The sequence below is a fragment of the Acinetobacter sp. RIT698 genome, assembly GCF_009668065.1.
Taxonomy (GTDB): domain Bacteria; phylum Pseudomonadota; class Gammaproteobacteria; order Pseudomonadales; family Moraxellaceae; genus Acinetobacter; species Acinetobacter guillouiae.
The window spans coordinates 1-57671 of sequence record NZ_WJYH01000014.1 but is presented as its reverse complement, the minus strand read 5'-3'; the positions used below and the strand labels follow the sequence as shown (position 1 = coordinate 57671).

The window sequence follows — 57671 nt, the reverse complement described above, 5'->3', positions numbered from 1 at the left end:
TGCATTGCGCGGATTATTCTATGGTCAAGTTTATCCAGAGCAGACAGATTATAATGAATTAACTTTTAACTTAAATGCGGGTTATAGTTATTACAACGAACGTAATCAAGTCTTGATTGCACCCGTATTTGAACATAAATACTATGCCCACGACCCGCTGTATAGTGCCTATGGGCTAAGGGGTGAGTGGATGCGTTTTATCTCTAACGACAAAGCTGTCAAGTTAGAAGCCGAAATGAAGGATATAAATTATTCCCAGTATAAAGGCCAAGATGGCGTGGAATATTCAGTCTATTCAACCTTTTGGAAAATTTTACCGAGAAACTGGACGCTATTTGGCGGACTGGATTTTGTCGACCATAATACCCAAGAGCAATATTTCACAGCTTATCAGCAACAGGGCATACGTTTAGGCCTTTCCAAAAACTTTGACTCAGGTTTTAACGCAAATTTATTTAGTTCTTTCCGTTGGCGTCAATTTGATAAATTTACTCCGGTATTGGAGGCTAGACGACATGATTTTGAACAAAACTATACTTTGATTTTAAGTGCACCTCGTTGGGCTTTTTATGGTTTAACACCTAATCTCACTTATCAATATAATCAAAATAACAGCAATGTAGAATGGCTATATTCTTATGATAAACATAATGTTAGTTTAAAGCTGGAGCATCGGTTTTAAAGTGTTGTAGAGGTTTTATCTCTATTTGAGGAATTGAAACCGTATTAAAGTGGTCTTCTTACTGAATTCTAATTTATACATTTATATAGCCAAATTGAATTCCAATAAATCTAAGTTTTAAATGGGTCTAAGATATAGAGGAAATCCATTGATTCCCTCTATTCATTCATCATTTATTGAGCAAGAAAGCTGACAGCTTCCTCAATCAAGTCTGAAATTTCTTTTGGATGTGATGCCAAAGAAGCATGACTTGCATCTAGCGAAATCACTTTTTTTGCATTTAAGCGTGCAGACATGACTTTTTGATTTTCAGGGTGGATCATTCGGTCTTGAGTCGAGATTTGATACCAAGATGGTTTCGTTTTCCATGCTGGCGTGGAAATCGTATCGCCAAAAGTGCTTGCTACTGGCGCTTTTTGGGTGACACCCATTGCAAACCCTTCATCTTTGGTTAAATCCTGACAGAAACTTTCATGGAATTTATCTGCTTTAAGCCAGAGATAACCATCACTGTCTGGTTCTAAGTTTGGTGCAGCCTCAGGTAAATGTTGTTGAGTAATGCCACCAGGGCTTTCGTTTGAGTCAGGTGCAAAAGCAGCAATATAAACCAGACCTACCACATTCGCTTGATTGCCAACTTCAGTAATTACAGCGCCACCATATGAGTGACCAACCAGAAGCACATCTCCTTTAACTTGCGCAATCATTTTTCTTGTTCGTTCAACATCTTCAGCCAGTGAGCTCAGCGGGAGTTCTACTGCACGTAATGATTCATAACCTCGGTGAGACAGCTCAGTTACCACTTTACTCCAATGAGCAGCGCCTCCCCAAAATCCGTGTACGAATATAATTGTCGGTTTATTACTCATGTGTGTCTCCTAGCTAAATGCTATTGTATTTGTTGAGCTAAATGATTGAAGACTTTTTGTATAAAGATTGGATAGATACTGAATGTAATTTTTATACTCAAAAAAGCTTCTATAAACGATTATTCATGTTTAAATTCACTTTAACAATAACAGAAACACCAATGTTTTTGCAGAAACACTTTTTAGGAATTGTGACAAAGAATGAGAGATGAATATGCTGAAAAAAGTGCTTTAACGGATATATTCTTTGATATTTATCAGTTTGCAAAAATATCAGGTGAGATCTATGACTTCGCGCGATTTACAGATCAACAACAGTTAAGCTTTAAACAGGATTATGCATATATCCATATCGTTCAGCAGGCGACATGCAGACTTAAAGTAGCAAACTCTAATCTAGATCTGGTTTTAAAAGCAGGGGATATTATTGTTCTACCTTCAACTGGAGAACACACGATTGAATTGTTGGATGCTGAAAATCAAGCAGCCGCTGTGATTAGCTGTATTTTTAAACTTAGTGGAATTTATGGTGAAGCTATAATCGAGGGGTTGCCTCGCTATATCCATGTCCCATCGCACAATGATACGGATAAAATTGCAGAATGGGTGCCAATGACTGTTGCTGCGATAAAGCTTGAGCTTGAGCATCCTAGCCTTGGTAGCCAAGTGATGCTTTCACGGATTATCGATCTTCTATTGGTGTGGTCAATACGGTTTTGGTTAGCAAAAGCAACCATTGAACATAAAAGCTGGATTGTCGCTTTACGTGATCCTGCGATTAGTAAAGCATTATCTTTGATGCATGATCGTCCTGCTTATGCATGGGATGTGGAAAATTTGGCTCAATCCACCCATCAATCTCGTTCAAGTTTTGCTAAAAAATTTGTTGAACAAGTGGGTGTTTCTCCAATTCAATATTTAAAAAATTGGCGGATGAGACTAGCAAGTCAGTTTCTAAAAGAGACAGACAAAAATATCTTTCAAATTGCTGAATTAGTAGGATATAGCTCACAAGCAGCATTCACTCGTGCTTTCACACAAACATATGGATGTGCACCGAAAGTATTTAGAGCATCATTGATACAAAGTGATCTATAAATACAAATGATCAACTTTAGTTTTTATGCTCTAAAACGCGCTTTAACACTGAATCGTATTTAGTCAAACTGATCTGGAACAGCAATAAAACTTGAAGATTTAGGCTAGGTTTTAGATTTTTTTGAAGATGTGCTTAGATTGGTTAATGTCATAAATGTAATTCCCATGACCGTGAATTGTATAGTTTCGACCTCTAGAATGAAATGATATCTCAATGGGAAGAATGACATGAAAACTTTAATCAGATTAACTGTTATTGGTCTTTGTAGTGTTTCAAGTTTAAGTTTTGCATCACATCAAAATACGCAAGAAATACGCATTGATCACTTTGGTACAGGTAGCGATGGAGATAATACGTCAGGTCTTTTATTGAAAGAGCCAATAAAACTTGTGCCTTATTCAAAGCTTGATCAAAATAAGGAGCCGAGAATTGAACATTATGGCACAGGCAATGATGGAGACAATACCACAGGGTTATTATTAGTCGATCATGAAAAGTACTATGCGGCAAACACATCTACTGTACAAGTTGATACTGTACGTATAGATCATTACGGTACTGGAAATGATGGAGACAATACCACGGGCTTGTTACTCAAAGATTAATTTATAAAAAATATAGAAGCTTGTTGATAAGTAAGATCAACAAAGATAAAAAAATGGGTGTAATCAATACACCCATTTTTCATTTAAACAAATCTCGTCTTATTGCGCTGCTTTTTCAGCTGCGATTGAAGCAATTGCTGCATCAACACCGTCAATAGAATCTGCAGCTTTTTTAATACGAGCAAGCGCATCAACAAGTACTTCATCAGCAGTCGCATAAGAAATACGCATATAGCCGCCTAAACCAAAAGCATCACCAGGAACAACAGCAACACCAGTTTCTTCCAACAACCATTCTGAGAATTCTGTGCAAGATTTTAAGCCTTTTGCACGAATCAAAGGACGAATGTTGGCATAAGCATAGAATGCACCATCAGCAGGTAAGCAGCTAATCCCTTGAATTTCATTCAAGCCATTCACAACTAAATCATGACGACGTTTGAACGCTTCAATCATCGGTTGAAGTACATCTTGAGGACCATTCAATGCAGCTTCAGCAGCAACTTGTGAAATCGAAGTTGGGTTTGAAGTTGATTGTGATTGGATTTTTTTCATTGCGCCAATCAATTTTGCAGGTCCTGCTGCATAGCCGATACGCCATCCAGTCATTGCATATGCTTTAGATACACCGTTAAGCACGATAACACGCTCATAAAGATCAGGAGCTACAGTAGCAATATTGTAGAACTCATCATCCCAACGGATCGGCTCATACATATCATCAGAAGCAACATAAACTTGAGGATATTTACGGAGCACTTCTGCTAAAGCTTCAAGCTCAGCTTTGCTGTAGATCATGCCTGTTGGGTTAGAAGGACTATTTAAAACCACCAAACGTGTTTTGTCTGTAATCGCAGCTTCTAGTTGAGCAGGTGTAATCTTGAAACGTTGTTCTTCACCACATTTCACGATGACAGGAACACCTTCAGCAATGATCACCATATCTGGATAGCTTACCCAATATGGCGCTGGAATAATGACTTCATCACCTTTGTTTAACAAAGCAAGTGCTAAGTTAAAGAAAGACTGTTTACCACCGCAAGACACTAAAATCTGATTTGCAGCATAGTCAAGATTGTTATCACGTTTTAGCTTCGCAATAATTGCTTTTTTAAGGCCTGGTGTACCATCAACAGCGGTATATTTGGTAAAACCGTTGTTAATCGCTGTAATAGCAGCATCTTTGATGTGTTGTGGGGTGTCAAAATCTGGTTCGCCAGCGCCCAATCCGATTACATTTTTACCCGCAGCTTTTAATTCAGCAGCTTTGTTGGTAACAGCAAGCGTTGGAGACGGTTTGATGGCATTTACACGATCAGAGAGACGTACGTCCACGGCATTATTCCTTCTTATAGGGATTAAAAAAATAAAAAGCACATTATCATAGCCTAATTTTTCATGTTTGGTCGTCTAATATCTATGCAAATTCAATAAATATTCATCAAAAGCAGAAATTAATGTATCAAGAGAATACAAATAAAAGCGAAAGTTTAAGAGCACTCGCATCAAAGCTGAAATTTACGTACAATATAGCCAGTTAAAATTGAGTGAATCACATGAGCACCCAAAATACTCCCAAAAAGAAGCCATTGGTGAATTTACCATTTCCAATGCCATCATCTTTAGAAAATGATGATGATGTTGCCCACAACAACGTCCGTCCTAAACCTGAGCAATATGCAGATCGTACTTGGATGCCACCTCGTGGTACACGCCGTTCGATGGGAAAACGCTAAGTGTTTGAGATATAAAAATAGGTGCTTGATGCACCTATTTTTATAAAAAGAATCTTTTACTTAACGCTATAGCATTTATCCTTGTGGAATATTAAGCACTACCATTTAACATTTCCGTGACATATTCATAATAATTTTTTTTCTTTTGATACATCAATAAATCTGCACGTTTCAACATATTGTCTATACTTTCATTTGCAGATGTTGTTGCATAACCAATGGCAATACTAATAGGCTGTGACGAATAATATTGATTGTCGATATTGAGTAATTCTTCAATGGTCATAATCATCGATTCGACGGTCTGTTCATTTGCCGCAGGCATAAGAATCACAAACTCATCTCCACCAATACGAGAAGCGGTATAACTTGTATTGGCAATGGTACGAGTCAGAATATTGCCCATTCGTCGCAGTAATTCATCACCAACATCATGACCCAACTGATCATTGATGGCTTTTAAACCGTTCATATCAATAAAAATGGCTGAAGTCGGACGCAGTACACCACGCTCTAAACGATTAATTTCCTCTGTATAGAACGAACGATTGAATAATTTAGTCAGAACATCATGTTTCCCCAGATATTCCAAATACGTTTCTGCTTTTTTTCGTGCAGTAATATCAGTCAATGCAACTTGCACTAGACTCCAGTCATGTTCATAGCCTGGGAAAACAGTAAATTGAAGCAATACATTTCGTACTGAACCATCCAATGCATAATTTACAGCTTCACGTTGATGATGAATTTTACCATTCCAGAGTTCAATCAGTTGCTCACGGAAAGTCTGATACATCTCTTTTGCAAATACTTTGTTTAAGTTTTTAAACAGGGTTTCTTTGTCTTTGGCTTTAAATAAATCAAGGGTTGCTTGATTGACATCCAATAAGATGATGTCTTCGATACACTGGTTTACAAAGTCGGTATGTACATCTAAGAAGGTGCGAAAATCTTCGATACCAATTTCACGGAGTTGGTCTATGCGGAGTCTTACACGACTAAAATCTTCAACCCACAACGAGGTAGGCGAGTAAATAAAGCGAGATTCTGCCAGTTGGCGATTTTTTTCTTCTAAACGGCGCGCATTTTGATAGTCTGTAATATCTTCAGTGGTGATTAAAACCCGGTCTAAACTGGCTTCTGAACCCGGCATGATGATACCGCGTAATTTGATGTCTAATTTATTGCCTGAAATCGTGTAATTGACTGTGGTATTTGAAAACTCAGCTTCTCCATTCCAAAGTGCAACCAGCTCTTTGATATGTGAGTGCAGCATTTCTTTCTGAAAAATAATATTTAAGTTCTGATACAGGTGTTGCTGATTTCTGGCTTCAAATAAATCTAAGGTTTTTTTATTGACATGTAGAATCTTAATTTTGTGTGCACAAGCCGTAATCTGATCTGGATTTTCTTCTAAAAAGCTTTGAAGATTTGTGATTCCTTGGCCTTTCCACTGATTAAATTGTTCTCTTACTTCGCTATAGTCCTCTATCCACATCGGGGTAGGTGATATATCAAAAATAGAAGAATCAGAAAATTCCATTATAAGATTCTCGTGTGTTGAGCGGTGATCTAGAATGTTTGAAATATATCCTAAAAAAGAGCGATATAAAATAATAAAATCCAAGTTATTTATTACTTATTGTATTTTATGATCGCTGGTTATCCTTTTATTGGGTTTGCATTGATGTTGGTTAATTTCAATTAATTTCTTTAATTCTTAAAAGACATTAATCCGTATTTAATAAATAATATGCTTGCTTATCTTGATACATAATTTGATCTGCTTTTTTTAATAAATCATCAATATTTTTATAATGGCTTGTTGTCGCATAACCAATCGCAACATGAATTGGATGTTGAGGATTGTTCAGTCGATCTATCTCTAATTCTTGTTGAATGATCTTAAGTAATGTTTCTATATGCAGATGATTTGATTCAGGCATAAGAATCACAAATTCATCACCACCAATACGCGAAACAGAATAAGGTGTTTTGATGGTGGATTTTTTTAACAGATGTGCAAAACGTTGAATCAGTAAGTCGCCGACATGATGTCCCTGTAAATCATTCACTCTTTTTAAACCATTGATGTCTAAATACATACATGAAAGTGAATTAAATTTTTGAGATTGTAAGCGTTGAATTTCACCGATAAAAAATGTTCGATTATATAACTGCGTTAATTGATCATGTTTACTGGCATGTTGCAGATGATCTTCTAATTTTTTTCGTTCCGTTAAATCGGTAAAGGCAATTTGCACGGTATCCCAGTTATGTTTTGAATCTGGAAAAATAACAAACTGTTCGAGTACATGCAGCAAATCTCCATTGATTGACTGGTATTCACATTCTCGTTTAAGTTGATGATGATCATTCCATAAGTGTAATAATTGTTTATGAAAATTTTGTTGATAATTCTCTCTAAAAATATGATTTAAATGCTGATAAAAATGTTGTTCATTGTCGGCATTAAATAAGTCCAGTAAAGCTTGATTTACACCAACTGATCGGATGTTTTCAAAACAAAGAAATAGAAAATCTGGATTTTGCTGAATATATTGATCTAAGTCAGTGACATTATTCGCTACTAATTGATTAAATAATGATTTTATTTTGCTGTAGTCTTTGACCCAGAGGGCAGTGGGTGAATGCAAAAATAGGGATTCTGCAATCCGACGCGCATTTTGACACTGAGAGATATCTTCCGTGGTTAATAAAACTCGATCCCAGCTTTGTTTCGCATCCTTTAAAATATTGGCTCTAAGTTGGATATCAATTTTTTTGCCTTTGCAGCTAAGGTTGACCACTTGAATCGAGCAATCTGTTTCTTTATTCCAAAGCGCTGAAAAAAATTGGATATGTAATAGTTCAGTATTTTCTGTATGCATTTCTGGAAATTTTTCTAAAATCTCCGCTAAATCATCAGCTTCATATAAAATCAGGGTGCTTTTATTGATATGAATGGTGCGGATCGCTGCCAAACAAGGTTTTAAACGGCTAGTATCTTCCAATAGATGTTGCTTAATATCGGAAATACCTTGCGCAGTCCATTCATCAAATATTTTTTTTATACCACTAAAATCTTGTAGCCACATGGCAATTGGAGACAAATCAAATATTGTTAAATCCATTTGCTCCATATATTTTCCAAAAAATTATTTATTAATTTAGGGGCTGTTGACATTTCATAAATGGCTTGCGTTGTAGGCTAAAATTGAGCAGACAAGGCATGAAACGAAGAGAATAGCGAGACTATTTTCGAGTGTCATAACGTAGGCTGAGATAATTTTAGCCACAACCCTTCGGGACTTGTGTGTTTTTTGCCGCTACGTCGTTACGAACTACTCATTTAGAATGACTAAATTTCGTACTTTGTGCCTAGTATTGCCTATAAAATACACGTAGTCGCAAACATAGACGAATTGTTAACAACCCCTGTTTAACTATATAGCATAAGTAAAAACTTAACATAAATAGTTGTTCAATTAAAAATAATCAAAGCATTTTACTTTTTAGCCCGATGTTCTGCTTTTGGTGCAGCAATAGTACGCTGACCAGTCCATACTGCAATAAAGTCTGTTTCATTTAAATTATAGAGTTCTAAAAGTGCTAAAATAGCCCCTCCAAAAATCATTGAACCTTCTGAATTAGATTGAGATTCAAATATTTTTCCATTTAAATTGTGCAGGATATCTTGTATTTCAAAAATACGATCTCGACCATTACTGTCGTTAGGATACATTGGCGTATTGAGAATAATCGTAGCAAGGCTTTTTTCAGCTTCAGTTAAATCTAAGCTTTGAATCTTTTGCTCTATATCTGAACTAAATATGACGTCATCAGTTAAAAAACTATGCAGTAATTTTTGCGTGAGCTTAGGCAAGGTTTTTTCTACAAATGGACGGAATGAAGCAGGGAAGATCACATTGCGTGAAATACCTTTAAACATCGGCGCGATTTCTTCGACTTTATAGCCTGCAACACCACAACCCACCGACGTAATAAAATATTTCATCTTCGGGTGATTTTTTGTATAAATTTTAAAATCATCAATATAGTGTTGAATTTGCGAAAGTGGCATTTGTTGTAAATGTTCATTCATGGTCGGTATAGCAAAACTTTGTCCTGCCCAGCCACGTCCAACACCTTTGGTTGCGCCAAAATGTAAATGTGCTGTTTTTGCCGCACCGCCTTGATGAGTACCCGCCATATTACTACCAAAAACAAACACAGTATCTTCTGGCAAAGTTTTGATTATGCTTTCATCATGATAGTGATATGTCATGTTTTTCAATCTTTTAATTGGCTTGTTTCCATGTTGCTATTGAAATAAAAAAGGGTCAAGGTATTTGTTGAATATTGTGTAAAAAGCCCCATCTAGAATAGGTGTCAATGTATGGGTTTAATTGGTTTCTGTTAAACTACTGTGGCTTCTTCCCGATTGGTTAAAGAGTGAATTATTGTGAGTGAACATCAACCTTTTGAACTTGTTACAAATTATCAACCTGCTGGGGATCAACCACAGGCAATAGCAAAATTAGTCGAAGGCATAAATAAAGGTTTTCACGACCAACTTCTACTCGGTGTAACGGGTTCAGGGAAAACCTATACCATGGCAAATGTGATTGCACAAACGCAACGTCCAACTATTGTCATGGCACATAACAAGACTCTCGCTGCACAATTATATGGTGAATTTAAAGCATTTTTTCCAAACAATGCAGTTGAATACTTCGTTAGTTATTATGACTATTATCAACCTGAAGCTTATGTACCATCTTCGGATACTTTTATTGAAAAAGATTCAGCAATCAATGATCATATTGACCAAATGCGTCTCTCTGCTACACGTGCTTTATTAGAACGCCGTGATGCCATTATTGTCGCTTCAGTATCCGCAATCTATGGTTTAGGTGATCCCAATGCTTATATGAGTATGTTATTGCATATTGTACAAGGGGACAGAATTAGTCGTGATGACATTATTCGCAGACTTGTTGAAATGCAATATACCCGTAATGAGCTGGAATTTTTACGCGGTACCTATCGTATTCGTGGCGAAATTATCGATATTTTCCCTGCTGAATCGGACCAACATGCAGTTCGGGTTGAGTTGTTTGATGATGAAGTCGATTCAATTCGATGGTTTGATCCAATTACTGGGAAAATGGTCCGTAAAGCACCGCGTATAACAATCTACCCAAAAAGCCATTATGTAACGCCAAAAGACAATTTGCAGCGTGCAATTGGAACGATTCGTGATGAATTGGCTGATCGTTTAGTGTTCTTTAAAGAACATGAAAAACTCCTTGAAGCACAGCGGATCGAACAACGGACCCGTTATGATTTAGAAATGATGCAACAATTGGGTTATACCAATGGCATTGAAAACTACTCAAGGCATTTATCTGGTCGCCCAGCGGGTGAAGCACCTCCGACATTATTTGACTATATCCCTGATGATGCGTTACTGATTATTGATGAATCGCATGTGACAGTTCCACAAATTGGGGCAATGTATAAAGGTGACCGTTCACGTAAAGAAAACTTGGTCAATTATGGTTTCCGTTTACCTAGTGCATTGGATAACCGTCCGATGAAATTTGAGGAATGGGAGCGTATTGTTCCAACCACTATTTATGTCAGTGCAACACCTGCGAAATACGAACTGGAAAAATCTGAACAAGTTGCAGAGCAGGTGGTACGTCCAACAGGATTGGTCGATCCAGAAATTGAAATACGTCCTGTATTGACTCAAGTGGATGATGTGCTTTCAGAAATTAATATCCGTAAAGAACTCGATGAACGTGTTTTAGTCACCACTTTAACCAAGCGGATGGCAGAGGACTTAACTTCATATTTAAAAGAATATGGGGTTAAGGTGGCTTATTTACATTCAGATATTGATACCGTTGAGCGTGTCAAAATTATTCACGAACTGCGGACAGGAGTACATGATGTTCTGGTCGGGATTAACTTGTTGCGTGAAGGTCTGGATATGCCAGAAGTATCGTTGGTTGCCATTCTTGATGCAGATAAAGAAGGTTTTCTTCGTTCTGAACGGTCGTTAATCCAAACCATCGGTCGTGCCGCTCGTCATTTAAAAGGTAAGGCGATTCTATATGCTGACCGTATAACTGATTCGATGCAGAAAGCCATAGATGAAACTGATCGTCGTCGGGCCAAACAAATTCAATTTAATGAAGAGCATGGCATTATTCCACGCAGTGCTGTACGTCAAGCAATTAAAGAAATTGATACTGGTGAAGTGATCAGCGATGATCAAATTGAAGCAGGTATTAGTGACCAGCATCAGGCTTTAACTGCGGATGAGCGTCATATTTTATCTGATCCAAAACTCTTTACGAAACACATTAGCAAGCTTGAAAAAGAAATGCTAAAAGCGTCTAAAGAACTGCAATTTGAACAAGCTGCGCGATTACGTGACGAAATTGTGCGTTTAAAAACCAGAATGTTAAAGTAATTGTCTCATTGTGAAATGATTTCACTTTTGTGCTTGCTGTAGCTTTAGCTCGAACAAGGATACATAAAGCTACAGTCTAAGTTTAAATTTCTGATTATTTTATAATAAATAGTAAAAAGTAATGCTGAGGGTATAAGGTGCAATTATTTAAAATATTACCCAATTCTTATGACTTTAAAAAATTAATAATCGTATTTGGGATGGTTTTTTCGAGCTTTTTTTATCCAAAAGTCTATGCGGAAAACTCGACTTTAGCTGCGATTCCAAAATTGGAATTGGGTCAATATTTAGGGCTATGGTATGAAATTGCCCGCAAGCCAATGTATTTTCAAAAAGATTGTAAGTCGGATGTGACTGCACGATATACCGTGAATGAATATGGCAATGTTGCAGTTGATAATAGATGTGTAGATCAAAATGGACAAGAATTACGTTCATTGGGTGAAGCATTTATCAGTAATGAGCCGTTTAATTCAAAATTTAAAGTAAGTTTTATTCCCGAAGCGATTCGTTGGATGCCGGTGGGACGTGGTGATTATTGGGTGTTAAAAATTGATTCAAACTATCAAATGGCTTTGGTGGGAGAACCGAAGCGAAAATATTTGTGGTTGCTGTCTAGAGACCCTCATCCAGATGAAGCAAAAGTAACTGAATTTCTTCGTTATGCCCAGACTGTTGGTTTTAACTTAAAAGATCTGATTCGAACCAAGCAGAACGCGCAAGAATAATCAGAAATTTAAGCCGATATATTTTGAATATTTCGATATTTGCAACTCTTGAGTTTGGAAAAATAATTGAATATTCAAATTAATTTTGGGTGAAGATGTTTATAATGCCTAAGAATTTATTTGAAAATCACCGTGAGGCGACAGATGTTTAAGGGCGTCGTATTGTCTGTATTGGCATCTGTAACATTTGGGGTCTTATACTTTTATACCAAATTGCTGGGCGATCTAGATAGTCAACAAACCTTTGGTTGGCGGATTATCGCCACTTTACCGTTCCTGACCTTATTTATGTTATTGAGCGGTGATTTTGTCCATGTTAAAACCATTTATCATCGAATGGTCAAACAACCTGCTTTATTACTTTTATTGATCATCACTTCTATTTTGACCTGTTTCCAACTTTGGCTTTTCCTTTGGGGGCCGATGAATGGACGCGGCTTACAAGTATCGCTTGGGTATTTTCTTTTACCCTTGGTTCTAGTCCTTGCAGGTAGCATTTTTTATAAAGAGAAATTATCTAAATTCCAGATGGTTGCCGTTGCTTTTGCGGTGCTTGGAGTAGGGCACGAATTATGGCGTTTGGGCACTATTGCATGGGAAACCCTCAGTGTTGCATTGGGCTATTCGCTTTATTTTCTGGTTCGAAAAACTATTAAAACCGATAATTTAGGTGGCTTTTGGTGGGATATTTTAATTTGTATTCCCATCGCAATTTATTTCACTCAAACAGGATTAGATGCTTATAGCCAATTTGCTGATGCACCGGTTTTAATATTTGTGGTTGCAGGACTTGGGATACTGAGTGCGATTGGTTTAGGTAGCTATATTTTGGCGAGTCGCCATCTACCGATGGTCTTGTTTGGATTGTTAAGTTATTTAGAACCTGTCTTGTTGGCCTTAGCATCCTTGGCGCTGGGTGAGTCTATTTCAGCAGATGAATGGTTTACCTATATTCCAATTTGGTGTGCTGTGGGGGTTTTGGTATTGGAAGGGATTTGGCATCTCTATCAACAAAACAATAAACGGAAAAACTTAGCCTTGAATATCGAAAAATTAGACGAAAGAATAGGTTAATCAAGAAAAAATAAATTGATAATTGTTGGACTATAATTTTTAAAAGTGTTAAATTTATCTCATTAATCTATGTTTTAATTTGGTTTTTGAGTAAAAAAACGCTGAATATATTATGAACACAACAATAATTCCCTATCAAACACGGGCAACCTTATTGCAATTAGAGCCGAGTACCGATTTAAACTGGGAACAGGTTTTGTGTGATGTTTTTGACGAAGCCAATATCGAAATACGCGAAGAGATTGAGCGTCAAATTTTAAGACCGAAAGAAATTCAATGGAACAAAGGCAATAACAGCTTTGAATTTAAAATCACAAATTCATTAGAAAATTTAAAATATACCTTTGAAAATGAGCGAATGCGTTCCATTGCAACCAAACTGAGCAACTCAATCAATTGGTTAAAAAATATTACAGATAGTATTCAGATTGCAGACTATTTAGAAAATGCGTTGTATCAAATTGATTTGATTTCGGTGGATGATCATCTAAATTTGCAGCGAGAAAAATTACTGATTCGCCGTGTTTTTTTACAAGATGTGGCGAAATTGATCCGTACATTAAATATTGAAGCGCCAGCAGGTATCCGCAACTTAACTTCTGATCAAATTAAATGTTTTATTATTGAAGTGTTTATTAAACAACAATTATTGGGTTATTGGTTTAAGCCCTTATTGACCAAATCATCTGAATTAATGAAACGTCCTTTTTTTAAGTATTTTATTTTAAGAGAACAACGGATTCGTAAGTTTGAGATTGTTAAAACCTCTGAATTTATCTATTTAATTGCACCAATTGAAAATTTTGAACAGAATCCTTATTCAATTCGACGCTTTTTGTTTGAAGAAAATATTGAATATAAAAATCAGGTCTATGTAACGGGTTTGGTTCTCGATACGGATCAAATGAGTGAAAGTGAATATCGAGATAGCACGGATCTTTTGATTCAGAAAATGGTCACAATTCAGCATCAAGTCCATAGAGATGTGATTGAAATTGTGCAAGAATTTGAAGAATTCACAGAAAACAAGCTCTTGCCATTTTTGATGGAACCCCTTGGAATGGTGGGGAAAAATAGTGATACGGTTGCACAAAACCATATCAAAACCATTGAACAGTTGCTCACGGCCAATATATTGATGCCTTTAAGAAATGCGGTTAAAAGCGATTTATCACATATTGAAGAATTTGAATATTTGTTTATGAGTGTGCATCGAATATTTTCTGAAATTTTATCGCATTATCGTGACTTTAAAGAACAACCCGCATTATTTTTTAATTCTCATGTACAACTGTTTGAATATCGTCTGCTGGCTTATTTAAAGCTATTGGAAAAGCGTAAAGATGAAATTTTTATTCCAATGAGTCCGCGAGAGTGGCAAGTCATGCATGAACGCTCTCAACAACCGATTAGAAAACTTCAAGAAATTATCGCTGAGCAAGTGAAAGATTATAGGGCTTTAGACAGCTATGTTAAGCAATTAAAGAATGAACAGCATGAAGTAGAAGGCTCACTGTTAAAAAAAATGATCAAAGGTGGGAAAGTTGAAAAGGATATTGTTCAAGCAAACCATGCCGCAATGTTGATAAAAAAACAAACCTATTTAGAGGTATTAACTGTCCCTAAAGGTTTAGCAAAGTATAGTGTATTCATCGAGTTTGAAAGCCTGACTTCAATGAGTGAATTGGAGCGCCATTACGCATTTCCTTCAGGGGACAATGGCATTATTCGCTTTCCTTATTTAATGAAGCTGCCTGAAAATTTAGCTGATTTTGATTTAGAAGAATTTAATGCTTCAATTAATGATGATTAAAGCGCGTGTTAGGGGCTGAGTAGAAAGCTCAGACTAAGCGCGATAATAGGATGTTTAACGAAGCTACATCAGCTTTATTTTTTCTTTTGTCTGGTTTTTTCTTTATTGTTATCTAGTTTATTTTCCTCTTACTTTGCTAAAGTCAATATCAATACTAAAAATCTACATAGATGTAAAAAATCGAAATGGCTAAAATATTGTTTAGAGATCAAGGCATAATTTAAAATAAAATACCCAGTATGACAAAATATTATAAAAATGTATCACGATTTGATTTCAACTAAATGAGAATTACATTACAATTATGGGGTTTAAAAATCCATGTCTAGATATACATAAATAGAGGACGTATCTGTGAGCAAAGACACTATCATCGCCCTACATGCAGAGCACCAAGGTCGCTGGAAAAACCGTGAAGAAATCGCGGAACGTATGATTGCATTAATCGGTCAATTATACCGTGAAAAAAACATTGTGACTTCTGTGTACGGTCGTTCTTTAGTGAACCGTTCAGTAATTCAAATTCTTAAAGCACACCGTCGTACACGTATGATGGATGTTGAGCTTTCTGTTGTACATACTTTCCCTATTTTAGAAGCTTTAGCGAAATTAGATAATATCGGTTCTGCTGAAGTTGATTTAGGTAAACTTGCAGTTGAATATAAAGAAAAGGGTGGCGATATTGATGCATTTGTTGCTCAAGCTGTTCAATCTTTAGAAGGTCGTCCTGCGCAAGTTGAGCCTAAAGATGTTGTACTTTATGGTTTTGGTCGTATTGGCCGTATTTTAGCGCGTTTAATCATTAGCCAATCAGGTCTTGGTCGTGGTTTAAGCCTTAAAGCGATTGTTGTACGTAAATCATCTGATGGTGATTTAGAAAAACGTGCTTCATTGTTACGTCGTGACTCAATTCATGGTCCATTTGCAGGAACAATTTCTGTTGATGAACAAAATGAAGCAATCATTGCAAATGGTAACTTTATCAAAGTGATCTATGCGTCTAGTCCTGCTGAAGTTGATTACACAGCTTATGGTATCGACAATGCACTAGTGATTGATAACACGGGTAAATGGCGTGATATCGATGGTTTATCTCAACACCTTAAATGCCCTGGCGTAAGTCGTGTTGTGCTTACAGCGCCTGGTAAAGGTGATATGAAGAATGTCGTGTTTGGTGTTAACCAAGCAGACATCATTGATTCAGACAAAATCATTTCTGCTGCAAGCTGTACAACTAACGCGATCACACCAGTTTTAAAAGTGTTAGAAGACAAATACAAAGTGATTAATGGTCATGTGGAAACTGTTCACTCATTTACAAATGACCAGAACTTGATTGATAACTACCACAAAGCGGATCGCCGTGGTCGTGCTGCAACTCTGAATATGGTTATTACAGAAACAGGTGCTGCAAAAGCTGTTGCGAAAGCATTACCTCAGTTACAAGGTAAATTAACAGGTAATTCAGTACGTGTTCCAACACCAAACGTTTCACTTGCTATTCTTAACTTAACACTTGAGAAAGAAGTAGATCGTGAAGAAGTGAACGAATATATTCGTCAAATCTCGATCAACTCTAACCTTCAAGGTCAAATTGGCTATACCAACTCTACAGAAGTTGTATCGTCTGACTTTATTGGTTCGCGTACAGCGGGTGTATTTGATGCACAAGCAACAATTACTTCTGGTAACCGTTTAACAGCTTACGTTTGGTACGATAACGAAGTTGGTTATAGCTGCCAAGTATTACGTATTGCTGAACAAGTATGTGGCGTAAGCTATCCAAAAGTACCGGCTGAAACAAATGCATAATTTGTAAGAGTTGTCGAAAAGGAGCTTCAAATGAAGCTCCTTTTTTATATTCAAAATTGATGATATATGGTTAAATTCAAATGAAAATTACCATTTGTCTCAACAATTTGACTATAAACATTTGATTAAGAAATTAGAGAAAATAAAATGAAAACAAAAATCTTATGCATCATGATGTTATTTACTTGTTTTGCTACACATGCCAAATCCTTAGAATTACGTCCTTTATTAAAAGATCGTTTTGAACAAAACTGTGCAATTCGGCAGCAATATGATTTTCATAATGAAAATACAGAACTGATTGCACCACTTGAACATTATACGATTGATGTAAAATATGTGGATAAACAGGTATATGACTCAACCGCTTATAAATTAAAAAATGTCACTTATGCTGGCATTCCTATTCGCAAAATAGAATTTAGTTTTGGTCGTCCAGCGCAACAATACAATGAATATTTATATTTTGATTTGAGTGCTACAGCAGCAAAGCAGCGATTTAAAACTCTAAAATTCAATCAAAATCATGAAAAAGGCGATGTGAGTGTTGAGTATAAAAATAATACAGCAATTGTGCAGTGCTATTGGTTAGCTGATTTTCCGAAATAATCCGTAGGTTAGATATCAATTGTTTATTAATTAAACAAAATTCTTCGACTTTTATACATAAAAACGCATATTAATTCACATAAGTATTTAAAATGAAAAATAATTAAGGATAAAAATTAAGGACAGGATTTTGCAGTTGAAGCAAGTTATGGCAGGAGTTGCCTTTATTCTTATTGCTACAGTGTGTGGTGTATTGATTGCAATCTGGGTATTTAAACATTTTAATATTTATATTCCACTTGAAAATCAAGCTGTACGTATCGATTTAAAAGAGCCTTTACAAGCCAAAGTACAAATTCATGACGCATTAGATGTGGATGTCAAAGGAAAAGTGAAAGCTGAAATTCCTATTCATGAAAAGCTAAACTTACCGATTACACAAACCTTAACCCCACATGTGTATTTTGATAATGAAGTCCCAATTCAAACCACAATTCCTGTGAGTGAAGTGATCAAAATCAATCAGGATATGCCGATTGATACCAAGGTTAAAGTCACTGTTTTAGGCAAAGATATTACTTTACCGTTAAAAGGGAACATCCCGATTCATATGGATGTGCCGATTAATTTACAAGTGCCACTCAACCAAAATATTCATTTAAAGTTTGATGCGCCTGTAAAGGTTTTACTTAAAGAAAATTTACATGTGCCACTTGATGCGACATTAAAAACCAATATTCCAATTCAAGGCCACCTCAATGTTCCTATTAAATCAGCACTTCAAGCAACAGTAGATGTTCAAAATACATTACCGGTAAAAATTGAAAAAGGGCAGCTTAAAATTCCGCTCAATAGTTTAAGGCTATCACGTCGCGATCATCCGCCAGTAGAACCACAACAACCACAGTCCGAAGCTTTAAAATAGGGTGGTATGGAAATGTGGATCTTTAAATCTATACGAAATTTGTTGTTCACTTTTATCAGCGTCGTGTTGCTCATTGCACTGTGCGTTTGGTTATATTTGAATATTCATGCCTCAATGCAGGTTTCTGCACAAAGCGCACAAATTCAATTGTCGGAATCTTTACCGACAAAAATCCATGTGGGGAATTATTTACAAACACATGCACAAGGCGCTTTAGATACTGAGTTGACGATTGACCGTGAGTTGGCTTTACCTTTGAAAGGCAAATATTTGGCTAATTTAAGTTTTGTTGTGACAACGCCGATTGAGGTTGAGCTTGATTATGAGACTGATATTCAGATTGAAACGCTAATGCCATTAGAAACAACTACCGACTTGGTTTATCAAAATAAACTGTTGCCTCAATTTCCTTTAAAAGTGGATATTCCGATTAAACTTTCGGTGCCATTTAAGTTAAAACGACGATATCAAGTCCCGATCAAGATTATGTTTGATGGACCCGTTTATTTAGAATTTGATGAAGTGATTCATTTATATGTTAAGCATAAACTTAGACCAATACTGAATATTAATGATCCAATGACGATGAAAAAAATTGCGGTGTTCCGTGCAACCATGTACAACACAGAAAGGCAGTCCCTCGCAGATCTAGAGATGAATATCGATTTCCCTATCAAAAATATTCATCCTTAATTACTCAGTATAGCATGGGCTTAAATTTTGTATTTAAGCCCATGCTCATCTTTAAAATACCTAAAATAAAGCTTTAACCTGATCCTGAATATGCGTTGTTTTACGACCAATCAAATGTTCCAAGTCTTTACTTTCACTATACATTGCACCATTTACAGTCTGTACATCTGCATCAACAATAACCGTTACAAGTGCTTGGGGTAATCCTGCTGTGAGAAGCGCCTGAGTATAATCTTCTGGGCTGATATCTTGATACTGTACAGTTTTACCTGATGCCAAAGCGATATAAGAGGCTAAATCTGCAAGGGTAAAATGATTTGAACCTGCAAGCTCATAGGTTTTATTTTCATGTCCTGAGGAAGCAAGGACTTTGGCTGCAGCTTCAGCATAATCTAAACGAGAAGCTGAACTGATTTTTCCATTTTGAGCACTGCCGTAAAGCGTTCCTGTTTCCGCAGTATGCTTAACGTTACCAAGATAATTTTCGCTATACCAATTGTTGCGTAAAAACGTATATTTCAAACCACTTTGCAGAATAAGTTCTTCTGTTTCACGATGTTCTTGCGCTAAACCGAGTGGGTTATCTGTTGCATTGAGTAAGCTGGTATAGGCAATGTGTTCAACTTTGGCTGCGACTGCGGCATCTATAACTGCTTTATGTTGTGGGGTACGACGACCAATTTCATTGGCTGAAATTAAAAGTAATTTATCTACATTGTGTAAAGCAGGTATTAATGTTTCAGGTTGATCATAGTTAAATAGGCGAAGTTCAATCCCTTGTTGTTTGAGCGACTGTGCTTTATCTATATTTCGAACCAGCGCCACAATATTTTCAGCAGCAGTATGTTGAAGTAAGGCTTGGATCACCAATTGTCCAAGTTGACCCGTTGCACCTGTAATTGCGATTTTCATAAATTCACCTTTAAATATGATTTAAATTGGATGTTTTTTAAACTTGATGTTATTATCATAATCATTAAACTTACTATATGTAAGTACGTACCTAAAAGTAAGCTAATTACTGTGTAGAGAGAATTTATGAGCATCTATGCTTCAAGTGATTTAATTGGTCAAGTTTTATCCAGTCAGTGCCCATCTAGAGAAATATTGGAGCATTTAACCAGCAAATGGTCTGTATTGGTTTTACGTTGTTTAAATGATGGTGTACAACGTTTTAGTGAACTGCGCAATCGAATTGAGGGGATCAGCGAAAAAATGCTGGCACAGACATTAAAAGTGCTTGAGCAAGATGGCTTTATATTGAGAACGGTTTACCCTGAAGTACCACCGAAAGTAGAGTATCAATTGACGATTTTAGGTGCACAAGCGGCTGAAAAATTAAACTATTTGATTGGTTGGATCGAGCGCAGTTTGCCCGATATCTTAGAGAATAAACAAAGATTGCAAAAGTAAAACTCAGTGGATTCTATACTCACCAAGAACTTGATCGCTGAGTGAGTATATTGAGAGGAAAGTCCGTATTATTGAGGATGATTCCCTTTTGTCGCAGCTTTTAAAGAGACTAGTCCTGTCATGATTGCACCAATGGTGGCTAAGAACATATCCTTATGTGCATCCCATATATCACCTTGTTGCCCATTGTAGTTTTCAGCTTCTTCTGGAGATAGGCCAATGGCAATCCACCATTCAATCCATTCATAAAATAAACTGGTTGCCATAACAAATTGAATGACCAATAAAAATAAGGTTTTAGGCTTTAAGCTTGGTAACCAGACTTGGAAAATTCGGTAGAAAAATGGGTAAAGGAATAAACCATAGAACAAGTGTACAAAGCGGTCAAACATGTTACGTGTCCAACCCATTGCTTGATTGAGATCAAAATGTAAGTATTTGATTGACCAATCATTATAAGGCACATAAGAATAAAGATAATGTGCTGCAATGACATGAATCACCAAGAAGAGGATATACAATAAAAATGATGAAAATGTCAGCCCTATTTTCTTTAGACAGAAAAACAGGGTAATCAGCATGAGCAAGGTGCCAATCTGATGCAGCATGTAGGATGGATATTCTAAAGGATTGATACTGGCAAGAATGATTGCGATTGCAAGAATAGCAAGAACAAGCCAATGTTTTTTTGTTAAGGCATGATAAATCATTATGGTATTTTCTAAAAATTATTACTGCGCATTGTAATCAAAAAGCAAAAAAATGCGAAGCATTGGCTTCGCATTTTCAGGTCTTTTAGAAGATTAAAAGCTTAGATTTTAGCAATCAAATCTTTAATTTGTTTGGCTTGATCCGCAGCATTACCCGTGTAAGTCGCAGGGCTCATTTCAGCCAAACGTGCACGATCAGCAGCAGGTACGGCTTCAAGTTCAGTGCCATTGACAAAATCAACCATCATGTCACGTGTCATCGCTTGACCGCGAGTCAATGCTTTTAATTTTTCATATGGTTTTTCAACTGCATAACGGCGCATTACAGTTTGGATTGGTTCAGCCAATACTTCTTGAGCATGATCAAGGTCTTCAAGAATACGTGCTGCATTAAGCTCAAGTTTACCAATACCTTTTGAACATGCTTCAAAAGCAATTAAACTTTGTGCCAAGCCAACACCCATGTTACGTAATACAGTCGAGTCGGTAAGATCACGCTGCCAACGAGAAATTGGTAATTTTTCGCCTAAGTGGGCTAATACTGCATTGGCAATGCCCAAGTTACCTTCAGAGTTTTCAAAATCAATTGGATTGACTTTGTGAGGCATTGTAGAAGAACCTACTTCACCTTCTTTTAGACGTTGTTTAAAGAAGCCTAAAGAGATATAGCCCCAAACGTCACGGTTAAAGTCGATTAAAATTGTGTTAAAACGACGTAAAGCATCGAACAATTCAGCGATGTAATCGTGTGGTTCGATTTGAGTTGTATAAGGGTTGAAGGTTAAACCGAGTGATTCAACAAATGCTTGTGAGTGAGCAGGCCAGTTAATTTCTGGATAAGCAGAGTAGTGCGCGTTGTAGTTACCTACCGCACCATTAATTTTGCCCAATAATTCAACTTGTTTAAATTGTTTGATTTGACGCGCTAAACGATATGCAACGTTGGCCATTTCTTTACCCAAAGTGGTTGGGCTCGCAGTTTGACCATGGGTACGTGATAGCATTGGTTGTTCTGCATGTGTTTCAGCTAAAGCCACAATAGAATCAACAATTTGTTGCATAGCAACAACTAACACTTCGCGACCATTTTTCAACATCAAAGCGTGAGAAAGGTTGTTGATGTCTTCTGAAGTACAAGCAAAGTGAATAAATTCGCCTGCATTTTTAAGCTCATCAATATGTGCAATTTTTTCTTTTAAGAAATATTCAACCGCTTTTACATCATGGTTAGTGGTGCGTTCAATTTCTTTAATACGGTTAGCATCATCTTCCGAAAATTGAGTAACAATGGCATCTAAAGCTGTATTGGTTGCAGTAGAAAAAGCTGGAACTTCTGTGATTTCAGGACGATTTGCAAGCGCTTGTAACCATCGCACTTCAACAGTCACACGAGCATGGATTAAACCAAACTCAGAGAGGTAAGGGCGTAATGCATCACATTTGCTTGCATAGCGTCCGTCTAGTGGAGAAAGTGCGGTTAAAGCGTTCATAAAGATTCCTTAAATTTTGGAATTAGAGCGAATGGCGTAACTCGAACAGTATCAAATTAAACAACCTGATATTGTAATCGAGCAAGATCTTGAATATCTTGAAGAAGTTTACGTTTGCTAAAGATCATATTCCATGAACTACCACCTAATTGACGCCATAGGTGAGCCATTTGTAAGCCTGTGAATAAACTGGCACGGATACGATTGGTATGTGCAGAGTCTTTAAAGGCTTCTGCATTACCACGGACTAGAATTCGAGGGTTAATTTGACCAGCAGTGTCGACATAGGTTTGTGCTAAATTGGCAATGATACTTGGATGTAAATAGTTATTATCAAAAAAAGACAGCTGTTTTAATATTTTTTGTTGAGATTGTTCAATAATTTCAACAAACTTTGGATTGCTATAAACTTTTTTTTCCAAGGCCAATAATGACATGGCATAAGTCATTGGCAGTTTTGCATTGGCAATTTTAGGAATTCTAGATTTCGGTGATGTCGAGAAAGGTTGCGTAATACTACTTTCTAAAGCTTTTAAACCTAAGGAGATGTCTGCCAATTGATTGAAGAAGTCTAAAGTTTGACCAGACGAATTGGCAGTGGCGCGAATATTGAGACTGGCTTTGATAAGCTGTTCAAAATAGAAATTACCGCTTTCACCAATACTTTGACGTCCGGACATTGCAGTCATATGGGTTAGCTGTGTTGCTTGAAACACAGCTGCTAACGCCAAAGCTCGGTTTTGGCGTTGATTCAAAGTTTGAGGCTGTTGAAAGGGCAACTCAACCATGCCTAAATTCCTTTAAATAATTTTTAATCATTACTCAATAAAATCTGGTTTTGGTGCATTGGTATGATGAATCACACCTCCACCTAAACAGACTTCATCGACATAGAAAACAACACTTTGTCCCGGCGTTACGGCACGCTGTGCTTCATCAAATTCGACACGAACACCATTTGGCGTGTTTGCATCTTTATAAATTGTACATGCTTGATCAGGCTGACGGTAACGAGTTTTTGCCGTGCATCGGAAACCTGTGTCTGGAATCGCTTGTTCACCTGCAACCCAGTCAATTGTTTCAGACCATAAAATGGTACTCTGCATCAGTGGATGTTCATGACCTTGTCCAACCACAAGACGATTACCTTCGATGTCTTTATGTAGAACAAACCAAGCACCTTCTTCTGCGCCTTTGAGTCCACCTAAACCAATACCACCACGCTGACCGAGCGTATAGTACATTAAGCCGTGATGATCACCAACCTCTTTTCCTGTATCTAAGACAATTTTCCCAGGTTGAGCCGGTAAATATTGTTTTAAGAAGTCATTAAAACGGCGTTCACCAATAAAGCAAATCCCCGTTGAATCTTTTTTCTTGGCAGTAGCCAAACCAAGCTCTTCAGCAATTTTACGTACTTGTGGTTTTTCAATCTCACCAACAGGGAACAAGGTCTTATTGATTTCACGACCATGAACCGCGTGAAGAAAATAAGTTTGATCTTTGTTGTTGTCTACACCACGTAATAAAGGCGCATATTGATCGCCTTTTGAATTGGTGGTTGTTTCGCCACGACGACAATAATGTCCAGTTGCAATAAAATCAGCGCCTAAATTGACAGCATGATCTAAGAACGCACGGAATTTAATTTCTTTATTACACAGAATATCTGGGTTTGGCGTACGCCCAGCGGCATATTCTGCTAAGAAATGTTCAAAAACGCGATCCCAATATTCCATTGCAAAATTTGCAGTATGGAGTTTGATCCCAATTTTGTCACACACAGCTTGTGCGTCAGCAAGGTCATCCATTGCGGTACAATATTCCGTGCCATCATCTTCTTCCCAGTTTTTCATGAAAAGCCCTTCAACTTGATATCCTTGTTGAAGTAAAAGTGCAGCAGAAACAGATGAATCTACACCACCCGACATACCGACGATGACACGTTGTTGCATAGGATTAGGCATCCAAATTTGAAATTAAAGGAGAGTTTTGGTGCTCATAGATGAGCGAAAGCGGGTATTTTTGCCCAGAAAGTGCGTCTTGTACAGCTTTAATGACCAAAGGGCTTCTTGCGCGAGCAGATTCAAGTAGTTCTTCAAGTGTCATCCATTGTGGACCAATGATATCTGTATCAAGTTGCGCGTCTGGAAAGTATTCAGTTACATGGGCTAAAAAGCAAAATCTAAAATAGGTACGGTCTGGAAACATGGGTGGGGTATAGGTATAGATCCCCAGTAATGAATTGATTTCTACTGCATATCCTGTCTCTTCCATGGTTTCACGTAACGCAGCTTGAATAATGGTTTCATCAGATTCAACATGCCCAGCGGGTTGATTGAACACAGTATGGCTTACACCTTCAGTATATTCTTCTACAAAAAGAAATTTTCCATCTTTTTCTACAACTGTCGCAACAGTAACGTGGGGTGTCCAAGCGGTCATGACCAGCACCAAGGGAGATAAAGTATTATTCTACAAAATTTAGCGCGTGGTGGCTATGTTCATAAGGGTTTTCTTTGATCACCCTAAAAGGATTTATATCTATAGGCTGTTTAAAAATACCTCATGGTCGAGTTTTGTTTATTTTTTTTAAATTTTTATTTGCTTATTTTATAAAGGAAAGATTTATCTCATGGTTTTTTGGGTGATACTTCATGTAAAAAGTTTAATAAAAATATTCTTATATCTTGATATCTAAATACAATTAAATGTGACATCAATTTATGAAGTAATTTTTTTTATTATTTTAATTCTTATCAGTAATGACCAATAGATAGAGGTAGCAACTCATAAGTAAATATTTCAAAGTTATTGGTTTTATGGTGAATGGCATTTAATTTATTTTTGTACAATAAATACCCGAATAAGGCATTTACTATGATTGAAACATATGATAAAAAATACGTATCTATAAAATTTTATTAAACTTAACAATTATTTATTTTTCCTTTTAATAGTGTGTTTATTCAATTTGGTTTTATTGGATGCTTCGTTGAATAGGTATGGTTATCCAAAATAAATTAGTTCATGGATCTATCGTTTAAAGATGTGTAATCACAAATAGAATGGAAATAAACTTTTTTGATAAATATAGTTTAAGCATATTTTATTGGAAATATATGCTTATATTGAATCAAAAATAAGTCTAACTTTAGTAATTTTATAAGTGAGTATAATCATGAAAAAGGCAATAAAAAAGGTATTGTTTGCAGCAGGGCTTTTGGTTGCGGCTGAGCTGGCGACGGCATGTACACGGGTTGTTTATTTAGGCAATAATGATGTGATGACAGCACGTTCTATGGATTGGAAAAGTGATGTTGGAACAAACTTGTGGATATTGCCCAATAATGTAAAACGCAGTGGTATGGCTGGGCCAAAATCGATTCAATGGACATCTAAATATGGCAGTGTTGTTGCAACAGGTTATGATATTTCAACAACAGATGGTGTGAATGAAAAGGGTTTGGCTGCAAATTTACTTTGGCTGGTTGAGTCTGAATATCCAAATGTTAAAAACAATAAAAAACCGCCATTAAGTATCTCACTTTGGGCGCAGTATGTTTTAGATAACTATGCAACAGTAGATGAAGCAATTCAGGCTTTAGCACAAGAGCCATTTATGATAGTAACAGATCAAGTGCCAGGTGAAAAAAGACTAGCGACTCTGCATTTATCAATTTCAGATGCAACGGGTGACAGTGCTATTATTGAATACATTGGTGGTAAGCAGGTCATCCATCATAATCGACAATATCAAGTGATGACAAACTCTCCAACCTTTGATCAGCAATTGGCGTTAAATACATATTGGAAACAAATTGGCGGAACAACGATGTTACCTGGGACCAATCGAGCTGCAGATCGGTTTGCAAGAGCGTCTTTTTATATTAATGCGATTCCTAAAGATGCGACACCTGAATATTCTTTAGCAAGTGTATTTAGCGTGATACGTAACACATCTGTTCCGTTTGGACTCAATACAGAAGAAGAGCCAAATATCTCCTCTACACGTTGGCGTACAGTGGTAGATCATAAGCGAGGACTTTATTTTTTTGAATCTGCTGTATCACCAAATGTTTTTTGGGTAGACTTAAAAGAGATTGATTTTAAAGATGGTCAAACCAGAAAGCTTGAGTTGGGTGCTGATCAAGCAAAAGTTTATGCAGGTAAGGCTAATTCTTCTTTTAAGGTCGCTCCACCATTTCAATTTTTGGGCATACAATAGGATTTAAAAAAGTATGATAAAGAAATTATTATGTATACCTTTCAGTGTATTACTAATTACTGGGTGTGCTTCAAATCCTAATGACGCTACTTCAAATTTAGGTACGCAGGGATTATTAATTTGTCAGCCAAATGAGCTTTGTCCAATCGTCACCGTAGTGTGGAATGAGACACATAAAGATTTTTTAAAAGTGAAACTTAGCTTAAATAGTGCCTATACAAAATATAATATTGAAAAAGTTGTATTTAGTGATGGCGCAAAAAGTCACTCATTTAATGTGATTGGACCAACTGAAATTGATTTTGCTTTTAAGGCAAATCGCTCTCGCAACAGTGTGCTTATTCCAGTCAATCTTATGGGGGACTTTAAAAGTTCTCAAAATATCTTTATGGAAATACATACAGATCAAGGTGTGATTACTCGATATATCTTAAAAGATAATGTCAAAGCACCAGTATTTGAAGAATTAACCAAATACTACAATGTTTCAAAATAGAAATTTGATCTAAAAAATATAGGCTTCATTCCACTGTGCTTCAGTGGAACGAAGTCGACTTGAACCACTTAATTCAAATAATCAATATGCTTTAAAAGATGTTTATATGTTTGTTATATCCCTAATCATTCGCTTCTAAATATTGATTTGCTACTTTGACATAGTGTCTTGCGGAATAAGGCAAAAATTCCTTTTCTTTATCAGTTAAAGGTCGAACCTTTTGTACTGGGCTTCCCACATAGAGGTAACCACTTTCTAAGCGCTTACGCGGTGGAACCAGTGAGCCTGCACCAATCATGACATCATCTTCAATCACTACATCATCTAGAACAATGGTATTAATTCCCACTAAAACACGGTTGCCAATGGTACAACCATGTAAGGTGACATGATGTCCAATGGTCACATCTTCCCCAATCACTAAAGGTGAGCCATTGGGTTTAGCATCATTTTTATGACTGACATGTAACATGCAATGGTCTTGTACATTAGAATAACGACCAATTTTGATGTGATTGACATCAGCACGAATCACTGCAAAAGGCCAAACAGATACATTCTCCGCCAAAGTAACTTCACCGATCACAACGGAGAGATCGTCAATATAACAAGTTGAATCAATTTTAGGATGATGACCTAAATACGAACGAATATTTTTTTTCATGTTGGCTTCCATGTCAAAAGCAAATTTAACCAGTGTATTTTTACCGAGTATAAATTAAAAAGGCATCCAAATCTGTGATCAGGATGCCTGTGCTTTAGTCTAATAGATTCAATATTAGGTTTAAGCGAATAACTTAGAACAAGTTGCTAAAGAACATTTTGATATGGTCGATTAAGCGAGAGAAGAAGCCTGCTTCTTCTACAGCTTTTAAAGCCACTAATGGTTTTTCAGCAATCACTTTACCATCTAAGGTTGCTGTTAATTTACCAACGACTTGACCTTGTTTTAATGGTGCATTTAAGTTGGGTTGAACAGTGACTTGTGTTTTGATTGCATTGGCTTGACCTTTAGGCATGGTCACATTGAAGTTTTCAGCTAAACCAATTTGTACATCATTTTCTTTACCAAAATAAACTTTTGCTTTAGCAAGGACTTGATTTGCAGGTTGAACGCTGACCGTTTCAAAGTTTGAATAACCCCAAGATAACAATGAGCGTGTTTGGCTCGCACGTTCATTCATAGACGGTGCACCAAAAATCACTGAAATCAAACGCATTGGACCGCGTTTTGAAGATGTGGTTAAGCAATAACCAGCTTCCTCTGTATGACCTGTTTTTAAGCCATCAACACTTGGGTCAGTATAAAGCAAGGCATTACGGTTACCTTGTTTAATCCCGTTGAAGGTAAATTCTTTTTCAGAATAAATAGGATAATATTTTGAACTGTCATGAATGATATGTTTAGCAAGTACCGCCATATCTTTTGCAGTGGAGTAATGACCTTCAGCAGGCATACCTGTTGCATTGATAAAGTGTGTATTGACCATGCCCACACGTTTGGCTTCTTGGTTCATTGCATAGGCAAATGAACCTTCATTACCTGAAATATGTTCAGCCATTGCTTTAGATGCATCATTACCCGACTGGATAATAATGCCTCGTAACATTTCTAAAACTGTTGCAGTACCATTTAACGGCACATACATACAAGATTCAGTACTGCTACCACGACACCATGCAGACTCATTCATGCGAACTTTTTCATTTTCGGTCAGTTCGCCTTTAAGAAGTTTTTGCTCAATGATGTAACTCGTCATCATTTTCGTCATCGAAGCAGGTGCTAATTTTTCATTTTCATTCTTAGATGCAAGAATTTGACCTGTCTCATAGTCCATTAAGACATACGATTTATTATTTAATTCTGGCGGAGTGGTTAAGACGGTTGCTGCATAAGAAAATGAAGGTAAAAGTAATAATGCAGCAATGGCGCTTTTTCGAGTCATTCTAGGTCGTTCCAATCGTTATATGAGCACAAACAGGCTAGCATTTTAGGGCAAAGCAAAGCCGACTTCTATAAGGAAAGTCGGCTTATTTCTTACTTATTGTAACTAATTCAATATTTGTTGAATAAATTGCAGAAATCGTTATGACTGATAGTTACTAATGTCATTACAAATTGCTGTGTTTTCAGTATCACCCGCTTTTTTAGCATCACTTTTTGCTTCTTTTAATGCTCTTTGGAAATCTTTTTGCTTGGCAAGTGATTTTAAGGTTGCTTTAGGATCTTTGTCATTAGGCATATAGTCTTTAAGCAAGTGATCAAAACCTTTATTAAACGCAGTATCTGTTTTAATTAGACTCGGGCAGATATCCGACAATACATAAATTGCAGCCAATTCTTCTTTAGATACTTGTTGCTGTGTGACTTCGATTTTGTCAGATGCGGCAAAAGCATGGGTCATAAACAAACCACTTGCTGAAACAAGGCTTAATGTAAGCATTTTTAAAGTCATACGCATAAATAACCTAATCAATTTTTAATTTGAGAACCTGCATAGATTAAACGTAAAAACTGTGAAAAATATAGAGAAAGTGTATCGATGTTGTAGATTTATTTGAAATTTTCGCAAACTGAACAATGCAAAAGATGTCAAAAAAGGATTTTTTAACATCGCATTGGGGGGAAGGTTTTTTATCTTATGTTAGTGTGGAAGTTCAAGTACATCTGCACATACTGTTTTGTGTTCAGCTTGATCAACTTCTTTGGCACTGATTTGTGCTTCTTTGAGTACAGTTTGGTATTCTGGATCTTGTTGAAGCTGAATCAATGTTGTAGGTTTGGACAAATCCTTTAATAAGGTTTGGGTTAAACTTCCGATTTTAGTTTGAAATGCAGGGTTGTTTCCAATTAACGCTGGGCAAACTTCGGCAAGCACCTGTGTTGCGGCAATATCTTCTTTCGCAATTCGATCAGATTCTTGTGAAGTTAATGTTTCTGAAAATGCAGATTGTGCGCAAAGTGTGATGAGTGCGATAGAAATAGTATGAGTAAGAGAACGTGTAATCATCTTTATAGTCACAAATTAGATTTAAAATTGAGTAAGTAACTATATATAATTGTTCAATAAATTTGAATTAAATTACTCAGTAGTCATTTAATAATTTTTAGTCAGAGAACCTTTTAGTGAATATTTTAGTTGCCAATGATGATGGTGTTTTTGCACCAGGTATTCAAGCTTTAGCAAAAGCATTACGACCTCTAGGTCGAGTTGTTATTGTTGCGCCAGAAAGTGAGCGCAGTGGTTATTCAAGTGCATTAACCCTAGATCGACCACTTCGACCGATTCAAGTTGCACCAGATATGTGGGCAGTAAACGGCACACCTGCTGATTGTGTTTATTTGTCCATGAATGGTTTATTTGATTTTGAGTTTGATTTAGTTGTCAGTGGAATCAATAGTGGTGCGAATTTAGGTGACGATGTCCTTTATTCTGGAACTGTGGGGGCGGCATTTGAAGGGCGTTTGATGAAACAGCCTGCAATCGCAGTTTCATTGGCAGGCAGTAATGTACGTTCCTATGACCACCCTGAAGATTATGCGCAAGCCGCAAACTGGGTTTACAACTTTATTGCCAAAGGATTACCTGAACTGCCTCCACGACATATCTTAAATATCAATATCCCAGATGTCGCAGAAATTTTAGGGGCTCAAATTACGTATCAGGGGCGTCGAATACAATCAAAACCGATGACCAGTCAGGTTGACCCGCGTGGTCGTCAAGTCTATTGGATTGGTTTGGCGGGTGAGGCGGTGACAGATCCCCAAAAAAACGCACAAAACCTGCAATCTGACTTTTTTGCCATTGCCAATGGTTGCGTCAGTATTACCCCAATTCAGATGGATGCAACCAATTACACAATTCTTGAAACACTACAATCACAACTCTCACATAGTCATTTTGATGTATGAGTGTTATAACTTTGTGAAAAAGCACTGTTAAACAGTGAAATACGTGTGTATTTTGCTAATCTTAAGCAAATATTTTTAAATTTTAAGATTGTAGAGAGGGAAATCAATGCTTTTGGCTCGATCAACACTTCCAATTCAAATGCCTAAGCGATGGATGAAAATCATTTTGTCCACAATAGCAATCACCTCTACCATAGTGGTGACTGGGTGTGCATCGAAGCCTCAAATTAATAACCCTACACGTTATGCTGTTGCACCTGACTATTACACAGTTCGTTCTGGTGATACTCTAAGTGCAATCTCTATGCGTTATGGTTTGAGTTATCTCAGTGTTGCTGAAATGAATGATATTGCTGCGCCTTATCGAATTTATGTAGGGCAGTCATTACGTTTGAAAAAAGGTGGGGGTAATGTCACCCGATCTACAACGAAACCGTTGACGAGCAATGAACCACAAATTCAACGCCAAACGATTAAGTTACCAACGCAGCAGCCGACGTCGCCAACTGGCACAACGACGGCTCAGCCAGTAACGCCACCGCCTGTACAAACGACGACGACAGTACAATCAACTCAATTGAGATGGGTAAAACCATCAAATGGATCTGTTATTGCAAATTATAATATTGCGAATAATATTAAAGGAATACGTTTTGGAGGGAATCAAGGTGATCCAATTTTTGCCGCAGCAGATGGACAGGTGGTTTATGCTGCAGATGGATTAAAAGAATATGGTAATCTTGTCTTAGTAAAACATATTGATGGTTACATTACTGCATATGCTCATAACAGCAAAATGTTGGTGAAAAGTGGTCAAACTGTAACAGCAGGACAGAAGATTGCAGAGATGGGATCTTCAGGCGCTAGCAGTACCATGTTGGAGTTTCAGGTACGTTTAGATGGCAAACCGATAAACCCAGCAAATATTTTACCAATAAATTAAATATTTTAATGCAAAGTGTAATTTTCTTCGTATAATACAATGAGTTGTTTTGAACAAAAAAGTGTGAAACAGCTCATAATTTCAGAGGGAAATTTATGTTAGATCAACTTCGGGCAATGGGTGTATTTGCTTGTGTTGTTGAAAAAAGCTCTTTTAGTGGTGCCGCGCGTGACCTTGGCATTACGACTAGTGCGGTTAGTCAGCAAATTAGATCTCTAGAACATGAAATGGAAGTGACACTTCTACATCGTTCTACGCGAAAGCTGAGTTTAACTGAGGCTGGTCAAGCTTTTTTCCACAGTTGTCAAGAAATGCTCGCTGCCGCAGAGCGTGGAAAAATCCGCATTAATGAGTTGCGCGATGATTTAGTTGGGGATTTGCGTATTGCGACAACCCCAGAAATAGGAGCAACACATGTTGTTCCTGCTTTATCGCATTGGATGTCTGCACATAGAGGTTTGATGGTTCATTTTGAAGCAGATAACCAATATATTGACTTGATTCAAGAGCGTATAGATATTGCTATTCGCATGTCTTCAAAAATCGAAGATGCGAATAACTTGAGTTGTATGCCACTTGCACGAGTCGATCAGATCTTAGTTGCATCGCCAAGTTATTTAAATCAAACAGCACCTATTTCACGTCCTGAAGATTTACAGAATCATGATTTGATTCCGATAAATATCATGAAAAATTCTCAACATTTTTCATTTCAGCATGGTGCAACAGGTGAAGTTGTTAATTTAGAAATGAAGCATCGTCTTCAGACAAATAACGTATTTGTTGCAAAATCATTGTGCCAACATGGGCATGGTATTGCACGAATCCTTTATTTAGATGTGCAAAAAGAATTAATGAACGGAACATTGGTTGAAGTGCTTCCAGAGTGGAAATTACCAACTTTCACTTTAAGTGCTGTGACCTTAAAGCGTGAACAGCAGCCGATGAAAATTCATCGTTGTTTGGATGCTTTGAAACAATATTTTAGCCAGTTACCTGGTGGTAGAATTTTCCAAGAAGCTTCATAAAGTCAAAGTTCTAATTCTAATAAGTTCTAATAAAAAAGCCGCTTTAAAGCGGCTTTTCTATATCTGCAATTTTATACGCAATGATGATGAAACAAAAAGAGATTAACAGGTTAATCTCTTAAAGCGTTCATTCGTACTTAGGCAAGGAATTCTTTAATTGCAGGCACTAAGCGTTTTAATAAATCATCTGCTTGTTGATGATTCATATTCAAAGCCGGCAGTAAACGAACCACATTGCCTGAAGTAACGTTAATAATTAAATGGTGCTTATCACGTGCAATGTTTACTAATTCGGCACAGTCTTTAGGTAATTCGATACCAATCATCATACCGAAACCACGCACAATCACATTTTGCTCTACAAGTTGAGCACGGAACTGATCGACCAGATATGCTCCAATTTCAGCAGCATTTGCAACGATGTTTTCTTTTTGGATCAAGTCAATCACTGTGTAGACAACGCGTGAGCCTAAATGCGTACCACTATAAGTAGAGCCGTGATTTCCCGCAGCAAGTACCCCAACACCACGACCTTGTGTCATCACAGCACCAATTGGGAAACCATTTCCTAGGCCTTTTGCTGTGGTTAAAACATCTGGAATAATATTGGTATGTTGATAAGCAAAGTATTTACCGGTACGACCATTACCTGTTTGGACTTCATCTAGCATCATCAACCAATTATGTTGATTACAAATACGACGAATATCTTCAAGGTAGCTAAAGCCTTGAGGTGCGGTATTGACACCGCCTTCACCTTGGATCGGTTCGACCAAAATTGCCACAATGTCAGGATGCTGAATAGCGGCTTCTTCAATGGCTTCTACATCGCCAAAAGGCACACGAATAAAGCCTTCAACCAGTGGCGCAAAGCCTTCTTGAACCTTTTTATTGCCCGTAGCTGAAAGCGTTGCAAGGGTACGACCATGGAATGATTGATCCGCAACAATGATTTTGGGATTAGAAACACCCTGTAAGTGACCAAATTTACGTGCAATTTTAATTGCACCTTCATTTGATTCTGCACCACTGTTTGAGAAAAAGATTTCTTCCATACCCGAAACTTCAGCCAGCTTTTGCGCTGCTGCAGTTTGCCAAGCGACTTCGTAAATATTGCTGGTATGGATTAATGTAGCCGCTTGTTCTGCAATAGCCTCTGCCAGCACAGGATGAGCATGTCCTAAGCCACACACGGCAATACCTGTCAATGCATCTAAATACTCTGTACCATTTTCAGTATAAAGATAAGAACCTCGTCCTCGTACAAAGCTGATCGGTTGACGGCTGAATACAGGCATCAAATGTGAAGGTTGATCAGTTTGTACCGGAGCGAGGGTGATGTTATTCATAACTAACTCTTATCTGTTAGGAGTGGAAAGGGTAAAGGATTATCTAACCAAAATATGCGCAAGATTTAAAGCTTTAATATAAATAAAATTGGAAATAATCGTCTAGACATATTCTTTATTGTGGATTTAGGTATAATGCAGGCAGATGAGTTGAGGATTTAATCAATGACTGAACAAGCGCGTGATACAGAAGCGTTAATTCGCGATCAAATAGCTAAACATGCAGTACTTCTTTATATGAAAGGTACTCCGCAATTCCCACAATGTGGTTTTTCTGCACGTGCAGTTGAAGCACTTAGCCAAATTGGTCGTCCATTTGCTTATGTAAATATCTTGGAAAATCCAGATATTCGTGCAACTTTGCCACAAATTGCAAATTGGCCTACATTCCCGCAATTGTGGATTAATGGCGAATTGATTGGCGGTAGCGACATTATGCTAGAAATGTTCCAAAATGGTGAATTAAAACCATTGATTGAGCAATATAGCCCAGCAGCAGATGCTTAATAAGTAGATGATGTAGAAAAAGCACCAGAAGGTGCTTTTTTATTGGCTAAGCTTTATGTTGTTTTCACTTGGCTGAACTGATCAGTTGCCTAGACGAGATTATGTCGTGACTGATGCACTGTTTCAATCTTTGTTTGTTTTGAATATTTAACAAATTATCAGAATAAATTAGACAAAGCTTTGAATATTCAAAGCTTTGTCTATCTGAAGTTTAGCCAAGAAGCAACTTAAGCTGACTTGTGCTTATTTTGTTTTGCCGCAACTTCAGTTTGGTTTTCGTCAGTAATGATGCTTGCTGATTCAGCTTCTGCCTTTTTCTGTTTTTTTCCTTTGTTCTTTTTTTTCTTTTTCTTTGGCTTTTGCTCTATTTCAACGCCATCTTCCAAGGCTTGCCAATATTCAAGCTGTGCCATCACTGCTGCATAGATTGAACCTTTGGTATAACGACCTTTCTTGTCTAATGTTCCAACAGGACGTGCCATTAGGATTTCTAAAGCTTGATCAATGGTGTCAATTGCATGTATATGGAATTGCCCCTCATTGACAGCCTCAATCACATCATGGCGAAGCATTAAATGCTGCATATTCTGACGTGGAATAATCACCCCTTGTTTGCCTGTTAATCCTTGGAGTTTGCATGCATCGAAGAATCCTTCAATTTTTGCATTGACCCCACCAATAGGCTGAACTTGACCCAATTGGTTCATCGAACCTGTGATCGCCCACGATTGATCAATAGGCAATTGGCAGATTGCGGAAATCAATGCAGATAGTTCTGCAACCGTGGCACTGTCACCATCCACTTGACCATAACTTTGTTCAAAGGCGAGGGCAGCAGAGAAATGCAAAATCTGTTCACGACCAAAATGAGCCTTTAAGAAGCTCGACATCAGCAAGACACCTTTGGCATGTAATGAACCACCAAGTTCTACACTGCGCTCGATATCTAGAATGTCACCGCCACCTTGGTATACAGAAGCGGTTAAGCGTGAAGGTAGACCAAACTCAACATCAGCATAGTGGATCACGGATAAAGCATTGATCTGACCCAAGCGATGGCCGCGTGTCTCAATCAGTTGGGTACCACGTGACAAGTCTTGCCAATAGAGTTCTCTTAAATAGCCTAAGCGATATTGACGATGTTTAAGGGCAGTGTTGATATGATGAGAGGTGACTAACTTTTCATCTGACTGTGCAGCGTGATGATGAGATTCACGGATCAAGTCACCTAGGGTCAAAGCATGTAGAGACAATGAACTCTGGTCTTCAGCTTGGCGACTTGAATCTGTTAGTAATGCCGCCAATGCTGAGCGATCAAAAGGCAGTAATTTGTCTTGTTGAACATAGTCTGCAATCAGTTGCATATAAGCTTGTTCATTATCATCATTACGTTGCAGGGTATCGGTAAAATCAGCACGAATTTTAAAAACACTGCCTAATTCTGGCTCTAGTTCTAAAATTTCATAATAAATTTCAGGTTCTGCCAATAAAACCACTTTTAAGTTGAGTGGCACAGATGCTGGCTCAATTGAAATACTGCCCGTTAAAGTCAGCATGTGCTCAAGAGAGGATAGCTTTAATTGTCCTGATTTTAATGCACGTTTTAGCCCTTGCCATGCATAAGGCTGTTCTAACAGCTGTTCTGCTTCTAAAATTAAAAAACCACCATTGGCTTGGTGCAATGAGCCTGGGCGAATCAGAGTAAAGTCCGTGGTGATGGTGCCATTTTGCGTCAGCTGTTCAACATGTCCCAGTAAATTGTAATGTGTTGGGAAGTCTTCAAAAATAACTGGTGCACCGGAATTCGGTTTATTGCTGACCACAACATTGGCTTGGTAACGTGAAGGAACCCGATTAAATAAAGCAGGAGAGAACTCTTCACCTTCTTGGTCTAAAATCGTTTCAACATTTTCAATGATATCTGCTGCAAAATGTTTTAAGTATTGATCGAGTCCATGAACGGTTTTAAATTTACTTAAAATTAAATCAATACGAGGAATCACCACTTGTTTGGCAATATCACGATTCAGTTCAGAAACTTGATCACGTGCATCATCTTCCAAATCGCCGAGTTGTAGACCAAGGCGCTCAAGCTTTTTATCCATATAACGCATATTGGAATTAATTTCTGCGCGCTGTTTACTGTCAAGCGCATTAATATCTTCCTGTGACATTTCCAATACTTTGTCATCTTTGACATGGATCGGCACAAAAATATGTTCATCGTTACGATTAATCAGTTTTAGGTCGAGGTCTTCGCCTTCTTTGGTCAGTTCAACTAAAGCGAGTTGTTGCTCATTCCCCGTAATTTGACGAATGCGTTCAATACGATTGTGATACGTTTCGGCACTAAAGCGACGTTCAAGTTGCTTGAGAATGGTTTGCCATGCTTGATGGATTAAAGCTTGAAACTTACTGCCTTGGCCTGCTTGAAAACGCAGTGCAATCGGTTGTCGTGCATTTTTAAAATTATAAACATAGACCCAATCATCAGGCGTTTGCATGGTTTTGGCATGTTGTTGCAGCAAGCGCTTGATCATGGTTCTTTTGCCAAGACCTGCCGTACCCACAGCAAAAATGTTGTAGCCTGAATAAGGTAAAGCAATCCCTGCTTCTACAGAGGCTCTAGCGCGATCTTGCCCTAAGAAATTATTTAAGGGCTTGATTCGCTTGGTTGACGTAGGAATCTTGCTTAGATTGGGGATATGCGTCAGTTGTTCTGATTTTAGTGCGGTTTGTGTCAACGTGTTTTGAATTTCCGTTTGATCAAAAGCAGATGGAAAAATCGTTTCAGTTTTTTGTATTGGGGTTGCAGTCGTCGTAATTGAAACAGTAGTAGAGCTTAATTGATCGTGTCTTTGGGTCACAGGTGAAATCCAAAACTTATATGGGTTGAAAAGTTAAAGGTATACAGGATTGGGGGTAAAGATCAAGCGCCAAAAGCGGAAATATCTGTAAAAGCGCTCATCAGTTGCATAAAAGTGATTGAAACTCTAAGCATTAAGCGGTTGAATAGCACTATTTCATTTTTCAGAAAATAACAACGCAATGACAACGCAATTATCTCAGCAATCAGCTGAGCAGAATTCCACAGCAAAAAATGGGTGGAAATCTGCTTTTGCCGCTTTTATCGATCGGCGTGCTGCAATTATGCTCTTTCTTGGGTTTTCAGCAGGTATTCCAATTCTGCTCATTTTCTCAAGTTTATCTTTATGGTTGGGTGAGGCTGGAATTGAAAAAAGTGCAGTGACTTTTTTTAGTTGGGCCGCGCTGGGCTATTCTTTTAAATTTGTATGGGCACCGCTGATTGATGAATTACCCGTCCCGATACTCACCAAAAAACTGGGTCGGCGCCGTGCATGGTTGTTGATTGCACAAGTACTGATTATCTGTGCGATCTGTATTATGGCATTTTCTGATCCAGCTTTGGGCCAAAGTTATATTTACCAAATGGCTGTGGGGGCAGTATTACTGGGGTTTTCCGCAGCAACACAAGATATTGTGATTGATGCCTATCGAATCGAGCTGGCTGAAACCGAGATGCAAACGGTGTTGGCATCGACCTATAACGCAGGCTATCGTTTAGGGATGATTCTAGCCGGAGCGGGCGCTTTATTTCTTGCTGCTTCTTTGGGGACTGCAAAAGGGAACTATATTTATGAAGCGTGGAAATATACTTATTTAACGATGGCGCTGGTGATGCTAGTGGGCATTATCACCACTTTAGTAATCCGAGAACCCTTGGTTAATCGAGTTGATAAACACTATAAAAATATTGATTACTATCGTTTAGTTTTGGTCTTTATCTTGGCTGTGGCGAGTTTTGTTTGTTTATATATTTACTCCGATGACATGGTTCAATATCTGCAAGCGACTTGGCAAGTCGAAGACAACTTGCTGAAGTTTTTAATGGAAGCAGTACGCTTTTTAGGTTCAGGTCTCGGTGCAATTCTTGTTGCAACATCGTTGATTCGTTTTGGTGTGGTCAATAAAAAGATGGCCTATGAGACTTGGGTTAACCCGATTGCTGATTTTTTTAAGCGTTATGGGGTAAAGCTAGCATTGGTTTTACTGTTATTGATCGGTTTTTATCGAATTTCAGACATTATTGCGGGTGTTATTTCGAATGTTTTCTATCAAGATTTAAACTTTACCAAAGAGCAAATTGCAGAAGCCGTTAAAATTTACGGGGTTATTTTTAGCCTATTGGGTGGTTTTTTAGGTGGCTTACTTGCGCAACGTATGAACATTATGAAATTGATGTTTGTTGGTGCTGTTTTAGCAAGTTCAACCAATTTGATCTTTATTGGGTTGGTAAAATCGGGTGCACCAATGCAAGCTGTATCTGTACAGATTGGCGATAAGAAATTTCAAGCTCAACCTGATGAAGTAGGCTATTGGAAAGTTTCTGTGCCTGGTCAGGACTTGGTAGAGGAAAATACCATTCATATCAAAGCAGCATTGGTTGATCAGGCTGTCGCGAATGAATATACGGTGCCCTATTTAAAAGAAAATGCCAAGCCCCAAATTCAATTGTTGCCTATTACCAGTGACAATCAATTGTCTGAAACAGAAGCAAAGCAAAGTATTGTGGTTAAGGGGCAGATTGCAGGAATACCTGTATCTGAGCTTAATCTAGATCAGCCGATTACCCTTAAACTCGATGGCAAATCATATCCTGCAAAATTAGATAAAGATGGTTTGTTTAGTGGTGCGATTGACGGTAAAGCCTTATATGCTTCTGGCTCAAAAAACGTGATCGCCGTGGTCAATTATCAACACGCACAAGCAGCATTAAGTACTCAACAAAGCTATCAATTAACAACGATAAAAAGTGATATCGATGTAGATGTTCAACCAATTCCAGTGATCAAAGCGGATTCATCTGCAGCCGTTGAGATTAAGGGTAAAGTGATTGAGAAATATAGTTCTGGTTGGCTGTATTTTGCCATTGTTGTCGATAATTTAGCTTCTGGTTTAGCTGGTGCAGCATTTATTGCGTTCTTGTCTAGTTTAACCAGTGTGTCATTTACAGCAGTTCAATATGCGATCTTTAGTTCATTGATGACGCTTACACCTAAGATTTTGGGCGGGTATTCTGGAACAATTGTCACCCACATTGGTTATCCTAAATTCTTTTTAATGACCACCTTAATTGGTATTCCTATTCTATTGCTTGTGTTGTGGGTTGGAAAATTATTGCGAGAACATCAAGCGCAAAAGGTGGATCAATCCATCGAGTAAACGACTGAATTACTCAAGATAGATTTATGATGATCGCAAGAGCCTATTTTATCTTATAGATAAAGTAGGCTTTTTTAACAGGATGAGAATTTGAATCATTGGATTGCTAACACATTCAAACAGCTTATTCGAAAGATAAAGCTGTAGTGTTCATCTAAAATAAGCGGATATTGCTTAAAAATAATCCAGAAGACGACATCATTGATCAGCTGAAATATAGATAAATTGAAATATTGAACTGTATTGCCTATATTGGCAGATGATATCTGATCAAACAGGAAAATAAATCATGCGCATGTTGCATACCATGTTACGAGTAGGCAATTTAGAACAATCTTTAGCGTTCTATACTGAAGTTCTCGGTATGACATTACTTCGTAAACGTGATTATGAAGAAGGGCGGTTTACTTTAGCATTTGTGGGTTATGGTGATGAAGAGCATCATACTGTATTAGAACTTACCCATAATTGGGATACTGCAAGTTATGAATTAGGTAATGCTTATGGACATATTGCCATTGGTGTCGATGATGCCTATAAAGCCTGTGAAGAGATCAAAGCACGTGGTGGTAATGTGATACGTGAAGCCGGACCTATGAAAGGTGGTGTCACAGTCATTGCTTTTGTTGAAGATCCAGATGGCTATAAAATTGAATTGATCCAACAAGATCAAGATGCACGAAATAATTGATCATTTAAAAATGATGCGGGGCTATTGTTTATTTGGCAAAGACATATCAATAGACCTTAAATTAACTTGATATGTGTCGTAAATAAATAGTGAACATTTAGCCAAATGAGTAGCTTTATTTATTTCGCTCAGTAAGATTGAATTTTACCCGATAGTAAAATTTAACTACTGGGCTTTTTCATGTTTAAAATACAGGACGTTGCTTATGAAAATGTTGAAATTATTAGCATTGGATCGCTTTACGATACTTTTAATCGCGATGGTGGTTTTAGCTTCTATTTTACCGATTTCAGGTCAGGCAGCGCTTATCTTTGGAAAAATCACCACAATTGCGATTGCAATTTTATTTTTCCTACATGGCGCAAAATTATCACGTGAAGCCGTGATTGAGGGGATTTTGCATTGGAAATTGCATGGATTGGTTTTTGCTTTTACCTTTTTAGTTTTTCCTTTATTGGGACTAATGGCAAAACCTGTGCTTGAACCTTTGCTGGGTCAACAGTTATATTGGGGTTTTCTGTTTATGTGCTTTTTGCCGTCGACAGTACAATCGTCAATTGCATTTACCTCTGTTGCAAAAGGGAACGTGGCAGCGGCTGTATGCAGTGCCTCATTTTCAAACCTGATCGGTATGTTTATTACTCCGATTTTGGTGAGCATATTTATTTTCGGTCAATCTAAGCATAATTACGATCCGACTTCTTCTATTATCGAAATTACCTTGTTGTTATTGGTTCCATTTGTTTTAGGGCAACTATTACGCCCCTATGTATTTCCATTGATGCAGAAAATGCCAAAGATCGTCAAAGTTTTTGATCAAGGCTCGATTTTGATGGTGGTTTATGGTGCATTTAGTGGGGCAGTGGTGGCAGGTTTATGGCATCAGGTCAGCTTATCTACATTGATTTACCTCACCTTGGCATGTTCGATTCTACTCACAGTGATTATGCTGTTGGCGTTGTATGTTCCAAAATGGCTTGGATTTAGCAAAGCAGATCAGATTTCAATCTTCTTCTGTGGATCGAAGAAAACCCTTGCCAGTGGTGTGCCTATGGCGCAGATTTTATTTATTGGGCAGCCTTTAGGTATGATTGTGTTACCGATTATGATTTTCCATCAAATCCAGTTAATGGTTTGTGGGGTGATTGCAAACTATTGGTCAAAGCAAAAACATTCTGACGAATAAATTAGTATCGATTGGCTCGCAATTTATAAATATTTCGAGTATAATCTTGCCCACTTGTTGTGCTTAGCTCTGACGCTTATAGTCTCGGTGGGCCAAAAGAAATGGTCTGTTGTGGTGTTAACCTGCTGGTTTTTAATTTAAATCTGCTTTCCTCAAAGTTTTATTAGACTTTGAGAGTGGTTAATTGCGATGACAGCTAAACCTTTCTTAACTTAGGAGAATCGACCATGCGTGCCGATATTCACCCAAAATACGAAAAATTAGTTGCTACTTGTTCATGTGGTAACGTTATCGAAACTCGTTCAGCTTTAGGTAAAGAAACACTTTATCTAGACGTATGTTCAGCTTGCCACCCATTCTATACTGGTAAACAGAAGAATGTTGATACTGGCGGCCGTATCGATAAATTCAAACAACGTTTTGCTGGTATGTCACGTTCTGTTAAGCGTTAATACGACAAAACATAAAAAACGGGCTTTAGCCCGTTTTTTTGTTGCTGATTTTTATCTCGTGTTGATCTATTTCAGGATCAGACAAAGTGATAGATTTAAAAAAAGGTTGAGCATTTAAAACACTCAACCTTTTTTAGTATTAGACTCTATTGATCTTGAACATCAGTCAAGTGATCCAATTTCTTTTGGAAATATTCACCTTGCAAGAATCTGACATCTACATTCCAAGCATTTGCAAAAGAGTTCATATCATTTAGATTTTTCAGTAGCAATTCAATTGGCTTGATTGCATGATATTTTTCAAGGGTATGCTGGAATTGCGTCATAGTCGCATCACTATTAAGCTGCTTTGTAAACTTCTCATCCAGCGTTACTAAGCTCACATCCAATTGTTTTAAGATGGCTTCACTTGAAATGCTCGAACCAAAACGTCGAATTGAAATTTCGGCACCATGATCACGTAAAACGCCAATTTGCTTTTGAGTTTCTAAGATATTTTTTGCAATATCTTCTTCATCAAATTGTAAAATCAGTGGATGAGATTGGCGGCTTCCAACAATGGTCAATAGTTTAGAAATAAGCTCAGGGAACTGTTTATCATGGAACAGCACATGACGATTTAAATTGACGATTAATTTTGCCTCTGGATATTGAGTGATAAAGTTATGTAATTGCTTACATGCTTCGACTAAAATCCAGCGATCTAATTTAATTGAAAGCTCAATATCATCATCTAAATCAATTAAATTACTTACTTTTTTCCACTGATTTTCAAAAATAAAACCGCTACTGACTTCATAGGTATTTAAATTGCTATCTTGTTTGTCATAAAGCTGCTGGTATTTTAGCTGAATCTCACCTTTTTCAAGCGATTGAGCAATTTGACCAAGAATCGCGGAGGTTTTAAAGATATGTGGCGCTGGTGTTTCTTGAATTTGAACTTGTTTCTCTACAGCTGTATTTTCAACTTGAGGTTTTGGGGCAAATTCAATGGAGTTACTTTGCACTTGCAGCGGTTCTGCTTGATCTAATTTTGGTTCAAGCAATGACAATTCAATTTTAGTGTCCTGTAAAGTTGCCGTTAATTGTTGGTCGGATACAGAGTCTTTTTTTGCCAGACGATGATTATAAGCTTGTTCTAAAACGTCGTTAAAACTTGCTTCTGTAAAGCTGTTTTGCTGTATGTTTGAATAGCCAATCTTGATATTCAGTGGGTAAGTATGACCATCAATTTCCAATAATTGTGGTTTTTCTAAAGCATGCAGCCCATGAATACGAGATTCTAAAATGGTATCAGACTCAGCTTGTAAAATCACTGCATACAACAACATATCAATTTGATATACCGTGGTATTGGTTTGTTCTTGAATGAAGTTTTTAAAGCCATCTAAGTATTGAACGGCTGTTTTCCACGGAGAAGTTAAAATATTCTCAGGACAAGCGGCAAAGCTAAACAGTACCAATGCATTCGATTTGGCAGGTTGGTTAATTAAAGCGTACTGAATTTTTTGCAAACTACTTGCGACAGCACTGATGTTTTTCTTATTCGATTCGGAGGGTTGTGTTTGCGGTTTTTGACTTGCAGAATTGATTTCAATGGTGATTTGGATACAGTCTTCTTCATCTGAAGGCAGAAATTCAATTTTTAATGGATTTTCTGATTTAGCATTGCTATTCAGTGTATCAATTTCAAAACGTGCTAAATCAAAATTACCTTGAGAAATCTTTTTAAAACGTTGTTTAAAATCATTGATATTCTTCGGTTTTAAAATATCTAATATCGGCAATCCGATAATTTCTGCTTCATCTTTTAGACCAAACAATTTTAAATATTCAGCATTGGCTTGGGTATGGATACCTTCCTGAATTAAGGCAATCGCTTTATGTTGTTCTTCAACCAAGGCTTGGGCTTGATTCTTTGCACTTTCAAGATCGTTTAAAAGGTGCTTTTTCGCTTGTAAGGTACGGCTATATGACAACGCACGGATTAAGCTAATGTAAAAACGATCAGTATATTCTAAATTAACGACATCATAGATGCCTTTTTGAATATAGGATTGATATTGGTTGGTTTGATAATCTTCAGGTTCTAAGAATAAAACAGGCAGATCAATATCAGCAGAGGCTTGAATCAAGGTAATAGCTTGCTCAATCTTGATGTCATAAGCACGACCAAAAATAATCAAGTCCCATGAGGTATTGAGTTGTTTTTCAAAACTTTTTAAATCATCCAATAAAAGCGCTTGTACTTGATGATTCTTACTTTGAAAAAGATCAATAATTTGATTATAACGAATCTGGTTATCATCAATAATGAGTAATCTAGTTTCAGAGAGTTTTAATTTTTTCGATAATAATAAATTTCTCACTTTAAAGCTTCCCATACATCTTGATTATTCAAATTGGCAGATTGGTGTTGAATGAATTGATCAATGCGGTCATTTTCTTCATCATTGATCAATTCAAATTCGTACTGAATAAAGCTCTGGGTAATTAACAATGTTTTTGTTAAATACACCTTAATTTCTTCAGTGTCTAAACGTAGATAAATTGCTTGCTGTTCTTTGAAGAACGGTAAATTTGGCAAAATAATAGAAACGTTGGATTCATTTAAATTTTGCACTTGAACCATAAGGCAAGGGTGGTAGTTAATCGTCGAACGATCAGCTGGAACTTTTACCGCACATGGGTAGATGTCTTGAGCTAAAACCTCTAAACCCACTTCATAGGTTTTTTTAACCGATTGTTTGATCCAACGAATGATCGCACCTTTCCATTTGTCATTGAGACTTTCGTTGACCAAGATAAATTCACCCGTGCGTAAATTTCGTGGGGTTTCATCTGACCAGCGAATACGATAACCGTTTACACTAATATCCAGTACTTGGGTTTGATAGATCTGTTTTGCTTCACGGTCTAAAGTTTTGATTTGTCCTAAGTTCGATGCAGTGCTTGAACCTGTTGAAATCGATGAATGAATATTGGACTCAGACTGAAATGCATAATTATTATTTAAATTAAGTGTTTCATAGAAATTTTTAGCTTTGGATAAATAGAAGTGTGCGGTTTGTAAGCTAAAACAAATTTGAAGTTGTGCAGAGTATTCATAACGCTCATGTTGACGTTCAGTTGTTGTACCCAAGACATTTTGCACATGAAATTTTAAGGCAGCAGATAAATAGATTTGTTCATTTTTAGACAGATATTCGTCTTTATGAATCGTTGAATTAATATGTTCGAGCAGATTCTGTGTAGAAATATACAAAGAAGTACGGAAATTCGCATGTTGTTTGCGATTATAAATTGGTGGAACGTCTTTAGAGCCATCAATCACATAACGCGATAAGCTGGTTTCTCTTGGTAAAATTTGGATCAGTTTGACCCAATCAAAAGTACATTGATAAAGTGCTTGTGTTTCTGAAGGGCGAATCTGGTGCGTATTAAAAATATCCAAAAGCAGCACTTGCGCATAGGCTTGCTGGATATTTTGAATGGTAAAGTGTGTGCCTTGTAATTGGTTGATATTGATATTAAATTCTTGGTTTTTAACCGCAAGCTCATAAAGATGATGTGTAGTGAGCCATTGATGGGTCAATGGACCACTGTAGAGCATTTGCTGTTGAACCAACAATAAACCAAGTTGTTCTAAAGCATAAAAGGTTGCAAGTGTACGGGCTGTTTGTAAATTTCGTTTTTGTTTGAAATTAAAAAATGAGAATTTATTTGAAACCAGTGTCTGATGACTTCTTCGCACAATATTGATATAGACGTTGGCAAAATAGGTACGAATTCTAGAGGATAAATCAATAATATGTTCAATACGCGCATTTTGAGAAAGACCTTGATTTAAGATGTTTTTTTCAAGGCTTGATAAAATGCTTTCGGTAATTGGGTGTAAAACTTGAATTAAATCAAAGCGCAGCATTTCGCTACAATCGAGTTCGCTGATTTCACAAATGGCTTTTAAGACCGACTCTGAGGTATCGCCAAGTTGCATAATAGATAGTGTGGCCACCCATGCATTGACAGATGCCACCGAATTTTCTGCAAAACTTAGACTTTCTCGTTGTAGAACCGTGATATTTTGAAAAATTTCTGAAATTTCTTTATTTATCATGAGCATTTCAACTCTTAAAAGGTTGTGACTCCAAACAGCGGTGTTTTATTATTTTCTCCCGCGACTTCTCGAACCAATTTAGGAACTAGATAACCCGGTAAACTGGCCAATACATCCTTATAAATCTGATCAATTTTTTCCGCCCCTAAATCGAAATGATGCGCACCTTTTACTTTATCTAAAACATGAAGATAATACGGTAAAATTTGTGCTTCAAAAAGTCGTTGACTCAAATTAACGAGAGTTTGTGCAGAATCATTCACACCTTTAAGTAAAACCGCTTGATTCAACACAAGAATATTTTGTTTTGCTAAATGAGATAACTTTGCACAGGTCAAATTATCTAATTCTGCAGGATGGTTCGAGTGTACCACTAGAATTACACGTAGCCTACTGTTTTTCAATAAAGAAACCAGCTCTTCATCGATTCTTTCTGGAATTACAATTGGAACGCGTGAATGAATTCTCAAGATCTTAATCTGACTGAGAGATTCTAGACGTTCTATCCAAGTGGCTAATTTTCGGTTAGATAAAGTTAATGGATCGCCACCACTTAAAATCACTTCATTGATTTCAGGATGAGCTTCTAAATAGCCTTTAATGTTCAACCAATCTTCATTTTTAGGTAAATTTTCTTGGTATGGAAAATGACGACGGAAGCAATAACGGCAATGCACGGCACATGCACCAGTGAGGGTCAGTAAAAAACGTGATTTATATTTATGTAAGACCCCAGCAATTTGATTGGCTTGTTCTTCATCAAGTGGATCTGTGACAAAGCCTTCGTGTTCTTCCATTTCCAGATGATGTGGTAAAACTTGCAGTAAAAGCGGATCTAGGGGATTGCCAACTTCCATCTTTCTGACAAATGCACGGGGCACACGTAGTTTAAATTGTCCAGACGCAAGGATTGCACCAGACAATAACTGTGCTTTAGAAAGTTCGAGTATTTCTAACAGTTCTAATGGATCAGTAATTAAATCACTGAGTTGAGATTGCCAATTTTGCTCTTGATATAAGTAATTTAACATGCCACGTGCAATAAATAGTTGAAGATAGGGGAAAGCGGGTGGTATTGCTTGTTCAGATTGAATCTGTCAGGTTCAATCTGAAATGTTTCACTGGAAAAATGCTTTCAGTACAGCTGATTTGTATTGAACAGCTGTGAATCACCAATGAATCGAAGATTTTACCCTCAATCTGACCGAACATGGGTAATTTTTCATTGCTTCACGATGTATTGCTCATTTAGAATACGAAAAATGTAAAATACATTCTTTGCTGTTTGGAATGATCACTGTCACAAATCGGGTGATTTGCTGATAGCATCGCAGTAGAGATTTAAATTAGTAAGTTCGGAGTGTGCCTTTCATGGCCTATTATTCTACAAATGATTTCAAAGCTGGCCTAAAGGTTATGCTTGATGGTAACCCATGTTCAATCATGGAAAACGAATATGTAAAACCAGGTAAAGGTCAAGCGTTTAACCGTGTAAAACTACGTAACCTAAGATCTGGCAAAGTATTAGAAAAAACTTTTAAATCAGGTGAATCTTTAGAAGCAGCTGATATTGTAGAAGTAGAAATGGATTATCTCTACAACGATGGCGAATTATGGAACTTCATGGATCCAGTATCTTTCGAACAAATTGCTGCTGATAAAGTTGCAATGGGCGATGCTGCAAAATGGTTAAAAGACGATTCAAACGAAAAATGCACAATTATGCTATTTAATGGTATTCCATTAAACGTTAGTGCGCCAAACTTCGTTGTATTGAAAATCGTTGAAACTGATCCAGGTGTACGTGGTGATACTTCAGGTGGTGGTGGTAAACCAGCTAAACTTGAAACGGGTGCAGTTGTACGTGTTCCATTATTTGTACAGCAAGAAGAAAGCGTTCGTGTAGACACCCGTACTGGTGATTACTTAGAGCGTGCTTAATCATTTTATTGAAAAATGATGACGCTGAGGGATGATGAAAATCATCCCTTTTTTATTGCGCATAGCTTGAGTTGCTATACGGCTTTTTAAAAGTACAAGCCTTTATAAAAATAGCGAACATCGGCTAAATTTTCGACTAAAGTCGTAGATCGACAGCCTATAATTAATAGTAGAGTCAGAGAGTCGGATAATTACATTGATGATAAAAATAACAAAGTCGCGATTTAAGTCACTGTGATGTCATGCTAATAGTACATATTCAGACCAGTTTTAATGCCAAAGTCTTAGATGAAAACAAAAAAATGAGGAGTAGAGTCACCAAGGAATGAGTCACGGAAATGCATTACGCTTTATAAAAACAATGGAACTGCTTTTTGTAATCAAGATGTGAGGTTTTAATGGAAAATATTCAAACAAAATCATCACCCTTATCAAAATTGATCTGGGTGATTGTCGCCATAATTGGTGCAGTATCTTTTGGAATACTTGCAGTCAGCAAGGGTGAGCATGTCAATGCGGTTTGGCTAGTGCTTGCAGCGATATGTGTTTATAGCATCGCATATCGTTTTTATAGTTTATTTATTGCGACCAAAGTTTTTGAACTGAATCCTCGGCGATTAACACCAGCACATCGTTTAGCAGATGGCTTGGATTATGTCCCGACCAATAAATATGTACTTTTTGGTCACCATTTTGCTGCTATTGCAGGAGCGGGGCCATTGGTTGGGCCTATTCTTGCTGCTCAAATGGGTTATCTACCAGGAACAATTTGGCTTTTGGTCGGGGTTGTTCTTGCTGGTGCAGTTCAGGATTTCTTGGTCTTATTTATCTCTACACGACGAGATGGGCGCTCACTTGGCGAAATGGCAAAGCAAGAGCTGGGTTCATTTGCAGGTGTAGTGGTGATGCTTGGCGCATTAGGTGTAATGATTATCATCCTTGCCGTATTGGCACTGGTGGTGGTGAAAGCACTGGCACATAGTCCTTGGGGTGTGTTTAGTATTGCAGCAACGATACCGATTGCCTTATTTATGGGCATCTATATGCGTTATATCCGTCCGGGTAAGATTGCAGAAGTTTCTATCATTGGTTTTGTGTTAATGATGGCTGCAATTGTTTATGGTGGAAATGTTGCTGCTGATCCTTATTGGGGACCATTTTTCACATTAACAGGAACACAACTTACTTGGGCACTCATCATTTATGGATTCGTGGCTTCGGTTCTACCTGTTTGGCTGTTATTAGCACCGCGTGATTATTTATCAACATTCTTGAAAATTGGTGTAATTGCGGGTTTAGCAGTCGGTATTATTGTAGCAATGCCAATGTTAAAAATGCCGGCTGTTACGCATTTTGTTGATGGTACTGGTCCTGTATTTGCTGGATCTATGTTCCCATTCTTATTTATTACCATTGCTTGTGGTGCGATTTCTGGCTTCCATGCCTTAGTCTCATCTGGGACTACACCTAAACTGATTGATAACGAAGTCAATATTCGTGTCATTGGTTATGGCGGTATGTTGATGGAGTCATTTGTTGCAATCATGGCAATGATTTGTGCAACAGTGCTTGAACCTGGTGTTTACTTTGCGATTAATGCGCCAGCGGCAGTATTGGGTACTACAGTAGAGAGCGCAGCAGAAGCAGTACGTACACTTGGTTTTGTGGTTACACCTGAGACATTGAGCTTGCTGGCAAAAGAAGTGGGTGAAAGTACGATTCTTTCGCGTACTGGTGGTGCGCCAACATTTGCAATTGGTATGGCTCACATCATCACGGATATTTTTAATAATCGTTCAATGATGGCGTTCTGGTATCATTTTGCGATCTTATTTGAAGCCTTGTTTATCTTAACTGCTGTCGATGCAGGAACACGCGCATGTCGTTTTATGGTACAGGATACAGTGGGTATCGTTGTTCCAGCACTTAAAAACTCACACAACTTTGTTGGGAATATGATCGGTACTGCGGTTGCTGTCGCTGGATGGGGTTTCTTTGTTTATCAAGGTGTAGTCGACCCACTTGGTGGTATTAACAGCTTATGGCCTTTGTTTGGTATCGGTAACCAGATGCTTGCGGCAATGGCTTTGATCTTAGGTACGGTGATTTTATTTAAAATGAAGAAAGAGAAATATGTATGGGTCACCATTATCCCAACAATTTTCTTATTCATTACCTGTATGACTGCGGGTTGGCAAAAAATCTTCCATACCAATCCTAAGATTGGATTCTTGGCTCAGGCGGATAAATTCTCAACAGCAATTGCCAATGGTGAAATTTTAAAACCAGCCAAAACACTTGAAGAAATGCAAACCATTGTATTGTCCAATCAAATCAATGCTGCACTGTGTGCATTCTTTATGGTTGTTGCGATTGTGATGCTGTTTGCTGCTATTGGCGCAATTCGTCGTGCATTGGCAAGTCCTACGCCAACAGTAAATGAAGCACCAGCGGTGTATGCAGATCCTGAAGAAGTGTCTGTTTCTAAATCACACTAAGTTGATATTACAGATAGAGTGAGAGGTGAGTGATGAAGCTTAAATTTGCTCAAGGTGGTAAAACGGTGATTTATAAAATCATCAAGATGACCATCATGTCGCAAAAGGAGCTAATTTTTAATCCTAAAAATTGGTCCAGAATTGCAACACTATGGACACGCTTACAGCAAAGTTTCCGTTTGATGGTGGGTGTTCCAGATTATCAAAATTATCTGGAACACATGAAAAAGCATCATCCCGATATGGATGCAATGGATGAAAAGACCTTTCATCGCTATTGTGTAGATGCCCGCTATCCAACGGCTGGTGGAACAATGAAGAAGTGTCCATGTTGATATAAGTACCCGTTGATTTAAAGCTTAAATAGAACGGCACTTGGGTGCCGTTTTTTTTGAATATGAGCGAAGCGATTTATCGGTTTAACGCAATAACAGTGTACTTCATGATTAGACTTGTCGGATAACTGACAGTTGGCAAAGACTAACTCCGCTAGAATCATCTAATAGATATAAATGCAAGGAGACTGCTATGAAAATCTGTATTTATGGTGCGGGTAGTATTGGATGCTATATTGGCGGTCGATTAGCAGCGGTAGGTGCTGATGTGAGCTTTATTACGCGTCCTCGTGTATATGAAGAATTGAGGACGTCTGGTTTAAAACTGACAGATTACACTGGTAAAACGATAAAAATCGCGGCAAATGATTTACAGCTCAGTGTTGATCCTAAAATAGTCACAGATGCCGATATTATTTTTGTATGTGTAAAATCGGCTGCGACTGAGCAAGTGGCCAAGGAACTTTATGACAACTTGGGTGTTCACAGGCCCTATATTGTGAGTTTTCAAAATGGGTTGAGTAATGTTCCAATTTTAAAGCAGATTTTAAAACATCATTCGATTTTAGAAGGCATGGTGCCTTTTAATGTTGCAGTTCAAGCAGTTGGGCATTTTCATCAAGGGACATCTGGTGCGTTGCATGTGAAAGCGTATACACAGCAACAGGATTTAGCCAAGCTTTTTAAACAAGCTGAATTAGAGATTGTTTTTGATCAGGATATGCTTGCGGTGCAATGGGCAAAAATTTTGCTGAATTTAAATAATTCAATCAATGCTTTATCAAAGTTACCATTAAAACAACAATTGTCTAATCATCAATATCGACAATGCCTTGCTATGGCGCAACAAGAAACGTTACATCTCTTAGATTTAGCACAAATCCAGCCAGCCAAACTCACGGCAATTTCGGCACATCTATTGCCTAAAATAATCAGTTTGCCCAATTTCATTTTTAAAATATTAAGCCGTAAAATGTTGGCAATCGATCCCTTGGCGCGTTCATCTATGCAAGATGATTTGATGGCAGGGCGAACCACAGAAGTGGACTGGATCAATGGGGAAGTTGTCCAGCTCGCCCAACAGTTAGGTAAACAAGCACCCATCAATAAAACCTTAATCGAATTGATTAAACAGGCTGAAATTTCAGAAAGTGAATTTTCAATTGGTGCACACGATTTAAAAACAAAGTTAGAGCATGCCGCAAAATTAAAAGTGTAAATTTTGGCTGATAGGGGAAGCTATAAATGTTGAAGTGTATTCAGCAAATGAAAATAAGGATTTATCGCAGTCAAGATTGAGTATTCCTTAAAACCGTGTATGTTAAGGAAGTTACAATAATTTTATTGGGGAAATAAAAGGTGATTTGGGGAACAACACAAGTAAAAGCATCAGAACAACATAGCACTGTATCAAATTTAGACCTCACTCAGTTTTATCCAAAAATTGATGATTTTTTAAGTCAAATCAACCAAATTATTTTAGATAAAAGTCATCAGACTAAACTGGCGTTATGTAGTCTATTGGCTGGTGGACATTTACTTTTTGAAGACTTACCCGGACTTGGAAAAACCACCTTAGCCAGCAGCTTGTCACGTTTAGCAGGTCTCGATTTTCAACGGATTCAGTTTACCAATGATATGCTGGCAAGTGATGTGATTGGGATCAATATGTTTAATCAAAAAGAACATCAATTTGAGTTTAAACATGGTCCAATCTTTACCCAAATTCTGCTTGCAGATGAAATTAACCGCTGTAGCCCTAAAACCCAAAGTGCTTTGCTTGAAGCAATGGAGGAGGGCAATGTCACTATAGATGGTACACGTTACCCTTTACCACAACCATTTTGGGTGATTGCAACGCAGAACCCACTTTTTCAAAGTGGAACCTATAGTTTGCCAGAGTCACAACTTGATCGTTTTTTGATGCGACTTTCTTTAGGCTATCCATCACGCGCAGCAGAAAAATTATTATTACAACAAAACTCGCGACATGATTTGATCGAAAAGTTGCAAGCGATTTTCCAACATCAGGAAATTTTGCAATTACAATGTGTGGTAAATCAAATTACATTGAGTGATGTTGTTTTTGAATATATGCTTGATCTAGCAGAAGAAACACGTAAAGGTCGTCATGGCTTATCTCCACGTGGATTACTGGCGTTAAAAAAATCAGCACAAGCCTATGCCTTGATTGAAAAAAGACAATTTGTAATTGCAGATGATGTACAAGCAGTGTTTGTTGCTGTGGTGTCGCATCGTATAGGATTAGGTGAATCTGAGACACGAGCACTTATGCAAAAAGTTCCTGTTAAGGGCTAATTGGAAACGCTTATGTTAGGTCAACGATTTGTTAAATGGCTGCATCTTCGGTTTCGCTATACAGGAATCCGTACACTGAAACAAAACCAAGTGTTGGTGTTTATGTACCAACAAGGTTTTTTGTATCTGGTCCTTATTCTGATTACTTTTATCGCTGGGATTAATTATGCCAACAATTTAATTCTTGGTTTTTGTTTTTTAATCAGTGCGATTTTATGTATTAGTTTCTATCTCAGTTTTAAACAATTACATGCGATTACATTAGATGTGGTTGTCGATGAGGTGGGTAAGGTCAATGAAGCTTTTAAAGTGAGAATTAACCTACAACAAGACCGTGCTACGCCTAAGTTTTTAAACTTTAAAATTGATGAACAATTACAATCTTTTCTATTTGAAGAAAAACAACAAAGTTTTGAATTGAATTTTATCCCACAACAACGAGGTGAATTTTCAGTTCCCCCAATTCAAATTTACTCCACATATCCGATTGGTTTAGTGCGGGCATGGACCTATATCTATTTAACTGAAAGTTACTGGATTGCCCCTGAAGCGAAGTCTTTAACGCATCAATCACAGAATTATTCCAATACGGGTGAACCTGATTTAGATGAATTTAAAGAGTTAAGGACTTTTAAATCAGGTGATTCATTGCAAAGCATTTCTTGGAAACAAGCCGCGCGTGGACAAGGATTATTTGTAAAGCAATTCGATGATTTGGTCGATACCCATGCGATGCAAATTGAATATAGCAAAATGCCAAGCGCAGACCATGAAGAGAAGCTAAGTTTTATGATGGAGTTGGTCGATCGATGTCATCAAACGGAAACGCCGTACAGTATCATTTTACCACATGCACAAACTGAAAATGGGATTGGAGAACAGCACTATATTCATATCAAAACCTTATTGGCGCAAGCGTGAGGATGAACAATGAATAAATCGATACAAATTTCAATTTTAGTTGTGCTGAGTTTGATTTGGCTGGCACAGCTGGCTTATATGCCTGTGGCATTGTCTATCTTATTCCTCATGAATATCGTGGGTTTAGCGCTGTATTATGACAAAACCAATAAACATCAAGTCTATAATCTGCCTCGATTATTTGCACAAACCCCAAAATTAGTTTTTGCACTTTTAGCCTTACTCATCATTTACTTTGATTCACGCACATTTTTAGGCGTTGAAGCAGGTACAGCGGTTCTCTCCACATTTTTATTTGCGAAAGCACTGGAAACCAAATCAAAGCGTGACTTTATTATTCTGTTTAACTTTGCTTTGTTCGTTAGTGCCAGTTTGTTTTTACACAGCCAAGCCTTTTGGATGGCACTGTTAGTTTTATGTTGTTTAGTCAGTTGTTTGGTTGGACTGTATCGTGTACAAATTGCCAATTTTGAAATAGAGCAACCGATTTTTCAGTCACTTAAAAGTGATTCATTGCATATTCTTAAATTTATTGCTTTGGCGCTGCCATTCTTTGTTTTACTGTTTATGTTTTTCCCGCGTTTGCCACCACTTTGGCAAATCCCCATTCCCAATAATAAAGCGGTAACGGGATTAAGTGATCGCATGTCACCGGGTGATATTGCTGAGCTTTCACAGTCAAGTGCATTGGCATTTCGAGTTATTGGCAATATGAAGCAATTGCCAAATCGTAATGAGCTGTATTGGCGAGCGATGGTGCTTGATCGTTATGATGGTACAACGTGGACAAGTGAGTTTGCCAATAAACAGGTAAAAGCTTATTCCAAGATCGCAGGACAGATTGATGGATTTCATTATCAATATCTTGCCAGTGACCCAAGTCAGCAATGGATTACCGGTTTGGAAAAGTCCATTCCAATAGAACAACGTTTTGAGTTACACCAAGATTGGTCGATTACACCTAAACGACTGGTACAGCGTACCCAGCCAATTGAATTGCAGTGGGTGGGGAGTCAGGTTAGAGATATTCAGGATTCACATTTTGAACAGGTGATGCTGAAAAATAATCTCAGTTATCCGAAAAAGAGTGATCTACAGGCCCAGAAGTTTGCTTTAAATCTATATCAGCAGAGCCAGTCCAATCCTGAAGCTTATATTCAGAATGTATTGAACTGGTACAAGAAAGAAAATTTTGTTTATACACTTGCACCAGGAAGGTTGGGGAATAACCGCGTTGATGAGTTCCTATTTCAATCACGGCAGGGGTTTTGTGAACATTATGCCTCAAGCTTTGTCTTGCTGATGCGTTATGTTGGAATTCCAGCGCGTGTAGTCACAGGCTACCAAGGCGGTGAGTTGTCTCCTGATGGTCAAAGTTGGGAAGTACGCCAGTTAGATGCACATGCTTGGGCTGAGGTTTACCAACACGGGCAATGGCAACGTATTGATCCAACAGCCATCATTGCACCAATGCGCATTGATCGTGGTATGCAAAATGTGATGAATGACGATCGTTCGATTTTTGGTGATGCAGGTTATTCAAATTTGCGTTTCCAGCATTCATCGCTGCTTAGAACGCTGCGTGTTTGGAGTGACTATGCTAGTTTTCAATGGCAGAGTAAGGTTGTCGGTTATGATGCAGAGCAGCAAAGCGGCTGGATGAAGAAGCTTGGCTTAACATCGGCTTATAGTTATGGTTTGGTTTTAATTTTTGGAATTCTTGGATTACTGCTGATCTATTGGGGTGTGACGCAATTTTGGCGTACTCGTCAAATGTCAGGGCTTGAGCGAATCATTGTTCAATTTAATCATCAATTATCTGAGGTTGATCAAAAAGCTGAATCAGAAACCTTTCAACAATGGATGCAGCGTTTAGCCTTGCGGACTGAACAAAAACATCTGTTTGAACAAGTGAATGAGATTTTTCAAAAAATTGTCTATTTAGGTAATGAAAATCAACAGGATATTCAAAATATCAAGAAATTGCTTAAAGAGTGTGCGAATGCATTAAAAGTAAAGAAATAAGGCTTGTCATCTTATTAAAAAATGAATAATATTCTCAGCACTTCAGGTGTATAGCTCAGTTGGTTAGAGCGCTACGTTGACATCGTAGAGGTCTCCAGTTCGAGTCTGGATATACCTACCAAGATTTTTAAAGACTTATAAGCGATTCAAAAGCTTATAGGTCTTTTTTTTGCTTTTGTTGCATCTCTATTATTCGTGAATTCAGAAAAATTGCAGAAACTGGCGGTATATTCAACATGTTTGCAATAAGTTAGCAACAAAATGAAAATATCGAGACCATGTGGCAATTTTTGACGTATTCAAAGTCAAGTACAAACATCTTCGTGATGCTGGAACAGGAGATACCTTAGAAGAGTGTATTATTGTTAGGACTCATAGCATACACGCGTGACTTTAAATTATGCTCTGCTGTATTGAATTCAATATAGATTAAAATCTATTCATGTTATTGATATATTACTCAATAATCTTTCCAGCTTAGCTTAAATTTAACTTACATATATAAAGATATATGTACATTTAATCATTAAATTACATTTTTAAAAAAATCATAATAAAAAAAAGAAATAAAAATGAGTTATAGTCTAAATGATTTTAAATTGCAGGAATCACACTATTGAGTATTCATGAAATAGTACTTCAAGATGATAAATTTCATTTACATAAACTTGTCAAAGTTAAAGATAGTATTTATGACCCAGTCAAAAAAGATGAATCTACTTTGTGGTTTTGGATTTACTCAGACACATCTGAATTTTTTTACTTTGAATTATGGGATGAACTTGATCATGCA

50 protein-coding genes and 1 tRNA gene (1 of these 51 running past the window's edge) are annotated in these 57671 nt (G+C 37.4%); 31 read left to right on the top strand and 20 right to left on the bottom strand.

Annotation, left to right across the window (positions count from 1 at the left end; all coding sequences use genetic code 11):
• Positions 1–682 carry the 3' end of a surface lipoprotein assembly modifier gene (locus GJV03_RS08550; protein WP_105712952.1) on the top strand. The gene continues 809 nt to the left of window position 1, outside the view, so only the last 682 of its 1491 coding nucleotides appear in the window; its start codon lies beyond the left edge, outside the window; it ends in the stop codon at positions 680–682.
• Positions 683–855: 173 nt separating this feature from the next.
• Here the strand turns inward: GJV03_RS08550 and GJV03_RS08545 are convergent, their stop codons facing one another.
• On the bottom strand, positions 856–1551 hold the full coding sequence (locus GJV03_RS08545; protein WP_004721323.1) for an alpha/beta hydrolase: 696 nt from the start codon (positions 1549–1551) through the stop codon (positions 856–858).
• 201 nt (positions 1552–1752) lie between these two features.
• Here GJV03_RS08545 and GJV03_RS08540 point away from each other — a divergent pair, with 201 nt between their 5' ends.
• Positions 1753–2649 (top strand): AraC family transcriptional regulator, encoded by an 897-nt coding sequence (locus GJV03_RS08540; protein WP_154129881.1) that lies wholly within the window; start codon positions 1753–1755, stop codon positions 2647–2649.
• 228 nt (positions 2650–2877) lie between these two features.
• Positions 2878–3255, top strand: a complete 378-nt coding sequence (locus GJV03_RS08535) for a hypothetical protein (protein WP_004721319.1) — start codon at positions 2878–2880, stop codon at positions 3253–3255.
• A gap of 99 nt (positions 3256–3354) precedes the next feature.
• Here GJV03_RS08535 and GJV03_RS08530 read toward each other — a convergent pair whose 3' ends face one another.
• Positions 3355–4590 carry a pyridoxal phosphate-dependent aminotransferase gene (locus GJV03_RS08530; RefSeq protein WP_004721317.1) on the bottom strand — a complete coding sequence of 412 codons (1236 nt, stop codon included), beginning with the start codon at positions 4588–4590 and terminating at the stop codon, positions 3355–3357.
• A 221-nt stretch (positions 4591–4811) separates the two neighbouring features.
• Here GJV03_RS08530 and GJV03_RS08525 point away from each other — a divergent pair, with 221 nt between their 5' ends.
• Positions 4812–4991, top strand: coding sequence for a hypothetical protein (locus tag GJV03_RS08525; protein ID WP_004721316.1), 180 nt, complete (start codon positions 4812–4814; stop codon positions 4989–4991).
• A gap of 91 nt (positions 4992–5082) precedes the next feature.
• On the opposite strand, the gene GJV03_RS08520 is transcribed toward GJV03_RS08525, so the two are convergent.
• The 3 genes from GJV03_RS08520 to GJV03_RS08510 form a co-directional block, all read right to left on the bottom strand.
• Complete coding sequence (locus GJV03_RS08520) at positions 5083–6534, bottom strand: GGDEF domain-containing protein (protein ID WP_154129880.1); 1452 nt, start codon at positions 6532–6534, stop codon at positions 5083–5085.
• A gap of 187 nt (positions 6535–6721) precedes the next feature.
• The gene (locus GJV03_RS08515; RefSeq protein WP_228722061.1) at positions 6722–8125 is read right to left on the bottom strand and encodes a sensor domain-containing diguanylate cyclase; all 1404 of its coding nucleotides are present in this window, start codon (positions 8123–8125) and stop codon (positions 6722–6724) included.
• 374 nt (positions 8126–8499) lie between these two features.
• Positions 8500–9279: a hypothetical protein gene (locus GJV03_RS08510; protein WP_154129878.1), complete on the bottom strand. Its 780-nt coding sequence runs from the start codon at positions 9277–9279 to the stop codon at positions 8500–8502.
• Positions 9280–9456: 177 nt separating this feature from the next.
• Between GJV03_RS08510 and uvrB the strand changes: the two genes are divergently transcribed.
• The 8 genes from uvrB (at position 9457) to GJV03_RS08470 (ending at position 19072) form a co-directional block, all read left to right on the top strand.
• Positions 9457–11478, top strand: a complete 2022-nt coding sequence (uvrB, locus tag GJV03_RS08505; protein WP_004721309.1) for an excinuclease ABC subunit UvrB — start codon at positions 9457–9459, stop codon at positions 11476–11478.
• Positions 11479–11615: 137 nt separating this feature from the next.
• The gene (locus GJV03_RS08500) at positions 11616–12206 is read left to right on the top strand and encodes a lipocalin family protein (RefSeq protein WP_056512453.1); all 591 of its coding nucleotides are present in this window, start codon (positions 11616–11618) and stop codon (positions 12204–12206) included.
• A 144-nt stretch (positions 12207–12350) separates the two neighbouring features.
• Positions 12351–13280 (top strand): EamA family transporter RarD, encoded by a 930-nt coding sequence (rarD, locus tag GJV03_RS08495; protein WP_004721306.1) that lies wholly within the window; start codon positions 12351–12353, stop codon positions 13278–13280.
• Between the two features lie 112 nt (positions 13281–13392).
• Positions 13393–15093 (top strand): hypothetical protein, encoded by a 1701-nt coding sequence (locus GJV03_RS08490; RefSeq protein ID WP_004721305.1) that lies wholly within the window; start codon positions 13393–13395, stop codon positions 15091–15093.
• A gap of 354 nt (positions 15094–15447) precedes the next feature.
• On the top strand, positions 15448–16905 hold the full coding sequence (locus GJV03_RS08485; RefSeq protein ID WP_004721304.1) for a glyceraldehyde-3-phosphate dehydrogenase: 1458 nt from the start codon (positions 15448–15450) through the stop codon (positions 16903–16905).
• A gap of 147 nt (positions 16906–17052) precedes the next feature.
• On the top strand, positions 17053–17514 hold the full coding sequence (locus GJV03_RS08480; RefSeq protein WP_154129877.1) for a hypothetical protein: 462 nt from the start codon (positions 17053–17055) through the stop codon (positions 17512–17514).
• A gap of 130 nt (positions 17515–17644) precedes the next feature.
• On the top strand, positions 17645–18379 hold the full coding sequence (locus tag GJV03_RS08475) for a hypothetical protein (RefSeq protein WP_004721302.1): 735 nt from the start codon (positions 17645–17647) through the stop codon (positions 18377–18379).
• A 12-nt stretch (positions 18380–18391) separates the two neighbouring features.
• A complete protein-coding gene (locus tag GJV03_RS08470) occupies positions 18392–19072 on the top strand; it encodes a hypothetical protein (protein ID WP_035371575.1) in 681 nt (226 codons plus the stop codon).
• Between the two features lie 60 nt (positions 19073–19132).
• On the opposite strand, the gene GJV03_RS08465 is transcribed toward GJV03_RS08470, so the two are convergent.
• On the bottom strand, positions 19133–19984 hold the full coding sequence (locus GJV03_RS08465; protein WP_004721300.1) for an SDR family oxidoreductase: 852 nt from the start codon (positions 19982–19984) through the stop codon (positions 19133–19135).
• A 126-nt stretch (positions 19985–20110) separates the two neighbouring features.
• Here GJV03_RS08465 and GJV03_RS08460 point away from each other — a divergent pair, with 126 nt between their 5' ends.
• Entirely contained in the window at positions 20111–20485 is a 375-nt protein-coding gene (locus GJV03_RS08460; RefSeq protein ID WP_004721299.1) for a helix-turn-helix domain-containing protein, read from the top strand.
• A 68-nt stretch (positions 20486–20553) separates the two neighbouring features.
• On the opposite strand, the gene GJV03_RS08455 is transcribed toward GJV03_RS08460, so the two are convergent.
• The 5 genes from GJV03_RS08455 to GJV03_RS08435 all read right to left on the bottom strand — a co-directional run bounded on the left by GJV03_RS08455 (position 20554) and on the right by GJV03_RS08435 (position 25130).
• On the bottom strand, positions 20554–21195 hold the full coding sequence (locus tag GJV03_RS08455) for a DUF2238 domain-containing protein (protein WP_004721297.1): 642 nt from the start codon (positions 21193–21195) through the stop codon (positions 20554–20556).
• A gap of 101 nt (positions 21196–21296) precedes the next feature.
• Positions 21297–22685, bottom strand: coding sequence for an adenylosuccinate lyase (gene purB / locus GJV03_RS08450; RefSeq protein WP_105712938.1), 1389 nt, complete (start codon positions 22683–22685; stop codon positions 21297–21299).
• A gap of 56 nt (positions 22686–22741) precedes the next feature.
• Positions 22742–23473 (bottom strand): high frequency lysogenization protein HflD, encoded by a 732-nt coding sequence (gene hflD, locus GJV03_RS08445; protein WP_004721292.1) that lies wholly within the window; start codon positions 23471–23473, stop codon positions 22742–22744.
• Between the two features lie 30 nt (positions 23474–23503).
• Positions 23504–24640 (bottom strand): tRNA 2-thiouridine(34) synthase MnmA, encoded by a 1137-nt coding sequence (mnmA, locus tag GJV03_RS08440; RefSeq protein ID WP_034613669.1) that lies wholly within the window; start codon positions 24638–24640, stop codon positions 23504–23506.
• A gap of 4 nt (positions 24641–24644) precedes the next feature.
• Entirely contained in the window at positions 24645–25130 is a 486-nt protein-coding gene (locus GJV03_RS08435) for an NUDIX hydrolase (RefSeq protein ID WP_056512437.1), read from the bottom strand.
• Between the two features lie 736 nt (positions 25131–25866).
• Here GJV03_RS08435 and GJV03_RS08430 point away from each other — a divergent pair.
• Together GJV03_RS08430 and GJV03_RS08425 are read left to right on the top strand one after the other, a co-directional pair.
• Positions 25867–26913 carry a linear amide C-N hydrolase gene (locus tag GJV03_RS08430; protein ID WP_004721283.1) on the top strand — a complete coding sequence of 349 codons (1047 nt, stop codon included), beginning with the start codon at positions 25867–25869 and terminating at the stop codon, positions 26911–26913.
• 13 nt (positions 26914–26926) lie between these two features.
• Complete coding sequence (locus GJV03_RS08425; RefSeq protein ID WP_004721281.1) at positions 26927–27409, top strand: hypothetical protein; 483 nt, start codon at positions 26927–26929, stop codon at positions 27407–27409.
• Positions 27410–27530: 121 nt separating this feature from the next.
• On the opposite strand, the gene GJV03_RS08420 is transcribed toward GJV03_RS08425, so the two are convergent.
• The 4 genes from GJV03_RS08420 to GJV03_RS08405 form a co-directional block, all read right to left on the bottom strand.
• Positions 27531–28073: a gamma carbonic anhydrase family protein gene (locus GJV03_RS08420; RefSeq protein ID WP_151957070.1), complete on the bottom strand. Its 543-nt coding sequence runs from the start codon at positions 28071–28073 to the stop codon at positions 27531–27533.
• Between the two features lie 133 nt (positions 28074–28206).
• Positions 28207–29355 (bottom strand): D-alanyl-D-alanine carboxypeptidase PBP5/6, encoded by a 1149-nt coding sequence (gene dacC, locus GJV03_RS08415; protein WP_105712937.1) that lies wholly within the window; start codon positions 29353–29355, stop codon positions 28207–28209.
• A 141-nt stretch (positions 29356–29496) separates the two neighbouring features.
• Positions 29497–29871 carry a hypothetical protein gene (locus tag GJV03_RS08410; RefSeq protein WP_154129876.1) on the bottom strand — a complete coding sequence of 125 codons (375 nt, stop codon included), beginning with the start codon at positions 29869–29871 and terminating at the stop codon, positions 29497–29499.
• Between the two features lie 183 nt (positions 29872–30054).
• Positions 30055–30420, bottom strand: a complete 366-nt coding sequence (locus GJV03_RS08405; protein ID WP_154129875.1) for a hypothetical protein — start codon at positions 30418–30420, stop codon at positions 30055–30057.
• Between the two features lie 116 nt (positions 30421–30536).
• Between GJV03_RS08405 and surE the strand changes: the two genes are divergently transcribed.
• The 3 genes from surE to GJV03_RS08390 all read left to right on the top strand — a co-directional run bounded on the left by surE (position 30537) and on the right by GJV03_RS08390 (position 33293).
• Positions 30537–31322 carry a 5'/3'-nucleotidase SurE gene (gene surE / locus GJV03_RS08400; protein ID WP_234622985.1) on the top strand — a complete coding sequence of 262 codons (786 nt, stop codon included), beginning with the start codon at positions 30537–30539 and terminating at the stop codon, positions 31320–31322.
• A 106-nt stretch (positions 31323–31428) separates the two neighbouring features.
• Positions 31429–32265: a peptidoglycan DD-metalloendopeptidase family protein gene (locus tag GJV03_RS08395; protein ID WP_004820715.1), complete on the top strand. Its 837-nt coding sequence runs from the start codon at positions 31429–31431 to the stop codon at positions 32263–32265.
• A gap of 95 nt (positions 32266–32360) precedes the next feature.
• Positions 32361–33293, top strand: coding sequence for a LysR substrate-binding domain-containing protein (locus GJV03_RS08390; RefSeq protein WP_004721269.1), 933 nt, complete (start codon positions 32361–32363; stop codon positions 33291–33293).
• A 137-nt stretch (positions 33294–33430) separates the two neighbouring features.
• Here GJV03_RS08390 and GJV03_RS08385 read toward each other — a convergent pair whose 3' ends face one another.
• The gene (locus GJV03_RS08385; protein WP_004721267.1) at positions 33431–34642 is read right to left on the bottom strand and encodes an aspartate aminotransferase family protein; all 1212 of its coding nucleotides are present in this window, start codon (positions 34640–34642) and stop codon (positions 33431–33433) included.
• A gap of 165 nt (positions 34643–34807) precedes the next feature.
• On the opposite strand from GJV03_RS08385, the gene grxD reads away from it, so the two are divergent.
• Positions 34808–35149, top strand: coding sequence for a Grx4 family monothiol glutaredoxin (grxD, locus tag GJV03_RS08380; RefSeq protein WP_004721264.1), 342 nt, complete (start codon positions 34808–34810; stop codon positions 35147–35149).
• Positions 35150–35376: 227 nt separating this feature from the next.
• Here the strand turns inward: grxD and GJV03_RS08375 are convergent, their stop codons facing one another.
• Entirely contained in the window at positions 35377–38016 is a 2640-nt protein-coding gene (locus tag GJV03_RS08375; RefSeq protein ID WP_166782653.1) for an ATP-binding protein, read from the bottom strand.
• Between the two features lie 181 nt (positions 38017–38197).
• Here GJV03_RS08375 and GJV03_RS08370 point away from each other — a divergent pair, with 181 nt between their 5' ends.
• The 4 genes from GJV03_RS08370 (at position 38198) to rpmE (ending at position 42722) form a co-directional block, all read left to right on the top strand.
• Positions 38198–40393 carry an MFS transporter gene (locus GJV03_RS08370; protein WP_154129874.1) on the top strand — a complete coding sequence of 732 codons (2196 nt, stop codon included), beginning with the start codon at positions 38198–38200 and terminating at the stop codon, positions 40391–40393.
• A 289-nt stretch (positions 40394–40682) separates the two neighbouring features.
• Positions 40683–41084, top strand: coding sequence for a lactoylglutathione lyase (gene gloA, locus GJV03_RS08365; RefSeq protein WP_151957066.1), 402 nt, complete (start codon positions 40683–40685; stop codon positions 41082–41084).
• Positions 41085–41289: 205 nt separating this feature from the next.
• A complete protein-coding gene (locus GJV03_RS08360; RefSeq protein WP_171500356.1) occupies positions 41290–42270 on the top strand; it encodes a bile acid:sodium symporter family protein in 981 nt (326 codons plus the stop codon).
• Between the two features lie 227 nt (positions 42271–42497).
• Positions 42498–42722, top strand: a complete 225-nt coding sequence (rpmE, locus tag GJV03_RS08355) for a 50S ribosomal protein L31 (protein ID WP_004721254.1) — start codon at positions 42498–42500, stop codon at positions 42720–42722.
• A gap of 146 nt (positions 42723–42868) precedes the next feature.
• Here rpmE and GJV03_RS08350 read toward each other — a convergent pair whose 3' ends face one another.
• From GJV03_RS08350 to epmB, 3 genes are read right to left on the bottom strand one after another with little or no spacing between them, the layout of a single operon-like run.
• A complete protein-coding gene (locus tag GJV03_RS08350; RefSeq protein WP_105712933.1) occupies positions 42869–45106 on the bottom strand; it encodes an EAL domain-containing protein in 2238 nt (745 codons plus the stop codon).
• Complete coding sequence (locus GJV03_RS08345) at positions 45088–46839, bottom strand: hypothetical protein (protein ID WP_034612070.1); 1752 nt, start codon at positions 46837–46839, stop codon at positions 45088–45090. The genes GJV03_RS08350 and GJV03_RS08345 overlap by 19 nt, the downstream gene beginning before the upstream one ends.
• Before the next feature lie 14 nt (positions 46840–46853).
• Positions 46854–47870 carry an EF-P beta-lysylation protein EpmB gene (epmB, locus tag GJV03_RS08340; protein ID WP_004721248.1) on the bottom strand — a complete coding sequence of 339 codons (1017 nt, stop codon included), beginning with the start codon at positions 47868–47870 and terminating at the stop codon, positions 46854–46856.
• 340 nt (positions 47871–48210) lie between these two features.
• Between epmB and efp the strand changes: the two genes are divergently transcribed.
• The 8 genes from efp (at position 48211) to GJV03_RS08300 (ending at position 56999) form a co-directional block, all read left to right on the top strand.
• A complete protein-coding gene (efp, locus tag GJV03_RS08335) occupies positions 48211–48780 on the top strand; it encodes an elongation factor P (RefSeq protein ID WP_004721246.1) in 570 nt (189 codons plus the stop codon).
• Positions 48781–49178: 398 nt separating this feature from the next.
• Positions 49179–51278 carry a carbon starvation CstA family protein gene (locus tag GJV03_RS08330; protein WP_105712931.1) on the top strand — a complete coding sequence of 700 codons (2100 nt, stop codon included), beginning with the start codon at positions 49179–49181 and terminating at the stop codon, positions 51276–51278.
• 32 nt (positions 51279–51310) lie between these two features.
• Positions 51311–51613 (top strand): YbdD/YjiX family protein, encoded by a 303-nt coding sequence (locus GJV03_RS08325; protein WP_004721243.1) that lies wholly within the window; start codon positions 51311–51313, stop codon positions 51611–51613.
• A gap of 193 nt (positions 51614–51806) precedes the next feature.
• Complete coding sequence (locus tag GJV03_RS08320; protein ID WP_154129873.1) at positions 51807–52832, top strand: 2-dehydropantoate 2-reductase; 1026 nt, start codon at positions 51807–51809, stop codon at positions 52830–52832.
• A 140-nt stretch (positions 52833–52972) separates the two neighbouring features.
• Positions 52973–53932 (top strand): AAA family ATPase, encoded by a 960-nt coding sequence (locus GJV03_RS08315; protein ID WP_004721240.1) that lies wholly within the window; start codon positions 52973–52975, stop codon positions 53930–53932.
• A 12-nt stretch (positions 53933–53944) separates the two neighbouring features.
• A complete protein-coding gene (locus GJV03_RS08310; RefSeq protein ID WP_154129872.1) occupies positions 53945–54853 on the top strand; it encodes a DUF58 domain-containing protein in 909 nt (302 codons plus the stop codon).
• Between the two features lie 9 nt (positions 54854–54862).
• Positions 54863–56878, top strand: coding sequence for a DUF3488 and transglutaminase-like domain-containing protein (locus GJV03_RS08305; RefSeq protein WP_154129871.1), 2016 nt, complete (start codon positions 54863–54865; stop codon positions 56876–56878).
• A 44-nt stretch (positions 56879–56922) separates the two neighbouring features.
• Positions 56923–56999 (top strand) — tRNA-Val (locus GJV03_RS08300).
• Positions 57000–57671: the final 672 nt, after the last annotated feature.

Bases quoted from the DNA above. Each gene is read 5' to 3' on its own strand.
- GJV03_RS08330 (WP_105712931.1), top strand. From the start codon at position 49,179: ATGGAAAATATTCAAACAAAATCATCACCCTTATCAAAATTGATCTGG.
- GJV03_RS08520 (WP_154129880.1), bottom strand. From the start codon at position 6,534: ATGGAATTTTCTGATTCTTCTATTTTTGATATATCACCTACCCCGATG.
- GJV03_RS08370 (WP_154129874.1), top strand. From the start codon at position 38,198: ATGACAACGCAATTATCTCAGCAATCAGCTGAGCAGAATTCCACAGCA.
- GJV03_RS08385 (WP_004721267.1), bottom strand. From the start codon at position 34,642: ATGAATAACATCACCCTCGCTCCGGTACAAACTGATCAACCTTCACAT.
- GJV03_RS08410 (WP_154129876.1), bottom strand. From the start codon at position 29,871: ATGCGTATGACTTTAAAAATGCTTACATTAAGCCTTGTTTCAGCAAGT.
- GJV03_RS08425 (WP_004721281.1), top strand. From the start codon at position 26,927: ATGATAAAGAAATTATTATGTATACCTTTCAGTGTATTACTAATTACT.
- hflD (WP_004721292.1), bottom strand. From the start codon at position 23,473: ATGGTTGAGTTGCCCTTTCAACAGCCTCAAACTTTGAATCAACGCCAA.
- GJV03_RS08395 (WP_004820715.1), top strand. From the start codon at position 31,429: ATGCTTTTGGCTCGATCAACACTTCCAATTCAAATGCCTAAGCGATGG.
- GJV03_RS08455 (WP_004721297.1), bottom strand. From the start codon at position 21,195: ATGATTTATCATGCCTTAACAAAAAAACATTGGCTTGTTCTTGCTATT.
- rpmE (WP_004721254.1), top strand. From the start codon at position 42,498: ATGCGTGCCGATATTCACCCAAAATACGAAAAATTAGTTGCTACTTGT.
- GJV03_RS08480 (WP_154129877.1), top strand. From the start codon at position 17,053: ATGAAAACAAAAATCTTATGCATCATGATGTTATTTACTTGTTTTGCT.
- GJV03_RS08465 (WP_004721300.1), bottom strand. From the start codon at position 19,984: ATGAAAATCGCAATTACAGGTGCAACGGGTCAACTTGGACAATTGGTG.
- GJV03_RS08470 (WP_035371575.1), top strand. From the start codon at position 18,392: ATGTGGATCTTTAAATCTATACGAAATTTGTTGTTCACTTTTATCAGC.
- GJV03_RS08325 (WP_004721243.1), top strand. From the start codon at position 51,311: ATGAAGCTTAAATTTGCTCAAGGTGGTAAAACGGTGATTTATAAAATC.
- dacC (WP_105712937.1), bottom strand. From the start codon at position 29,355: ATGACTCGAAAAAGCGCCATTGCTGCATTATTACTTTTACCTTCATTT.
- GJV03_RS08345 (WP_034612070.1), bottom strand. From the start codon at position 46,839: ATGATAAATAAAGAAATTTCAGAAATTTTTCAAAATATCACGGTTCTA.
- GJV03_RS08305 (WP_154129871.1), top strand. From the start codon at position 54,863: ATGAATAAATCGATACAAATTTCAATTTTAGTTGTGCTGAGTTTGATT.
- GJV03_RS08350 (WP_105712933.1), bottom strand. From the start codon at position 45,106: ATGGGAAGCTTTAAAGTGAGAAATTTATTATTATCGAAAAAATTAAAA.
- GJV03_RS08510 (WP_154129878.1), bottom strand. From the start codon at position 9,279: ATGACATATCACTATCATGATGAAAGCATAATCAAAACTTTGCCAGAA.
- GJV03_RS08360 (WP_171500356.1), top strand. From the start codon at position 41,290: ATGAAAATGTTGAAATTATTAGCATTGGATCGCTTTACGATACTTTTA.
- gloA (WP_151957066.1), top strand. From the start codon at position 40,683: ATGCGCATGTTGCATACCATGTTACGAGTAGGCAATTTAGAACAATCT.
- grxD (WP_004721264.1), top strand. From the start codon at position 34,808: ATGACTGAACAAGCGCGTGATACAGAAGCGTTAATTCGCGATCAAATA.
- GJV03_RS08390 (WP_004721269.1), top strand. From the start codon at position 32,361: ATGTTAGATCAACTTCGGGCAATGGGTGTATTTGCTTGTGTTGTTGAA.
- mnmA (WP_034613669.1), bottom strand. From the start codon at position 24,640: ATGCAACAACGTGTCATCGTCGGTATGTCGGGTGGTGTAGATTCATCT.
- GJV03_RS08435 (WP_056512437.1), bottom strand. From the start codon at position 25,130: ATGACCGCTTGGACACCCCACGTTACTGTTGCGACAGTTGTAGAAAAA.
- GJV03_RS08430 (WP_004721283.1), top strand. From the start codon at position 25,867: ATGAAAAAGGCAATAAAAAAGGTATTGTTTGCAGCAGGGCTTTTGGTT.
- GJV03_RS08525 (WP_004721316.1), top strand. From the start codon at position 4,812: ATGAGCACCCAAAATACTCCCAAAAAGAAGCCATTGGTGAATTTACCA.
- epmB (WP_004721248.1), bottom strand. From the start codon at position 47,870: ATGTTAAATTACTTATATCAAGAGCAAAATTGGCAATCTCAACTCAGT.
- GJV03_RS08535 (WP_004721319.1), top strand. From the start codon at position 2,878: ATGAAAACTTTAATCAGATTAACTGTTATTGGTCTTTGTAGTGTTTCA.
- GJV03_RS08420 (WP_151957070.1), bottom strand. From the start codon at position 28,073: ATGAAAAAAAATATTCGTTCGTATTTAGGTCATCATCCTAAAATTGAT.
- GJV03_RS08490 (WP_004721305.1), top strand. From the start codon at position 13,393: ATGAACACAACAATAATTCCCTATCAAACACGGGCAACCTTATTGCAA.
- GJV03_RS08515 (WP_228722061.1), bottom strand. From the start codon at position 8,125: ATGGATTTAACAATATTTGATTTGTCTCCAATTGCCATGTGGCTACAA.
- rarD (WP_004721306.1), top strand. From the start codon at position 12,351: ATGTTTAAGGGCGTCGTATTGTCTGTATTGGCATCTGTAACATTTGGG.
- GJV03_RS08460 (WP_004721299.1), top strand. From the start codon at position 20,111: ATGAGCATCTATGCTTCAAGTGATTTAATTGGTCAAGTTTTATCCAGT.
- GJV03_RS08540 (WP_154129881.1), top strand. From the start codon at position 1,753: ATGAGAGATGAATATGCTGAAAAAAGTGCTTTAACGGATATATTCTTT.
- GJV03_RS08310 (WP_154129872.1), top strand. From the start codon at position 53,945: ATGTTAGGTCAACGATTTGTTAAATGGCTGCATCTTCGGTTTCGCTAT.
- purB (WP_105712938.1), bottom strand. From the start codon at position 22,685: ATGAACGCTTTAACCGCACTTTCTCCACTAGACGGACGCTATGCAAGC.
- GJV03_RS08320 (WP_154129873.1), top strand. From the start codon at position 51,807: ATGAAAATCTGTATTTATGGTGCGGGTAGTATTGGATGCTATATTGGC.
- GJV03_RS08405 (WP_154129875.1), bottom strand. From the start codon at position 30,420: ATGATTACACGTTCTCTTACTCATACTATTTCTATCGCACTCATCACA.
- GJV03_RS08545 (WP_004721323.1), bottom strand. From the start codon at position 1,551: ATGAGTAATAAACCGACAATTATATTCGTACACGGATTTTGGGGAGGC.
- efp (WP_004721246.1), top strand. From the start codon at position 48,211: ATGGCCTATTATTCTACAAATGATTTCAAAGCTGGCCTAAAGGTTATG.